This is a genomic window from Streptomyces sp. NPDC096339 (assembly GCF_044762985.1).
GTDB lineage: Bacteria > Actinomycetota > Actinomycetes > Streptomycetales > Streptomycetaceae > Streptomyces.
On the sequence record NZ_JBIWFI010000042.1, the window covers coordinates 1 to 56,392 of the forward strand.

Here is a 56,392-nt window from a genome sequence, read left to right on the forward strand (position 1 = left end):
CACGATGCGCAGGGCCCGGACACGGAGCGAAAGCGGGAGACCAGCGTGCCCAACACCGTCCGGGGCACACGGCTGAGCATGAGTTCTGGCAACAGGACCCACTCCCGCTCAGTCTTTGGGAAACGGTACTGGCGCCAGTGGAGCTGGTCCCCGTACAGCCCGCACCGGACGTCCTGACCGGGGTTCCGGCTCCGTACGACAGCACCTCGACCAGAAAGGGATCCGCCTACGTGCCCCAGCCGTTCAGCGTCCGCATCGGTGTCCGCGAGTACGAACTCGACACCCGCGGCCACCTCAACCAGGCCGTCTACCTGCAGTACTGCGAGCACGCCCTGTGGGAGGTTCTCCGAGCCGCGGGGGTGCCGGGGGACAAGCTCCTGGCGAGCGGGGTCGGGCCGGCCCAGCTCGAATGCACGCTGAAGTTCAAACGGGAGCTCCAGGGCGGGGAAGAGGTGGACGTCTCCTGCGTCTTCACCTGGGGAGAGGGCAAGACCTTCCGGCTCCGCCAGGACATCCGCAAGGCCGACGGAACCCTCGCGGCAGAAGTGACGGGGGTACTGGGCCTCCTCGACCTGTCCGGCCGCTCCCTGATCCCCGACCCCGGCGGCCACCTCCGCACCCTGGCCGAACACCCCGCCGTCCTCGGCCTCTGAGTCAGAAGCAGGGATCCCGCCCGGTCATCTTCCGACGACCGGACGGGATCTCGTGAATACGGCGACAACCCGACCGAGGAACAGCTCCGACAAGGAATCAACGACGCGATGGACCGGATCGAGCAAGCGCAACGCACTGGTGAGAACGACCCGCAGGTCGGGAACCGGAAGTGACGCGGGGACAGTGGGGCTGTGCGGTCGCTCCCGTGGCCGGTCTGGCTACCGGCGTTCTCGGGTCGTTGTTGCTGGCAGCCGCCTGGCGCGCGTGCGACGTGGGGGTGAACGCCGCTGCCAACGGGCTCGCGCTGATCTTCTACGGAGCCCTGCTCGCGAGCACGGCGGCGGTGTGGTGGGGGGTGCTCATCGGGTATGCGGGACATTGGAACCCCACGGTCGCCCTCCTGGGCGGCACGGCCGGCACAGCGGTCATCGTATGGATCTTCGTGGCTCTCCTCCGGGTCCCCAACGGCTACCACTGCTGACGAGGCCGCATCCGACGCGATGGCCGGCCGACGTGTGCCCGGCATTGGTCAAGTGGCCGTCGGCGCCCCCTGCCGGGGGCGAGCGCCAGGGCGCGCTTTTCGCGTCGTCATCGGTCGCGATGGGACACCGGCCCGAACATGCCGCAGAAACGCAGAGATCCCGCCCCGCCTTGCGGCGGAACGGGATCTCGTGACGATTCCTGAGAGCTACTCAAGAACTGTCGTTTGTGGACCTGTGGGGATTTGAACCCCAGACCCCCTCGATGCGAACGAGGTGCGCTACCAGACTGCGCCACAGGCCCTTGCGACGTGTGAAACATTAGCATCCCCGCGCCGGTGCTCCAAAACGCGTATCCCGGAGCGTCCGCGCAGGTCACCGATCACTCGTTCGCGGCACGCGGGCGGTCGTCGCTCTCGTACTGGTCGAACAGCGGTGTGCGGCCCCGGCCCTGGCCGCGCGGGCGCGGGGTGGACTGGGGCTTCGGCTCCGGCTTCGGGGCCGCGGGCTGCGGCTGCAGCTGGGCGCGCAGGCGGGGGTCCGTCGGTTCGGCCGTGCTGGAGCGGGTCGAGCTCCAGGCGTCCGGGGTCGCGGGGCCCGTCGCGCGCGGGGCCACCGGGGCCGTCACGTACGTCGGCAGCGGGACCGGGACCGGCTCCCAGCTGTCACCGCGCGCGGGGCCGCGGTCGCGTTCGCGCTGCTGGTCCACCCACTCGGCGTGGTCGGTCTGCTCGACCAGCGCGCGCCGCCCGGCCTCCTGCGGGGAGACCGGTGGCGCGGGGTCCGGTTCGGCGCCCGATGTCGCGGCCTCCTCGGTGTCCCGGCGGCGCGGGCGGTTCTCCCTCAGGTTGCGCGCGGCGGCCTCGGCGCGGCGCCGGTCCATCGTGAACTCGTAGCGGCGCCGCTCCTGGACCCGCAGGTGCACGATGTACGCGCTCAGGAGCAGGGCGGGCACGGCGGGGGCCCACAGGTAGCGCAGCCCGCCCACCGCGGCGACGACCGCGCCGAGGGTGAAGACGAGGAAGAGGAGCGCGGTGGTGCGCCGGCGGCGCGCGAGGACCTGGAGGCGCTGCTCGCGCCGCGCCCGCTCCGCGCGGTGCTCCCGTTCGACGGTGGCCGCTCTCGGCTCCGCCCTGGTTGGGGACACGCCAAGGGCCCGGGCGTCGGCGTCGACGGAATCAACCGTTTCCGTGACCGCGTCCGGGTCCGCGTGGGGCTGGGGCTCCGCCTCCTCGGCACCGCGCTCACGCAGCCCCTTGGCGTAACGGCGCTCCATTCCCGCCCGGCCGGAAAGCAGCCGAATGGCAGTGGAGAAGCGTTCCGTCGGACGGGCTTCGTTCAGCTCGTCCTGCCTCCGGAGCCACATGGGCACCAAGTAGGCGGCCCAGGCCCCGACAATGACTGCGTAGATGAGGCCGCTGCTGCTCACACCTCACACCGTAGAGGGACGCGGCCTACGGGATCGGCCAATTGGGCCGGTGTGTCGCGCGATCTCGCTGATATCACGGACTTTTTTTGTGATTCTTCGGATCAGGTTATGGGCAAATCGGTTGCCCGGGGCATACGAGGCCCGATAAATCGAACGGATAATCGATTATCTATTTCGGCGGGGCACCCGACTGCCGGGACCGCTGCCAGCGGCGCAGCAGCCCCTCCGGCACCTCTTCCGCCGTGACCGCGTAGACGAGGTGGTCGCGCCAGGCGCCGTCGATGTGCAGGTAGCGCGGACGCAGCCCCTCCTCGCGCAGGCCCAGCTTCTCCACGACCCGTCGGCTCGGCCCGTTCTCGGGGCGGATGCACACCTCGATCCGGTGCAGTCCGACCTTCGCGAAGCAGTGGTCCACGGCCAGCGCGACCGCCGTGGGCATGACCCCGCGGCCCGCCACGTCACGGTCCACCCAGTAGCCGACGTGCGCCGCGCACATCGATCCCCAGGTGATCCCGGCGACGGTGAGTTGGCCGACCAGCCGGCCCTGGTACTCGATGACGAAGGGCAGCATCCGGCCCGCGTTCGCCTCCGCCCGCAGATGGCGGACCATCTGGCGGTACGTCGGCCGCTGTATCACCGGCCCCCAGGGGGCGGGCGGCGGAATGGTGGCCTCCCACGGCCGGAGCCAGTCCCGGTTGCGGCGGTTGACCTCCCGCCAGGCCTTCTGGTCCCGCATCTTTATCGGCCGGAGGGTGACGTCGCCGTCGTTCAGGACCACCGGCCAGGTGGGGCCGTTCAGCTCGTGCTCCCGGAGGGTTCCGCCGGTCTGGGGTGGTCGCCGCCGCGGATCTGGTCCACGGCGTGCGGGATGAGGCGGGAGAGGACGGCGAGGCCGTCGCGGACGCCGCCCGTGGAGCCCGGGAGGTTCACGATCAGGGTGTGCCCGGCGACGCCCGCCAGTCCCCGGGACAGCGCCGCGGTCGGGACCTTCGCCAGGCCTTCCGCGCGGATGGCCTGCGGGATGCCCGGGATCTCGTAGTCCAGCACCCGGGCGGTGGCGTCGGGGGTGCGGTCGGTGGGCGAGATGCCGGTGCCGCCGGTGGTCAGGATGACGTCGTAGCCCGCGGCCACGCCCTCGCGCAGCGCCTGCTCGACGGGGTCGCCGTCCGGGACGACCTGCGGGCCGTCCACCGTGAAGCCGAGCTTCTCCAGCGCCTCGGCCAGCAGCGGGCCGCCCTTGTCGGCGTACACGCCCTGCGCGGCCCGGTTCGAGGCCGTGACGACGAGGGCCCGGCCCAGGGCGGCGGCCGCCCCCGCCCGCTCCTCCTCCGGCCGGGGGCCGTGGCTGTGGCTGTGGACCTCGCCGCCGCGCGGGGGGTTCACGAGCGCGCCCAGTCGCCGGACTTGCCGCCGGTCTTCTCCTCGACCCGGACGTCCGTGATGACGGCGCCCTTGTCCACCGCCTTGACCATGTCGATCACGGTGAGTCCGGCGACCGCGACGGCGGTCAGCGCCTCCATCTCGACGCCCGTGCGGTCGGTCGTCTTGACGGTGGCGAGGATCTCGACGGCGTCGTCGGCGACCTTCAGGTCAACCTTCACGCCCGAGACGGCCAGCGGGTGGCAGAGCGGGATCAGGTCGGGGGTCTTCTTGGCCCCCATGATCCCGGCGATCCGCGCCGTCGCGAGGGCGTCGCCCTTGGGCACGCCCTCGCCGCGCAGCAGCTCGATCACCCGGGGGGAGACGAGTACCCGTCCGCTGGCACGGGCCGTCCGGGTGGTGACGTCCTTCTCGGAGACGTCGACCATCCGGGCCGCACCGGCCTCGTCGATGTGGGTCAGCCTGCTCTGGGTACTCATTGCTGTGCCGCTCCGCTCTGGGCCCGCGCGGGGCCTGTGTGGTGCGACACACGCTACCCGCACCGGCCGCGGTTCAGCCGAGCAGGACCACTTCCAGCTCGGTGCCCGGCTCCACCGAAGTGACGTCCTCCGGTACGACCATCAGCGAGTCGGCGTGCGCCAGCGCGGCGATCAGGTGGGAGCCCGATCCGCCGACCGGGCTGACCGTGCCGCTCTCCGCGTCGTACTTGCCGCGCAGGAACTGGCGGCGGCCGGCCGGGGAGCCGAGTGCCTTGTCGGCGCTCAGCACCGCCCGCACGCTGGGGCGGCGCACCTCGGACTCCGGCAGGCCCATGAGCGTCCGGATGGCGGGGCGCACGAACAGCTCGAAGGAGACGTACGAGGACACCGGGTTGCCGGGCAGGGCCAGCAGCGGGGTGTGGTCCGGGCCGATGGTGCCGAAGCCCTGCGGCTTGCCGGGCTGCATGGCCAGCTTGCGGAAGTCCATCCGGCCGCCGTCGACGTCCCCGGCGTCCGTGCCGTCGCCGCCCGCGCCGGACTGGCCGACCGAGGACAGCGCCTCCTTGACCACGTCGTACGCGCCGACGCTGACCCCGCCCGTGGTGACGAGCAGGTCGGCCCGGATCAGCTGGTCCTCGATGGTGGAGCGCAGGGTGTCGGCGTCGTCCGCGACCGCCCCGACCCGGTAGGCGATGGCCCCGGCGTCCCGCGCGGCCGCGGCCAGCGCGAAGCTGTTGGAGTCGTAGATCGTCCCGGCGGCCAGCGCCTCACCCGGCTGGACCAGCTCGCTGCCGGTGGACAGCACGACCACGCGCGGCCGGGGCCGCACCCGTACGGTGCCGCGCCCGATGGCGGCCAGCAGGGCGATCTGCGGCGGTCCGAGCACGGTCCCCGCGGCCAGGGCCAGGTCGCCGGCCTGTACGTCGCTGCCGCGCGAGCGGACGTGCGCCCGCGCCTCGGCGGCCCGGTGCACCCGCACCTCGCCGGCTCCGCCCTCGGGGGCGGCGCTGGCCGGGGTCATCCCGGAGGCCGCGCCTCCGCCCGTGCCGCCGTCGGTCCACTCGACCGGTACGACGGCCTCCGCGCCGGGCGGCAGCGGTGCGCCGGTCATGATGCGGGCGGCCTCGCCGGGACCGACGGTGGGCAGCTCACCGCTGCCCGCCGCGACGTCCCCGACGACCGTCAGCACCGCGGGGAACTCCTCGCTCGCACCCTGGACATCGGCGACCCGGACGGCGTACCCGTCCATGGAGCTGTTGTCGAAGGGCGGGAGGGCGACGGGCACGGTGACGTCCTCGACCAGGACACAGCCCTGGGCGTCCAGCAGCTGGAGCTCGATGGGCTCCAGTGGGCGGACGGCGGCGAGGACGTCCGCGAGGTGCTCGTCCACGGACCACAGACGGTGGCCGGTCTCCTGCGGTGCGGAACTGCTCAAGGTGCTACATCTCCTCCGTGACGTAACGGTGAAGCCAGGTGCGGAACTCCGGACCCAGGTCCTCGCGCTCGCACGCGAGGCGGACGATGGCCCGCAGGTAGTCGCCGCGGTCCCCGGTGTCGTAACGACGACCCCGGAAGATCACGCCGTGCACCGGACCGCCGACGGTCTCGTCGGCGGCCAGCTTCTGCAGGGCGTCGGTGAGCTGGATCTCCCCACCGCGGCCCGGCTCGGTCTCCCGCAGTATGTCGAAGATCGCGGGGTTGAGGACGTAGCGTCCGATGACCGCGTAGTTGCTGGGGGCGTCCGCGGGGTCCGGCTTCTCGACGAGCCCGGTGATCCGGACCACGTCCTCCTCGTCCGTGGCCTCGACGGCGGCGCAGCCGTAGAGGTGCACGTTGGCCGGGTCCACCTCCATGAGGGCGATGACGGTGCCGCCGGTGCGGGAGTGGATGTCGGCCATCTGACGCAGCAGCGGGTCGCGCGGGTCGATGAGGTCGTCGCCGAGGAGGACGGCGAAGGGCTCCCGGCCGACGTGCGGTTCGGCGCACAGCACGGCGTGGCCGAGGCCGCGCGGGTCGCCCTGGCGGACGTAGTGCATGGTGGCCAGGTCGCTGGACTCCTGGACCTTCTTCAGCCGGTCGTCGTCACCCTTGGCGATGAGGGCCGATTCCAGCTCGTAGTTCCGGTCGAAGTGGTCTTCCAGGGCACGCTTGTTACGCCCAGTGATCATCAGGACGTCGTCGAGTCCGGCTCCCACGGCTTCCTCGACCACGTACTGGATGGCCGGCTTGTCCACGACCGGGAGCATTTCCTTCGGGGTCGCCTTGGTCGCCGGAAGAAAACGAGTGCCGAGGCCCGCAGCCGGAATAACAGCCTTCTTGATCACGGGGTGCAACATAGTCATGGCCAGAACGATAGTGGGTCTCGTCGGACGCTCAACGGGATCGCGGTAGGTAGATCCGCTTATGTCCATATTCCAAGGGAGATTTGATTCCGCTGTGAATGAGAACCCGCACACCGCCGCCTCCACCAAGGCCGAGCTGCGCCGGGAACTCCTCGCCGCCCGCCGAGCCTTGTCCCCCGACGCCTGCCGTGCGGCGGCCTCCGCGCTCGCCGCCAGGGCCCTGGAACTGCCCGAGCTCGCCGACGCGCGCACCGTGGCCGCGTACGTCTCCGTCGGCACGGAACCGGGCACCCGCGATCTGCTCGACGCCCTGCGCGCGGCCGGCAAGCGGGTGCTGCTGCCCCTGCTGCTGCCCGACAACGATCTCGACTGGGCCGCCTACGAGGGCCCGGCGAGCCTCGCCGAGGCCGCGCATCCCGGGAAGATGCGGCTGCTGGAGCCGTCCGGCCCGGCGCTCGGACCGGACGCGGTGACCGGCGCCGAGGCCGTGCTGCTGCCCGGGCTCGCGGTGGACGGGCGCGGGATGCGGCTGGGCCGCGGCGGGGGCTCGTACGACCGGGTGCTGGAGCGGCTGGAGCGCACGGGGGCACATCCCGCGCTGGTGGTGCTCCTCTACGACGACGAGGTGGTCGCGCGGGTCCCGGAGGAACCGCACGACCACCCCGTTCAGGCTGTGGCCACCCCTTCCGGGGTGCTCCGCTTCTAAGGCGTGTGGGCCGCTAGGGCTTGAGGGTCAGGGTGTCGACCGTCGCCTTGTCGACCGCCTCCTTGCCGAAGGGCCACTCCAGCAGATCGCCCTTGGCCCACATCGTCGTCTGGTCGGTGTAGTTCGAGTGGTACGTGTGCCCCGAGGCGCCCGTGAGGTTGATCCAGCGGGACTTGTCGAGGTCGTTGAGGTTCACGACCATCCGCATCGACGGCACCCAGGTCACCCCGTACCCGCTGGAGGCGTTCCAGCCGGTGGCGTTGACGGTGGCCTCGCCGCCGCCCAGGTTCCAGGGGCCGCGGTTGAGGAGCCACTGCAGGAAGCCGGGGCCCTCGGTGCCGATCGTCTGGTTCTTCAGGGTCAGCTGGTGCAGCCGGCCCCAGCTCCAGGTGGACTGGTCCTTGCCGAGCTTGGCGGTCAGCTCCCAGCGGGCGTCCTCCATGGCCCGCGCGAACAGCTCGTCGCGGGTGGTGGTCGCCGGCACCGTGAGGTTCTTCCTGGGCGCGGCCCACCAGGCCGACTTCTCGTCCTTGACCAGGCGGCGGACCACCTCGAACCAGCGGTCGCCGCCGTCCGGCTGCGCCGAGTCGCTGCCGCGCATGCCGCATTCGCGGACCACTTCGGCCAGGTCGTCGTTGGGGCCGCTGCTCTGGTCGTGGACGTTCATGCAGCTGCCCTCGATCCGCAGCTCCTTCGGCATCTTGTCGCCGAAGGCCAGCTTGAGGATGTTGCGCCAGACCGCGTTGAAGTAGGCGGCCGCCGCCGAGTCGGGCTCCTGGGTGTAGTTCCAGCCCTCCAGCAGCTTCTGCGCGGACCGCACGTCCGGGTCCTTGACCTCGATCTTGGCGAGCATCGGGGTGAGCAGCGCGGCGATCTCGCTGCTGTTGTCCATCTGCATGGCCCGCATGTCGTCGGTCGAGATCTTGCCGCTGTCCTTGATCTTCGCCTCGATGAGGTCGTTGATCCGCTGGCTGCGGGCGCCGTAGCCCCAGTCGGTGGTCAGCGTGTTCGGGTACTTGCCCGCGCCGGTGCCGCTCTCGACGACCGCCTGGTTGGCGGTGACGATGAAGCCGCGCGAGGGGTTGAGGTCCCAGGGCAGTTCGTTCTGCGGGACGTAGCCGGCGTTGCCGTCCCTGCCACCCTTCCAGGCGTACTTGGAGTCCCAGCCGGGGGCCGGCATCCGGCCGTCGCCGGTGCCCGCGCCGCGCACCGGGATCCGGCCGGGGGCCTGGTAGCCGATGTTGCCGTACTGGCCCTTGTTGTCGGCGTAGATCAGGTTCTGGGAGGGGACCTCGAAGTCGGCGGCCGCCTTGCGGAAGTCGTCGAAGTTCTTGGCCTTGTCGAGCTTGAAGACCGCGTCCATGGACTTGCCCGGGTCGAGGGCGGTCCAGCGCAGGGCCACGGCGTAGCCGGTGCCGCGGTCGGGGGCCGAGGAGGCGACGGGGGCGCGGGAGCCGACCGTGCCGAGCTCGTCGCTGCGGTCGGAGATCAGCGGGCCGTTGTTGGTGGTGCGGACGGTGATCTTCTTGCTCTTCTCGCCCGCGATCTTGATCTCTTCGACGCGGGTGGTGAAGGGGAGCACCTTGTTGTCGTAGGCGTAGCCCTCGGGCTTGACCTGCTCCAGGTAGAGGTCGGTGACGTCGGCGCCCAGGTTGGTCATGCCCCAGGCGATGTCGGTGTTGTGGCCGATGACCACGCCGGGCATGCCGGAGAAGGTGAAGCCGGCGACGTCGTACTGGCACTGGGCCGAGACGGCGCGGCAGTGCAGGCCCATCTGGTACCAGACCGAGGGCAGCTGCGGGGAGAGGTGCGGGTCGTTCGCGAGCAGCGGCTTGCCGGTGGTCGTGTACTTGCCGGAGACGACCCAGGAGTTCGAGCCGATGCCGCTGCCGTTGGGGCCGAGGATCGCGGGGATCTGGTCCAGGGTCTTGGCGAGGGAGGTCATCTGCGTGCGCAGGCCCACGGTCGCGCCCTGGGCGGTGGCGTTGTCGGCGAGGCCGGTGGGGCCGTTGGTGCCGCCGTTGGCGGTGCTCGCGTTCGAGCCGGTGGTGCTGCCGGTGGCGCCGGTGCCCGTGGCGTCCTTCGAGGCGGAGCCGGTGGCGGTCCCCTGCGGTGCGTACTTGCCGGCCTCGATCTTGCCGCCCTCGACGATCGGACGGTTCCGGTCGAAGGGGTACGGCGGGTAGAGCTCGTCGATCTGCGCCTGCGAGAGCGTGCTCGACATCAGCGCGCGGTCGATCTCGTCCTGCATGTTGCCGCGCAGGTCCCAGGCCATGGCCTTGAGCCAGGCCACCGAGTCCACCGGCGACCACTGCTCGGGCTGGTAGTCGGAGCTGAGCTTCAGGGCGGCGTGCTCGACGGAGAGGTCCTTGCCGGACTTCCCCTTCAGGTACGCGTTGACCCCGTCGGCGTAGGCCTGGAGGTACTTCTTGGTCTCGGGCGAGAGCTTCTTGTCGTACTCCTCCTGGGCGACCTGGCGCCAGCCCAGGGTCCGCAGGAAGGCGTCGGTCTCGACCTGGCCGGAGCCGAACATCTCCGAGAGCCGCCCGGAGGTCATGTGGCGGCGTACGTCCATCTCCCAGAAACGGTCCTGGGCGTGGACGAAGCCCTGCGCGCGGAAGAGGTCCTCGTCGTTGTCGGCGTAGAGCTGGGGAATCCCGTGCTCGTCGCGCTTGACGTCGACGGTCCCGGTCAGGCCGGGCACCTTGAGGGAGCCGGTCGTCTGGGGGAACGAGGCGCGCACGCCGTCCACGCCCCAGTACGCCCCGGTGCCGAGGCCCGCGAAGAGCGCCAGGACCAGCACGAGCACGATCAGACGGGCTCGTCGTCCCTTCTTCTTGACGGGAGGAGCGGTTTCGTTGGCGGGCATCGCTGTCCTTAGAGGGGCAGGGTGGTCCTGGGAGTGCTGGGAGCAACCATAGGCGCAGGACCGGCCCCGGTGATCCGCCAGGGGTCCCGGTGCTGAGGACAGGGGCAAACACACGTTTCACAATGTGGTTATCGCGTAAAGAGAGCGTCAAAGATTAGGTAAGGTAACGAACTACTTGCCGAACCTGTCGCGCGGAGGAGCGGTCCACCGGCTCCCCCGTGCGCTTTGAGGAAGGGTCGCCCACTGACTGTCCACACGCTCAATGAGCTCCTGCTGGTCTGCTCGCTCGTGCTGCTCGTCGCCGTCGCGGCGGTACGCATCTCTTCACGCAGCGGCCTCCCCAGCCTGCTCATCTACCTCGGCATAGGCATCGCGATAGGCCAGGACGGCATAGGCAACGTCGTATTCGACAACGCCGAACTGACCCAGGTCATCGGCTATGCCGCACTCGTCGTGATCCTCGCCGAGGGTGGTCTGGGCACCAAGTGGAAAGAGATCAAGCCGGCCCTGCCGGCCGCGATCGTGCTGTCGCTGGTGGGCGTCGCGGTCAGCGTGAGCGTCACGGCGGCCGGGGCGCACTACCTGGTCGGACTCGAATGGCGCCAGGCCCTCTTGATCGGCGCGGTCGTCTCCTCGACCGACGCCGCGGCCGTCTTCTCCGTACTGCGCAAGGTCCCGCTCCCCTCCCGGATCACGGGCGTCCTGGAGGCCGAGTCCGGCTTCAACGACGCACCCGTCGTGATCCTGGTCGTCGCCTTCGCGACCGTCGGCCCGGTGGGCCCGTGGTACGTCCTGGTCGGCAAGATCGCGCTGGAGCTGCTGCTCGGCGCCGCCATCGGCCTGGCCGTCGGCTTCCTGGGCGCCTACGCGCTGCGGCACGTGGCGCTGCCCGCCTCGGGCCTCTACCCGATCGCCGTGATGGCCATCGCCATGGTGGCGTACGCGGCGGGCGCGCTGGCGCACGGGTCGGGCTTCCTCGCCGTCTACCTGGCGGCCATGGTGCTCGGCAACGCGAAGCTGCCGCACTGGCCGGCGACGCGGGGGTTCGCGGACGGACTCGGCTGGATCGCCCAGATCGGCATGTTCGTGCTGCTGGGCCTGCTGGTCACCCCGCACGAGCTGGTGAACGACTTCTGGCCCGCGGTGATCATCGGGCTGGTGCTCACGATGGTGGCGCGGCCGCTGGAGGTGTTCGTCAGCCTGCTGCCCTTCCGGCTCCCGTGGCGGGAGCAGGCCCTGATGTCGTGGGCCGGCCTGCGCGGAGCGGTGCCCATCATCCTGGCGACCATTCCGATGGTGTCCGGGATCGAGGGCAGCGAGCGCGTCTTCAACATCGTCTTCGTGCTCGTCGTCGTCTACACCCTGGTGCAGGGGCCGACGCTGCCCTGGCTGGCGCGCAAGCTGCGACTCGGCGACACCGGCGAGGGCGCATCCGACCTCGGCATCGAGTCGGCCCCGCTGGAGAAGCTGCGCGGGCACCTGCTGTCCTTCGCGATCCCGCCGACCTCACGGATGCACGGTGTGGAGGTGAGCGAGCTGCGGCTGCCGGCCGGCGCCTCGGTGACCTTGGTGGTGCGGGACGCGAAGAGCTTCGTACCGGCTCCGTCGACCGTGCTGCGGCGCGGGGACGAGCTGCTGGTCGTGGCGACGGATCCGGTGCGCGACGCGGCGGAGGCGCGGCTGCGGGCGGTGGCCCGGGGCGGCAAGCTCGCCGGGTGGCTGGGCACGGGCGGCGCGAGGACGTGAGGCGTGAGGGCGTAAGGCGTGAGGGCGTAGGGCATGAGGGCGTAGGCGGCACAAGGGGCGTTACCCAGCGTTAGAGCGTCACTCTAATTCGATGTCTTAGGTGGATTCTGTCCGGATTCACCCGCGTTTCCATGGCTTCTGAATGCGAAGTTCCAGTTAATCGCAGGTGAAGACACTCCTTGTCGCCGTAATCACAGGGCTCATCACGGCCGCCCCCTGTATGATGAAGGCACAACACATCGAACCAACTCTGCCTGACGCAGAGCTGGCGCGACCGCAAAGCGGCCGTGGCTCCCTCCCGCAGTGGGCGCCCAGGTATCACTCGGTTCTGCGCAAGAGGACAGCTCTCGGGGCTCCCACATGTACGGGTGCGGTCGCTCACAAGGCGAAGCACCGTCCGCAGACGGGGACGCTCTACCAGGCAGCGGAAAGGCAAGGCCGTGACATCCGCGGTCACGACCGACAAGTCCGCCCGCCCCGGCTACGGGCAGCTCCTGCGCACGCCCGGCGCCCTCGGCTTCGTACTCCCCGGCTTCGCAGCCCGACTCCCCTTCGGCATGCTGACCATCGGCATCCTGCTCCTGGTCCAGCACACCACCGGCTCCTACGGCAGCGCCGGCATCGTCGCCGCCGTCACCGGCATCTCCATGGCGCTGTCCGCGCCGCTGATGGGCATCTTCACCGACCGCTTCGGTCAGAGCGCCGTCCTGATCCCCGTGGTCCTCACGCACACCGCCGCCGTCAGCGGCCTGGCGGTCCTCGCGCTGATGGACGCCCCCCTGCTGGTGCTGGCGCTGGCCGCCATCCCGACCGGTGCCTCGGTGCCGCAGGTCGGACCGATGGTCCGGGCCCGCTGGGCCGCCAAGCTGCAGGGGTCGCGGCTGATGCCGACGGCCGCCGCCTTCGAGTCCGTCACCGACGAGTTCACCTTCGTCGTCGGCCCGGTCCTGGCGACCGCCCTGTGCACCGGCGTCCACCCGGCTGCCGGCCTGTTCACCGAGGCCACGCTGACCCTGCTCGGCGGTCTGCTCTTCGCGGCCCAGCGGGCCACCCAGCCCAAGCCGCACGCCCCGTCGGCCTCCGGTGAGAAGCGCGCCTTCGCGCTCTCCTCGCCCGGCCTGCGCGTACTGATCTTCGCCTTCCTCGGGATCGGCGCCGTCTTCGGCGGCATGCAGGTCTCGCTCGCCGCCTTCGCCAACGAGATCGGCAACCCCGGGGCCAACGGCCTGCTCTACGGCATCTTCGCCGCCGGCAACATGATCGCCGGCATCGCCATGGGTGCCATTACCTGGAAGATCGGCCCGCGCCGCAGGCTGATCGTGGGCTACATCGGCCTCACCGCCGTCGCATCCGTCCTGTGGGCCGCGAACTCTGCGATCCTGCTCGGCGCGCTCGGCCTGGTCGTCGGCCTGTGCATCGCGCCGGCGCTGATCACCGGCTTCACGATGGTCGAGCAGCTGGTCCCCGCGAACGCCCGGACCGAGGCCTTCACCTGGCTGACCGGTTCGATCGCCTTCGGGCAGGCCATCGCCGTCACCCTGGCCGGCCGTCTGACGGACGCGCACGGGTCCTCGTACGGCTTCCTGGTGCCCGCGGCGGCCACCGTTCTCGCGCTGACCACCCTGCTGGTGCTGCGCGGGAAGCTGGCCCCGAAGGCCCCGAGCCGGATCGTGAAGTCGTCCGCCCCGATCGCCCCGAAGGTGATCCGGAACACGGTGAACGAGCGTGGGATGGGTCACCGCGTGCCGGTGACGGTGGACTGATCCGCCGGAATACGTCACCATGGAGCGTCGTTAGCACTCATCGAGTCAGAGTGCCAGGAGGAAATTCGTGCCGACCTACCAGTACCAGTGCACCGAGTGCGGTGAGGGCCTTGAGGCCGTGCAGAAGTTCACCGATGACGCACTGACCGTGTGCCCGAGCTGCGACGGACGCCTGAAGAAGGTGTTCTCCGCGGTCGGCATCGTCTTCAAGGGCTCCGGTTTCTACCGGAACGACAGCCGTGGCGCCTCTTCGAGCAGCACCCCTGCCTCGAAGTCCTCGTCGACGACGACGTCCACGACGTCCACCGCTGCCGCCGCCCCCGCCGCTTCGTCCTCCTCGACGTCGTCGAGCTCGGGCAGCAGCGCCGGCTCCACCTCGGCGGCCTGACCGTCCGATCGCCTTTCCTTCAGGCCCCGCCGCCCTTCCCGGGCAGCGGGGCCTCGGGCATGCCCCGGTGGACCCCGTTAGGGTGACGTACATGGCGAACGCAGAGATCGGTGTCATCGGCGGCTCGGGCTTCTACTCCTTCCTGGAGGACGTCTCCGAGATACAGGTGGACACCCCGTACGGGCCCCCGAGCGACTCCCTCTACCTCGGCGAGCTGGCGGGCCGCACGGTGGCCTTCCTGCCCCGGCACGGGCGCACCCACACCGTCCCGCCGCACAAGATCAACTACCGGGCCAACCTGTGGGCCCTGCGCTCGGTCGGCGTCCGCCAGGTGCTCGGCCCCTGCGCCGTGGGCGGTCTGCGGCCCGAGTACGGACCGGGCACGCTCCTCGTGCCGGACCAGCTGGTCGACCGTACGAAGTCCCGCGTGCAGACCTTCTTCGACGGGGAACCCCTGCCCGACGGCAGCGTCCCGAACGTCGTGCACACCACCTTCGCCGACCCGTACTGCCCGGTGGGCCGGTCCGTGGCCCTCGCGTCGGCCCGGGAGCAGGGCTGGGACGCGGTGGACGGCGGCACCATGGTCGTCATCGAGGGGCCCCGGTTCTCGACCCGCGCCGAATCGCAGTGGCACGCGGCGGCGGGCTGGTCGGTGGTCGGCATGACGGGCCACCCGGAGGCGATCCTCGCCCGCGAGCTTGGGCTCTGCTACACCTCGATGGCCCTGGTCACGGACCTGGACGCGGGCGCCGAGACGGGTGAGGGCGTCTCCCACACCGAGGTCCTGAAGGTGTTCGGCGAGAACGTTGGCCGGCTGCGCAAGGTCCTCTTCGACGCGGTCGCCGCCCTGCCGGAGACGGAGTCGCGCGACTGCCTGTGCACCCACGCCCACGACGGCTGGGACCTGGGCATCGAGCTCCCCTAGCGCTCTGGCCGGTGAACCTTTCCGGTCTCGGCACCGGTTGTCGGACGCGGGCCGTACCCTCCGGGCATGGGAGATTTCGGGGGAATGATCGTGGCCCGCTGCTCTGCCGAGGAGCTGTTGGGGATCGCCGGTGAGGCCGGGTTCGAGGGGGTCGACCCGGGTGTGCGACCGGCCGGCGAGTGGACGACGGTGACCTTCGCCGACCGGCCGGCCGGTGGCGGCACCGTGGTGGCGCGGCGGACGGGAGAGCCCGTCTTCACGGTGGCGTACCTCGACAGCGACGTCGGTTTCGTCGAGGCCGTCACCCCGGTCGGGAGCCGCTGGAAGGCCCTGCTGAACCGGGGGAAGGCCGTGGACTACGGGATACCGCTCGACCGCTACCCGGTCGAAGGGGCCGTGGCCGGGGCGCTCGCGTGGGCGGCCGCCGGCGGGCTGACCGCCGACGCGGCGGGCATCAGGTCTGCGCTCACCGGCGAGGAGATCTTCGCGGAGGACCTCGCCGACCGTCTCCTCGTCGCACTCGGGGTCTCGTAGAAACGATTTTCCGGAGGCTGTCACATTCCGGGGGGCTGTCCGGTCCTTGCTGTTGAAGGACCACAGAGACCGCTTCCCGGGAGACGACAGCCATGGCTCGCATCTCGCTCACCCCGCCCCGCACCCTCCTCATGCGCATCGGTGCCTGGTACTCGCGCCGCACCTACGGAAAGGTGCTCGACCCCGGCCAGGCGTACGGGCACAACTCGCGCGTGCTGTTCTCGTACGTCCGCCTCGAACAGCAGGCGGCGAAGTGGAACGCCCTCGACGCCGGGCTGAAGCACCTCGCGGTGATGGCCGCGGCGGCCCGCATCAACTGCTCGTGGTGCATGGACTTCGGCTACTGGGAAGGTCGTGAGAAGGGCCTGTCCGCGCGGAAGATCGAGCTGGTCCCTCAGTGGAGGGAGAACCGAGAGGCCTTCACCGCGCTGGAGGCGCTCGTCATGGAGTACGCCGAGGCCATGACCGAGACCGAGCCCGCGGTCACCGACGAGCTCGCCGCGGAGCTGATCGCGCGGCTCGGCGAGGCCGCGTTCGTCGAGCTCACCGCGATGGTCGCCCTGGAGAACTGGCGCTCGCGCGTCAACAGCGCCTTCGGCCTGACCAGCCAGGGATTCGCGGAGGAGTGTCGGATCAACCCCGTGTGAGTGACGGAAATATCCACAGGGCGGGGACCGTCCACAGGCCGGAGCGGGATCCGGCGGGAGACCGGATCGTGGGGTGTGTCCGGGCGCAGGGTCCGGGCACGGCACGCGACCGGCTTGGCGGTGTTCCTCATGTCCCTTACTGCTTCGACCAGTTCTTCCCCCTCGGCGCATTCCCCTTCGGCGCATTCCCCCTCTACGTGTCCCCCCGCGCGCACGGTCCCGCAGTTCCCCCCGCTTCGCGTGGGGCGGAGCGGGGAGCGGCTGCGCAGGGTCCTGCGGCGTCGGCGGCGCGCCGGCGCGGCCGGGCTCGCGGTCGCGGCGGCGGCCCTGGCGGTGGGCGGGACGGAGGCTCAGGCCTCGCGGGGCGCCGCACCGGCGGAGGTGAAGCCCCCGACGCCGGCGGCGGCCGTGCGGACGGTGTCCGCCCCGGTGCGCATCGCGGACGCGGCGACGGTTCGGCTGCTACGGCCCGGGGACCGGGTCGACGTGGTGGCGGCGGAGCGCGCCGGGCCGCCCAGGGTGGTGGCGGCGGGGGCTCGGGTTGCCGAAGTACCCGCTCCCGAGCAGGGTGTTGGGGACGGTGGGGCACTTGTGGTCCTGTCCGTGCCCCGGGACACCGCACGTGCTCTCGTGGGGACGGGCTCCGTGGCGCGGCTGGCGGTGACGTTGTGCTGATTCGCACGCACGCCCAGTCAAGTCACCTCCAAGTGGGCGTCGATTGGACACGCCGGGCCTGGACTGCCGTAGCTTTCGGAACCGTTGACTCCGTGTTCGGCAGATTCGAAGAAAGGCTCAGTGGTGGGCGAGAAGAAGAAGGAGAGCGTCCTGGCGGGCTTCAAGGCCTTCCTGATGCGCGGCAACGTGGTCGACCTGGCGGTCGCCGTGGTCATCGGCGCGGCGTTCACGAACATCGTGAACTCGATCGTCAAGGGAATCATCGGCCCGGTCGTGGGCGCGGTCGGCACGAAGAGCCTGGAGGGCTACAAGACCTGCATCAAGGAGCCCTGCCAACCCGGTCCGGACGGACAGCCCACGGGCATCGAGATCCTCTGGGGTTCGGTGCTGAACGCCACGCTGACCTTCGTGATCACCGCGGCGGTCGTGTACTTCCTGATGGTCCTGCCGATGGCGAAGTACCTCGCCAAGCAGGAGCAGCGCCGCAAGGCCCGGGAGGGTGTCCAGGAGACGATGGAGATCACCGAGCTGGAGGTCCTCAAGGAGATCCGGGACAACCTGGTCGCCCAGCGGAGCGGCAGTGCCAACGGCTCCACCGTTGCTCCGGGGTCGCGCGACGCGTTCTGACGGATCCGCCGGCTCAGATGTGGTGCGGGGGCTTCTCGTCGAGGAAGCGGGCCAGGTCGGCCGCGCTCCCGCCGGCGGGCGGCCGCTCGCCCCAGCCGCGGTCGGTGTCGTCCGAGGACTGCTGGTCCAGGGGATCGTCGAAGACCAGCCTGGGCTTGGGCTTGGGCTTGGGCTCGGTCTCCGGCTTCGCGGCGGGCTCGGGATGCGGGTCGGGGGCGGCGGAGGTGCTCATGCCTCCAGGGTACGGCCGCCCCCGGCGCCCGCTCCGCTCAGCTGGGGGCCTCGGCGCCCTTGCGGGCGTAGAACCACCAGCACACCGCCAGGCACGTGGCGTAGAAACCGATGAAGATCCACAACGCGTTGGTGACGGCCATCGCCGCGAACATCGCGGGGATGAAGAAGAAGCCGTAGGCGGCGATGGCGGAGGAGAAGCCGGTGACGGCGCCCGCCTCCATCTCGGACTGCTTCAGCGCTGCCGCCTGCGCCTCGGGGCCCTTGCCCTCGGCCTCGCGCATGTGCTGGTCCCGGAAGATCACCGGGATCTGCCGGAAGGTCGATCCGTTGCCGAGGCCGGAGAAGGCGAAGGCCACGAGGAAGCCGATGAAGAAGGCCCAGAAGCTGCCCTGGTCGCCGCCCGAGGGCAGCGCGAAGATCACCACGATCAGGGCGGCGGCCATCCCGAGGAACGACAGCATGGTGACCTTCGCGCCGCCGATCCTGTCGGCGAGCCGGCCTCCCGCCCAGCGCATGAGCGCGCCGATGAAGGGGCCGATCCAGGCGTAGGTGGTCGCCTGGTAGCCCTGCGACTCGAAGTTGTTCTTGATCAGGAGGGGCAGGCCGGCGGCGAAGCCGATGAAGGAGCCGAAGGTGCCGACGTAGAGCCAGGTCATCAGCCAGTTGTGCTTGCGCTTGAAGATGATCTTCTGCTGGCTGAAGGGCGCCGCGGCCACCTTGAGGTCGTTCATCAGGAACCAGGCGAGCACCGTCATGATCACCAACAGCGGCACCCACAGGAAGGCGCCGTTCTGCAGCCAGATGTCCGTGTCGTTCTTCGCGTCGTGCTGCGGGCCGCCCGCCGGGGCGCCCAGCACGGCCGCGGTGACCACCAGCGGAGCCACGAGCTGGACCACGCTCACACCGAGGTTGCCGAGCCCGCCGTTGAGGCCGTTGGCGCTGCCCTTCTCCCGCTTGGGGAAGAAGAAGCCGATGTTGGCCATGGAGGAGGCGAAGTTCGCGCCGCCGATGCCGCAGACGGCGGCGATCAGCGCCAGCTCCCAGTACGGGGTGCCGTTGTCCTGGAGCGCGAAGCCGAGCCACAGCATCGGCACGACCAGGATCAACGTGCTGAAGGCGGTGAACTTCCGCTCGCCGAAGATCGGCCCGATGAAGGTGTACAGGATCCGGAAGGTACCGCCGGTGATCCCGGGGATGGCGGTCAGCCAGAACAGCTGCGACTTGGAGAAGCCGAAGCCGACGTCGTTCAGCTTGACGACGGTCACCGACCAGACCTGCCAGACCACGAAGCCGAGCATCAGCGCGGGGATGGAGACCCAGAGGTTGCGCTGGGCGACCCTGTGCCCGGTGGACTGCCAGAAGGCGTCGTCCTCCGGCCGCCAGTCGCCGATGGTGGCGCCGGGCTTGTAGGTCTCGGCGCGGTGCGAGCGCACCGCGGGCGGGGTGGGCGTGGGCATGGACATGGTCATCGGTCCTTGGGGTCGAGGAGCCACAATCCGAGGACGACGAGGAAGGACAGGATCAGGAATCCCGCCCCCCACCAAGCCGTTCCGGTGTTTCCCTTCATCCACTCGTTGACGGTCACGGTCAGCGCCCAGAGCTGTCCGATGACCACGGTGAGGGCCAGGGCCAGACGGGCGTTGAGCTTCGAGGACCGCTCCGGCTCCTGCTCGGTGCCGGCTCCCGGGCCGGGGCCCGTGTGGCGGATCCGCGGGTCTCCGTAGCCGCTGGTGGAGCGGATCTGCGGATACCGCTCGTGGACCGGCCGGTTCAGCCGGGGCTGGGCGCTGCCCGGGTGGTACTCCGGGCGCGGGGGGATCTGCGGGGCGCTCATGTGCGTTTCCTCTCGGGCTCGGCGGCGTGGTCCGATCCCGGGCAGCGCAGTTGCTGCGAGAACTCGGGGTGGGAATCGCCGAACTGCCGGCAGAGGGCGTCCTTGGCCGGCTCTCCCGACCGGGCCGTGCCGATGGCCCAGACGCTGCCGTCCGCCTGCTCGGTCAGGAAGACCCTGGGGAGCGGGCGCGGCGGCGGGCCCGCGGTCACCTCGCCGGTGCGCGCGTCGAAGACGCCTTCGTGGCAGGGGCAGTACAGCTCCCCTTCGGGTCCGCGGTCCTCGCGCCAGAGCACGGCGCAGGCCAGGTGGGTGCAGACGGCGGAGTAGCCGACGAGGGTGCCGTCGGCGAGCCGCACGGCGACGGCCCGGTCCTCGTCGCCGGGGAAGCGGAAGGCCACGGACCGGCCGGGCGCCAGTACGTCGGTGACCTTCTTGGGCTCGGGCAGCTTCTCGCTGTCGCCGTGCCGGTGCAGGATGCCGGCGGCGACGCCGACACCGCCGACGGCCAGGCCGCCGGAGACGGTGGCGACGATCCGCAGGTAGTCGCGGCGGGTGGTGAGGGAGTCGGCGCTGATCCGGTCGCGCAGCTGCTCCGCGGCGGCGTCCCCGTCGGGGTCCGGTCCCGGGGTGGAGGCCGGAGGGGGCTGTTCGGTGAGACTCATCGGACGTCCACTCCCCCCACCCGTCGCCCGCCGCCACCCTCATTCGAATGCGCTTCGCGCATGTCCACTCCATTGATCTCCACGATGGGCAGACCCCCGGGGACGGGCCACTGCACCTTGTCGGCGGGTACGACCATCGCCACGCCGGTGGATACCACCACGTCTCCGAAGACGAAGGAGTCGGCGACCTGCACGCCGGGCCGCTCGGTCTGGAGCTCTTCGAGGGTTCCGTAGAAGAGGGCTCCGGTGGGGCAGACGGTGGCGCACATGGGGGCCAGGCCGTAGGCGGTGCGGTCGTAGCAGAGGTTGCACTTCATCTGCAGCTTCGCCTGGAGGTCGATCTTCGGGACGCCGAAGGGGCAGGCGTTGACGCAGTTGGCGCAGCCGATGCAGCGGGTGGTGTCGGCCTGCTGGACCACTCCGTCGGCGGTCACCAGGATCGCGTCGGCGGGGCAGACCTCGGCGCAGGGCGCGACCGGGTCTTCGCAGTGCATGCAGACGGTCGGGAGGGAGGCGACGGACATGCCGGGATCGGTGTAGTCCAGGTGGATCATCGACTTGCCGCGGTGGGAGTCGCATTCGCGGCAGGCGGAGACGCAGGCCTGGCAGCCGATGCAGCGACCCGGGTCGATGAAGATCGTGCGGCCCATCATGGCGGGTCAGCTCCTCTCCGCCGTGCCACGGCCCTGCGGGGACGTGGGCGGCAGGGGGTCGGTGCGGGAGACCTGGGTCTCCGGATAGGCCTCGCGGCCCGGGGCCGTGGGCGGCGCGGGCACTTCGTCGACCTTTTCGCCGGCCTCGACGCGGGCGGCGCAGACCTTGAACTCCGGGATCTTCGAGCGGGGGTCGAGGGCGTCGATGGTCAGGGCGTTCGCGGCCGTCGGCACGGGCCAGTGGTAGGGGATGAAGACGGTGTCCGGCCGGATGGCCTCGGTGACCAGGGCCGGGAAGACCTCGCTGCCGCGGCGGGTGACCACCCTGACCGGGTCGCCGTTCTTGAAGCCGTGCGAGGGGTGGACCTCCACCCAGGGGCGCGGGGTCTGCTCGACGAGGGCGCCCAGGCGTCGGGTCTGGTTGCCGGAGAGGAAGTGGGCGACGGTACGGCCGGTGGTGAGGGAGAGGGGGAACTCCTCGGTGTAGGGATCCATCGGCGCGTGCCACTCGACGACCTGCATGTGGACCTTCCCGTCGGGGTGGAAGGTCTTGCCGCCCTCGAACAGCCGGGGGGTGCCCGGGTGGTCGGTGGCGGGGCAGGGCCACATGATGCCGCCGGTCTCCTCCAGGCGTTCGTAGGTGATGCCGTAGTAGTCGTTGACCGTGCCGGCGGAGGCGATGCGCAGCTCCTCGAACACCTCGCGGGAGCCCGCGAAGTCGAACTTGTCGCCGGCGCCGAGGCGCCGTGCGAGTTCGCACATCACCCAGGTGTCGGTGCGCACCCCGGCGGGCGGTTCCTGTGCCTTGTTGTGCTTGACGACGCGGGCCTCGGTGTTGGCCATGACGCCCTCGTCCTCGGCCCACACGGTGACGGGGAAGACCACGTGTGCGTTGGCCGCGGTCTCGGAGAGGAAGAAGTCGAACTGGGCGTGGAATTCGAGGCGGTCGTAGCCCTCTTTGACCGCGCCGTAGTTGGGGAGGGAGACGAAGGGGTTGTTGCAGATGCCGATCAGGCCGCGGATCTCCTGCCGCTGCATCTGCCAGACCATCTCCATCATGGAGGTGCCGGCGGGCGGGAGTTCGGATTCCTCGATGCCCCAGATCCGGCAGATCTGCCGGCGGTGCTCCTCGTTCATGATGGAGCGGCCGCCGGGCAGCAGGTCCGCCTTCTGGCCGTGCTCGCGGCCGCCCTGGCCGTTGCCCTGGCCGGTGATGGTTCCGTAGCCGGCTCCGGGCTTGCCTAGGTTCCCGGTGGCCACGCACAGGTTGATGATCGACAGGCAGTTCTCGACGCCCTGCGAGTGGTGCTCGACCCCTCGCGCGTGGAAGGCCATGGCCTTCTCCGCGCCGCCGAACATGCGGGCCACCTGGAGGATCTGCTCCTCGGGGACCCCGCAGATCGCGGCGGAGCGGGCGGGCGGGTAGTCCTGGACGGTCTTCTTGACCTCGTCCCAGCCGGTGGTGTGGGCGGCGAGGTACGCCTCGTCGGTCAGTCCCTCGGCGACGACCACGTGCAGGACGGCGTTGAAGAACGCGGAGTCGGTGCCGGGCTTGAGGGCGACGTGGACGTCGGCGGTGCGGGCGATGGCCGTCTCGCGCGGATCGACCACGATCAGCGAGGCGCCTCGGTCCCGGGCGCCCCACAGGTACTGGGTCATCACGGGGAAGCACTCCCCCACGTTCGACCCCGCGATCAGCAGGCAGTCGGTGAGGAGGATGTCGGAGAAGGGGTTGGCGGCCCGGTCGATGCCGAAGGACAGCTTGTTGGCGCCGGCGGCACTGACCATGCACAGGCGGCCGTTGTAGTCGACGTGCCGGGTCTTGAGGGCGACCCGGGCGAACTTGCCGACCAGGTAGGTCTTCTCGGAGTAGAGGCTGGCGCCGCCGAGCAGGCCGAAGGCGTCGTTGCCGTGGGCGCCCTGGATGCGGCGGATCTCGGAGACGGTGAAGTCGAGTGCCTCGTCCCAGGAGACCTCCCTGAACTCCTCGTCCCGGGAGCGGCGCAGCAGCGGACTCGTCAGCCGGTCGGGGTGGTTGACCTGCTGGTAGGCGTTGATGCCCTTGGGGCACAGCCGCATCCGGTTGATGTCGTGGTTGCGGGGCTCGACGCCGAAGACCTTGCCGCCCCGGTCCACGCGCAGGTACATCCCGCACTGCACGCCGCAGAAGCAGCAGTGGGTGGGGACGAGGGTCTCGCCGTTCTGGTCGGCGTGCCACTGGTCGGCGGGGATGCCGCCCGCGTCGCGGAAGTTGCGGGTGCCGGGCGGGGCGATGGAGGGGTCGATGGGCAGCGGGGCGGTCCGGGCGGGGTCCGTCGCGGTCACTTGAAGCCTTTCTTGACGTCGTTCAGATAGGCGTTGCCGCGCAGGACCCGCTTGCAGCGCGGGCAGTATTCGGCCCAGGAGTCGAAGTCGAGCTTCAGGTCCCGCATCGTGCCGCGCAGGTTCTCCACGTACGGGGCGGTGTCGATGGGCTCCCCGCAACGCTTGCAGGCGAAGACCTGGTCGTCCTGGCGGGCCGTGTACTTGAACAGCTGCATGCCGACGGCGGCGGGGCGCTGGACGATGTGGAAGAACTTCCCGAACGGGATGTAGATGAGGGTGAACACCACCGACACCATGTGCAGGATGGCCAGGAACTCGTAGCCGCCGCCGTGCAGGAAGATCGACGAGAAGGTCAGCAGCAGCCCCGTCACGGAGATCACGATCAGGCAGATCAGCGGCAGCAGGTCGTAGGCGAACCGCTGTCCGGTGATGGCGCCCCGGTCCTTCATCCGTCGCCACAGGAAGTACGAGGCGCCCGGGATGACGAGGACCGCGGCGATGTCCAGGCCGTGGAACATCAGCCAGCCCAGGATGTTCAGCGAGTCGAAGCCGAGGACCTTGAACCCCCAGATCCGCATCTCGTAGCCCGGTCCGGAGCCGCTGTCCGAGGTGAAGGTGAACCAGCCCCAGGTGAGCGGGAAGGTGATGAGCGCCGCCAGGACGCAGCCCCAGAAGATGAGCTGGTGGGCGGCCCAGCGGGCGCGCGAGCGGGCGCCGAGGAACTTCTGGAAGCCCAGGTAGGTGGCGATCATCTTCGGCAGTGCGGTGGGAGCCTTGCGGAAGTTCTCCGCGGAGAAGAAGCTGCCGAACCCCTTCTTGAAGAGGCGGCGCGCGCCGGGTGCGGAGACCCACACGGTGTACCGGTAGGCCACGCCGAAGGCGAGGAACACGGTGGCGACGGCGTACGGCAGCAGCGCCGAGTCGAAGTCGCGCAGGAGGCGGCTGCCGAGCACGATCGCGGCGATGAGCAGCAGCGAGACGACGGTGCCGGCCACGGTGGCCCGTACGGCGACGGACTTGCCGGCCGGCTGTGGGCTCTGGGGCGGCTGGGCCGGCGGCTCCGGCGGCGGGGCCTGGTCAAGGACTTCAGTGGGCTCGGACACAGCACCACGCTAAGTGGTCTGTACCGTTTCAGCCCGCTATGGGGTATTTCTGATTGGGCTGAACGGGTTAGACGGCTGCCAGTCCGTGAGCGGTGAAGACGGCCTTGGCCGCGGCCACCTGGTCCGGCGTGGGCGAGGGGGTGTCGTGCAGGGTGAACTCCGCGCCCAGGGCTTCCCACTTGCTCTCCCCCAGCTTGTGGAAGGGCAGGACGTCGACCCGTGAGACGTTGCCGAGGGTGGCGGCGAAGGCGGCGACGCCCTCGACGTTCTCGCGGGCGTCGGTCAGCCCGGGCACCAGCACGAACCGCAGGTGCACCTCCTTGCCGAGGCCGGCGAGGCGGCGGGCGAAGTCCAGGGTGGGCTCCAGCGGGCGGCCGGTGACATGCCGGTAGGTCTCGCGGTCCCAGGACTTGATGTCGAGCAGGACCAGGTCCACGTCGCGCAGCAGCGCGTCGGTGGCGCGGGCCCCGAGGAAGCCCGAGGTGTCGAGGGCGGTGTGCAGGCCGAGGTCGTGCTTCATCCGGTGCAGCAGCTCGCCCGCGAAGACGGGCTGGAGCAGCGGCTCACCGCCGGAGATGGTGGCCCCGCCGCCCGCGGCGGCGATGAACCGGGTGTACTTGCGGGCCTCGGCGATGACGTCGTCGGCCGAGGTGCGCTTGCCGGCCCGCATCTTCATGGTGTCGGGGTTGTGGCAGTACAGGCAGGTCAGCGGGCACCCGGACAGGAAGGTGACGAACCGGGTCCCGGGGCCGTCCACCCCGGTGGAGAGGTCCCAGGAGTGCACGGAACCCTCGCTGGGCCGCTGCGTCGCGGCGGCGGCCGGGGTCTGCCCGGCGCTGACGGCGACGGCGGTCGCGGGGCCGACGGGGATGCTCGTACCGAAGAGGACGGTCATGGCAGGTGCTCCAGAGGTGGGTGCGCGGCCCCGGGGCCGGGGTGAGGGCCCGGCCCCGGGCCGCGCGGTCCGGGGAGGGGCTCCTTACAGCGAGCCGTGGAAGGTGCGGTTCAGCACGTCGAGCTGCTGGTCCCGCGTGAGGCGGACGAAGTTCACCGCGTAGCCGCTGACGCGGATGGTCAGCTGCGGGTAGTTCTCCGGGTGCTCCATGGCGTCCATGAGCGTGTCGCGGTTCAGCACGTTCACGTTCATGTGGAAGCCGTCGACCGCCATGTAGCCGTCGAGTACGCCCGCCAGGTTCTTGATCCGCTCCTCGGGGGTGCGGCCCAGGCCGTCGGGGGTGACGGTGTTGGTCAGCGAGATGCCGTCCTCGGCGTCCTCGTAGGGGAGCTTGGCGACCGACAGTGCCGAGGTGACGTAGCCGTGGGTGTCACGGCCGTTCATCGGGTTGGCGCCCGGGGAGAACGGCTCTCCGGCGCGGCGTCCGTCCGGGGTGTTGCCGGTCTTCTTGCCGTAGACCACGTTCGAGGTGATCGTCAGTACGGACTGGGTGTGCTCGGCGTCCCGGTAGGTCGAGTGCCCCCGCACCTTCTTCATGAACTCCTCGACCAGCCACACGGCGATGGAGTCGACGCGGTCGTCGTTGTTGCCGTACGCCGGGTAGTCGCCCTCGATCACGTAGTCGGTGGCGAGCCCCGTCTCGTCGCGCACGGCGGAGACCTTCGCGTACTTGATGGCGGACAGCGAGTCGGCCGCGACCGAGAGGCCGGCGATGCCGCAGGCCATGGTGCGCCGCACGTCGCGGTCGTGGAGGGCCATCTCGATGCGCTCGTAGGCGTACCTGTCGTGCATGTAGTGGATGACGTTCAGGGCGTGGACGTAGGTGGAGGCGAGCCATTCCATCTGCTCGTCGAACTTGGCCATGACCTCGTCGTAGTCCAGCACCTCGGCGGTGACGGCGCCGGTGGACGGGCCGACCTGGACGCCCGACTTCTCGTCGCGGCCGCCGTTGATCGCGTAGAGGAGGGTCTTGGCGAGGTTCACGCGGGCGCCGAAGAACTGCATCTGCTTGCCGACCGGCATCGCCGAGACGCAGCAGGCGATGGCGGTGTCGTCGCCGAAGCGCGGACGCATCAGCTCGTCGGACTCGTACTGCACCGAGGAGGTGTCGATCGAGACGCGGGCGCAGAACTCCTTGAAGCCCTGCGGGAGCTGCGGCGACCAGAAGACCGTCATGTTCGGCTCGGGGGCGGGTCCCAGGTTGTAGAGGGTCTGGAGGTAGCGGAAGGAGGACTTGGTGACCAGCGGGCGACCGTCCTCGCCCATGCCGGCGATCGACTCGGTGACCCAGGTCGGGTCGCCGGAGAACAGCTCGTCGTACTCCGGGGTGCGCAGGAAGCGGACGATGCGGAGCTTGATGATGAAGTCGTCGACGAGTTCCTGGGCCTGCTCCTCGGTGAGGCGGCCGGCGTCGAGGTCGCGCTGGAGGTAGACGTCGATGAAGGTGGAGGTGCGGCCGAGCGACATGGCCGCGCCGTTCTGCTCCTTCACGGCGGCCAGGTAGGCGAAGTACAGCCACTGGATGGCCTCGCGGCCGGTGGTGGCCGGGCCGGAGATGTCGTGGCCGTAGGAGGCGGCCATCGCCTTGAGTTCGGCGAGCGCGCGGATCTGCTCGGAGAGCTCCTCGCGCAGCCGGATCGTCTCCTCCAGGGAACGGCCGTCGGCCGTCAGGGAGTTCAGCTCCTCCTTCTCCTCCTTCTTGGAGGAGATCAGGCGGTCGACACCGTAGAGGGCCACGCGGCGGTAGTCGCCGATGATGCGGCCGCGGCCGTAGGCGTCCGGCAGGCCGGTCACGACGCCGGCCTTGCGGGCGGCGCGGATCTCGGGGGTGTAGGCGTCAAAGACGCCGGCGTTGTGGGTCTTGCGCCACTCCGTGAAGACCTTCTCCAGCTCCGGGGAGACCGGGTAGCCGTAGGTCTCCAGGGCGCCGGCGACCATGCGCCAGCCGCCGTAGGGCATGATCGCGCGCTTGAGCGGGGCGTCCGTCTGGAGGCCGACGATCAGGTCCTTGTCGCGGTCGATCCAACCGGGAGCGTGCGCGGTGATCGTCGACGGGATGTCGTGGGCGATGTCGTAGACGCCCTTCTCGCGCTCCTCCGGGAACTTGTCGGTGATCGACTTCCACACGGCGGTGGTCCGCTCGGTGGGACCGGCGAGGAAGGAGTCGTCACCCTCGTAGGGCGTGTAGTTCTGCTGGATGAAGTCGCGGACGTCGATGGCATCGCGCCACAGTCCGCCCTTGAAACCCTCCCAGGCCTCGCCGTTCCTCGTCATCTCCGCAGGGGTGGCAGTCATCGCCCGCTCCTTCCCGGTCGCCTCATTGCTTGTATCCATTGCACGCCTTTTGATCGATCATTTGCCTCCGCGTTGGTCCCGAGCTGGGGCCCGAAGGTCCCGCGCTCACCCGCTCCCCACCCTCCTCGGTAGGTCTGACCTGGCATTTCGAGTAGGTCGAAGGTCCGTCGTGCGCTTGTGAAAACTTTCACAAGAATTTCTTCGGAACAACGCAGTCGTCGCGGAAACGCCGAACGGGGCCGGAACGCGCCCGAAGGCGATTCCGACCCCGCCGGGGAAGGGGCCTGGCCGGGGAAGAGGCCTAGCTGGGGGCCTCCGCGCCCTTGCGGGCGTAGAACCACCAGGCCACGACCACGCAGGAGGCGTAGAAGGCCACGAAGCCCCACATCGCGCTCGTCACGGCGAAGTTGGCGAACATCGCCGGGATGAAGAAGAAGCCGTAGGCGGCGATGGCGGCGGTGAAGCCCGTCACCGCACCCGACTCGATCTCGGCCTGCTTCAGCGCGGCCGCGTACTGCGGGGTGCCCTCCGTCAGGCCCTTCAGGTGCTGCCCCCGGAAGATGACCGGGATCTGCCGGAAGGTCGAGCCGTTGCCGATGCCCGAGAAGAAGAACGCCGACAGGAAGCAGAAGAAGAAGCCGTAGAAGGAACCGGTGCCCGAGCCCGAGGGAAGGAAGGTGATCACGCCGATGATCGAGGCCGCCATGCCCACGAAGGACAGGATCGTCACCCGCGCGCCGCCCAGCTTGTCCGCGATCCAGCCGCCCGCCCAGCGGGCCAGCGCGCCCAGGGCCGGGCCCATCCAGGCGTAGGTGGCCACCGAGTACGCGGGGAAGGTGGTCTTGATGAGCAGCGGCAGCGCCGCCGCGAAGCCGATGAAGGAGCCGAACGTGCCGACGTAGAGCCAGGTCATCAGCCAGTTGTGCTTGCGCTTGAAGATGATCTTCTGCTGGCTGAAGGGGGTGGAGGCCACCTTCAGGTCGTTCTGCCCGAACCAGGCCAACGCGGCGAGCACGACCAGCACCGGGACCCATACGAAGGCCGCGTTCTGGAGGTAGATCTCGGAGCCGTTCGCCTTCTTCTGGCCCGCGCCGATCGCGAGGACCGAGGAGGTGATCAGGATGGGGGTGAGGAGCTGGACGACGGAGACGCCCAGGTTGCCCAGGCCGCCGTTGATCCCGGTCGCGTTGCCCTTCTCCTGCTTCGGGTAGAAGAAGCCGATGTTGGCGAGCGAGGAGGAGAAGTTCGCGCCGCCGATGCCGCACAGCGCGGCGATCGCGACCATCGTCGTGTACGAGGTCGACGGGTCCTGCACCGCGAAGCCCAGCCACAGCAGCGGCACGATCAGCACGACGGTCGAGAGCGCGGTGAAGCGGCGCTGGCCGATCATCGGGCCCAGGAAGGTGTAGAGGATCCGGGCCGTTCCGCCGGTGATGCCGGGGACGGCGGTGAGCCAGAACAGCTGGGACTGGCTGAAGCCGAAGCCGACGTCCTTCAGGTTCGTCGCCGTGATGCTCCAGACCTGCCAGACCACGAAGGCCACCAGCAGGGCCGGTACGGCGATCCACAGGTTGCGCGTGGCGACCTTCTTCCCGGTGGTCCGCCAGAAGGACGGGTCCTCCGGCGTCCAGTCGGTGATCGTGCGGCCGGGACGGTACTGCGCCGGATCGGCGAGCCGCGGCCGTACCGCTTCCTGCGTGGCGGAACTCATGGCTTCGTCCTCAGGTGTCGAGGGTTGTCCTTGCCTATCCAGGTTCCGTTTCCGCGGGCGCCTCGCGGCAGAGGAGAACGCACTGTGGGCGACAGGACAAGGTCCCGCCGCCCACAGTGCGTTGGTCGGTCAGTCCAGTGCGTGGACCGGGAGGGAGACCTCCGGATCGTCCAGGCAGACGCCCGTCCGCAGGTCGAAGACCTGCTTGTGCATCGGGGACGCCACGACGGGGACCCCGCCCAGCGAGCCCATGATCCCGTTCGCGATCACGTCCGCGCCCGAGAAGGGATCCCGGTTGCCGACCGCGTACACCTCGCCCGCGCGGTCCTTGAAGACCGCTGCCTCGGTGCCGTCCGCCAGGACGGCGGTGCGTCCGCGCCCCGGCTCGAGACTCTGCGCGGCCGTGCCGAAGTCCACCGTGCCGAAGCGCTCCAGCGCCGCCGGGTCCTCCAGGACCGCCTGCCACTCGTCCTGGTATCCGGCGACGTGCCGCTCCATCTGCGCCTCCAGCTCCGCGCAGATGCCCAGCGAGTCCTCGACGAGGACGGCCTTCAGGTGCTCCAGGCCGCCGTCCAGCCGCTCGATCCAGGCCGCCGTACGCTCCAGCCGCTCCCCGGTGCGGATGTAGTACATGAGGAACCGGTCCACCAGGGCGAGGAGTTCGCCCGAGGTCAGGTCGGAGGCGAGCAGGTCCGCGTGGCGCGGCACGGCACCGCCGTTGCCGGCGACGTACAGGTTCCAGCCGTTGGCCGTGGCGATGACGCCGACGTCCTTGCCCCGCGCCTCCGCGCACTCGCGCAGGCACCCCGAGACCCCGCCCTTGAACTTGTGCGGGGTGCGCAGCCCCCGGTAGCGCAGCTCCAGGTCGATGGCGAGCCGGATCGAGTCACCCTGCCCGAACCGGCAGAAGCGGGCGCCGACGCACGACTTCACCGCGCGCAGGGACTTCCCGTACGCCTGCCCGGACTCGAAGCCGGCGCCGCCCAGCCGCCGCCAGATGTCCGGAAGTTGCTCCTTGCGGACGCCGTACAGCCCGATCCGCTGAGCCCCGGTGATCTTCGTGTAGAGGCCGTAGTCGCGGGCCACCTCGCCCAGTTCGATGATCTGCTCGGGGGTGATCTCGCCGCCCACCACCCTCGGGACGACCGAATAGGTGCCGTCCTTCTGCAGGTTGGCGAGGAAGAGGTCGTTGGAGTCCTGCAGCGCCGCCTGCTCGCCCTCCAGGATGTGGCCGAGGCCCAGGTCGGGGGCGAGGCTGCCCAGTACGTTGGCCACGACCGGCTTGCAGACGGCGCAGCCCTCACCGCCCTCCCCGTAGGCCTCCATGAGCTCGCCGAAACCGCGGATGCGCTCGGTGCGGATCTTCTCGTACACCTCGGCGCGGGTCAGCGTGAAGTGCTCGCACAACCCGCGCGGTTTCTCGATGCCGGCCGCCGCCAGTTCCGCGTCCAGGACGGACTGCAGGGTGCCGAGGCAGCCGCCGCAGCCGGTGCCCGCCTTGGTGCACTTCTTGATGCCGCCGATGTCGGTGAGCGACTCGGCGACGACGGCCTCGCGGACCCGCGCCTTGGTGACGTTGTGGCAGGAGCACACCACCGCGTCGTCGGGCAGGGCGTCCGCGCCCGGTAGGGCCGCGCCCTCGGACGGGGGCAGGATGAAGGCCTCCGGCGGGGCGGGCAGCACCCGACCCGCGTGCGGCTTCAGCGACCCGTACGCCTGGGCGTCCCCGACCAGGATCCCGCCGAGGAGTGCCCCGTCGGGGCCGAGCAGCAGCTTCTTGTACACGCCCTCGCGCGCGTCGGAGAAGACCACCGAGACGGCTCCGCCCCGGCCCTCCGGCACGAAGGGGTCGCCGAAGGAGGCCACGTCGGCGCCCATCAGCTTGAGCTTGGTGGAGGTGTCCGCGCCGGTGAAGGTCGACTCGCCCGCGCCCGCCAGGGCCTCGGCGACCGTCTCCGCCATCTGGTAGCCCGGCGCGACCAGGCCGTACACCCGGCCGTCCACGGCTTGCGCGCACTCGCCGACCGCGTAGACGTACGGGTCGCTCGTACGGCAGTGCGCGTCGACGACCACTCCGCCCCGGTCGCCGACCGCGAGCCCGCACTCGCGGGCCAGGCGGTCGCGCGGGCGCACACCGGCCGAGAAGACCACGACGTCGGCGCTGATCCGGCTGCCGTCGGTCAGCCGCAGGTCGACCGCGCGGCCGTCCGCGTCCGTCCCGACGCCGGCGGCGCCCACGCCCGTGTGCACGGCGACGCCGATGGATTCGATGGTGGCCCGCAGCGCCGCCGCGCCGCCGTCGTCCACCTGGAGCGGCATCAGCCGGGGCGCGAACTCCACGACGTGCGTGGTCAGTCCGAGGGTGCGCAGCGCGCCCGCCGCCTCCAGTCCGAGCAGCCCGCCGCCGATCACCACACCGGTGCGGGAGCGAGCGGCGTACGAGGTCAGCGCCTCCACGTCGGCGAGCGTCCGGTACGTGAAGCAGCCGGTGGCGTCCGCTCCCTCGACCGGCGGCACGAACGGGTAGGAGCCGGTCGCCAGCACCAGGGCGTCGTAGCCGATGACCGCCCCCGACCGGCTGGTGACCGTACGGGCGTCGGTGTCGATCCGCTCGGCCGGGTCGCCGAGGCGCAGGTCGACGCCGTACCGCTCCAGGAAGCCGGGCTCGACCAGCGAGAGGTCCTCGCCCGTGGAACCGGTGAACGCGGCGGAGAGGTGCACGCGGTCGTAGGCGGGCCGTTCCTCCTCGGCGAGCACGGTCACGCCCCAGCCGGAATCCCCCGGCCGGGTGGGGTCGGCGAGGGCGTCCCGCTCGGCGAGCGCCTCCAGCAGGCGGTGCCCCACCATGCCGTGGCCGATGACAACGAGCGTCTGCGCCATGGTTCTCACTCCGTGTGCGTGCGATGCGTGCGGTTCCGTACCGGCGTTCCACCTTCGACGGTAGGTCCGCTCCACGGCGCCGAGCTGCGGAGAAAGGCCTCGGAGCGGGGGGCCGGCGCCCCGTTCCGGAGGGGACGTGCGGCCCGCGGGACGGGGACCTTCGCCACCCCGCCACCGGCCGTGGCCGCGACTAGCGTGGAAGGCGTCCCGCCGGGAGGGCGTCCCGGCGGGACCCCCACCGTCCGCCACGCGAAGCGAAGGGGCACGCCCATGCTCGTACTCGCCGTGCACGGCAGCGCCGTCCCGGCCGCCGCCGCGACCATCGGGCGCCTCGTTTCCGCCGTCGAGGCGCTGAGCGGGATCCGCCCGGTCGTCGGCCACCTGGACGTGCAGTCCCCGTCCCTCGCCGACGTCGTACGGGCGCACCCGCGCGCCGTGGTCGTCCCGCTGCTGCTCGGCGACGGCTACCACCGCCGCGTCGACCTCCCCGCGGTCCTCGAAGGCACCGGCTGCGTCCTCACCGAGGGCTTCGGCGGCGAGCCCGGCGTCGCCCTGGCCCTGCTGAGCCGGCTGCGCGACGCGGAGCGCCGCCGGGGCCCCTACACGCGGGCCGACGCCGTGGTCGTGGCGGGCGCGGGATCCTCCCGGCCCGGCGGGAACGCCGGTACGAAGGACTGCGCGGCCCGGCTCGCCGCCCTGCTCGCGTCCGATCCCGACGCGGGCCCCGACCCCGTCCCGGTGGTCCCCGCGTACCTGACCTCGGCCGGGCCCTCGGTGCCTCGGGCGCTGGCCGCCCTGGAGGCCGCCGGGCACCGCCGCATCGCCGTCGCGGCGCACCTGCTGGCCCCGGGCCGCTTCACGCACACGCTCGCGGGCCAGGGTGCGTGGACGGTGTCGGAGCCGCTGGCCGACCACCCGCGCCTGGCCCGGCTGGTGTTGGAGCGGTACCGGTCCGCCCGGGGCACACGGGCGGTGCGGGCTGCGCGTCTGGCCTGCTGAACGGGCTCGCGTCTGCTCTTCTGGCCGGTATGGCCTACGTAGCGATGACCGCCCGCCGCCGCGACGAGCTCCACCGCGCGGCCACCCCGCTGGAGCTGTTCTTCGACCTCTGCTTCGTCGTCGCGGTCGCGCAGGCCGGCGCCCGGCTGGTGCACGCGCTGGCGGAGGGCCACCCGGTGGCGGGGGTGACCGGCTACTTCTTCGTCTTCTTCGGCGTGTGGTGGGCATGGATGAACTTCACGTGGTTCGCCTCCGCCTACGACGTCGACGACGTCCCGTACCGGATCGCGACCCTCGTGCAGATCGTCGGCGTGCTGGTCTACGCGGCGGGGGTGAGCCGGGCCTTCGACGAGAACGACTGGACGGTCCCGGTCATCGGCTACATCATCATGCGCGTCGCGCTGACCGCGCAGTGGCTGCGGGCGGCGGCCGGGGAAGAGGGCGCGGCGAGGACGTCCGCGCTGTCGTACGCGGCCGGGCTGGTGATCTGCCAGGCGGGCTGGGTGGCGCTGCTGTTCACCCCGGAGGGTGCCAAGCGGTGGCTGTTCCTGGTCCTGGTCGTCGCCGAGCTGATGGTCCCGCCGATCGCGGAGCGCAGTCACCAGACCTCCTGGCACGCGCACCACATCGTGGAACGGTACGGCCTGTTCACGATCATCGTGCTGGGCGAGACGATCGCGGCGGCGACGGTGGCGGTCAAGTCGGCGCTGGACGAGCACGACGCGCTGGACCTGCTGCTGCCGATCGCCGGCGGCGGGCTGCTGATCGTCTTCGCGGCGTGGTGGATCTACTTCGCGGTGCCGATGCACGAACGGCTGAACACCAACCGGGAGGCGATCCCGTGGGGGTACGGCCACCTGCTGATCTTCGCCTCGGGCGCGGCGATCGGGGCGGGCATCGAGGTGGCGGTCGAGCACGCGGTGGGTGCGGCGCACATCTCGCAGGTGGCCGCGAATGCCGCCGTGACGGTGCCGAGCGCGGGGTTCCTCCTGATGGTCTGGCTCCTGCACTCCCGCCACTTCAAGCGGGGCGTGGCGCAGCAGCTGACCCTCCCGGTGTCGGCGGTCGTCGTCCTGGTGTGCACGTGGGCGGGCGCGTACGCGGTGCTGTACGCGGGGCTGGCCTGTGCGGCCACGGTCGCGGTCGGCCTGACCCTGGCCGCCAGGTCCGGCCCGGAAGCCACCCCCCACTGACCTTCCCGGTACTCCGCCCCGTACCCCGCGCCTCAATCGCCGACGGGGCTGGATCTGCCTCCGGCGGCGCCTCAAACGCCGGCGGGGCTGGTTTTCGCTCCTGCGGTCCGCCAGGCGCGACTGGATTGCCCGCAGGGCAATTTCAGCCCCTCCGGCGTTTGAGGAGCGGGGTCTGGGGCGGAGCCCCAGCGGCGGCGCCGCACCCGACCGCCCGCTCCCGCTGCGCGGCGCCCCGGGAGTGGTGCGGCGGCCGGACCGTCACCCCCGCACCCCCCGCGGCGTTGGCAGGCCATGACACTCCCCCCGCAGCGATCCGGCGGAGCCCCCGGCAGGGAACTGGCCGAGCCAGGGTTCTGGCAACTACCCCCGGCGCGGCGCCTCGCCGCGTTCGCCCGGCTCAGAGAAGCCGGCGGCCCCGTGTTCGTCCCCGAAGGGGCCGGGCACTGGGCCCTCGTCCGCCACGCCCACGTGCAAGAGGCCAGCCGCCTCCCGAAGGTGTTCGCCAGTGCCCCCGGCGTGACCACCCCCGAGCCCGCCCGCTGGGTCCGCGCCCTGTTCGGGGACTCGATGGTCAACCTGGACGGCCCCGACCACGCCCAGCTCCGCAAGATCGTGCAGCGGGCCTTCACGCCCCGCCTGCTGGCGGCCGCGGAGGCGGACATCCACGCCGTGGCGACCCGCATCGTGGACGACGTACTGGACGGACGGCCGGACGAGTTCGTCTCGGCGGTGGCCTCCCGGCTGCCCCTGGAAGTCATCTGCAACATGATGGGCATCCCGGATCGCTACCGCCCCGAGATCGCCGACCGCGTCAACCACGCCTCCGAGAACATCGGCGTGGAGCGGGGCCTGGCCTCCCGGCTGCGGATGCCCGGCCGGGGCCTGCGCGCCCTCGCCCGCATGCAGCGGATGGTGGCGGGCATCGGGCGCGAGCGCCGCAGGAATCCCACCGACGACCTGATCTCGGCGCTGGTCTGCGCGAACGTGGACGGCCAGGCCCTCGGGGCCCGGCAACTCGGCGCGTTCTTCTCCCTCTTGATGGTCGCCGGGGTGGAGACCACCCGCAACGCGATCACCCACGGGCTGACGCTGCTCACCGACCACCCGGACCAACGCGACCTGCTGCTCTCGGACTTCGAGAAGCACGCGGACGGCGCGGTCGAGGAGATGATCCGCCACTCGACGCCGATCATCCAGTTCCGCCGGACAGTGGTGGCCGAACACACCGTGGAGGGGCACCTGTTCCGCCCCGGCGACAAGGTGGTGCTGTACTACGCCTCCGCCAACCGGGACGAGGCCGTATTCCCCGACCCGAACGCCTTCGACATCACCCGCTCGCCCAATCCGCACCTCGGCTTCGGTGGCGGCGGCCCGCACTTCTGCCTGGGCGCGCACCTGGCCCGGGTGGAGATGAGGGCCCTCTTCCACGAGTTGCTGACCCGGCCGGTCGGGTTGCGCGCGGTGGGCCTGCCCGATCTGGCGGGGTCGAACTTCGACAACCGGGTCCGTTCGCTCAAGTTCGCCTTCGAGCGGCCCTGAGCGGCCCCGGAAGGGCCGGCCACCGGGCAGGCTGGGAGCCCGGCGGCCGGAGCGCGGTGCCGTGCGGCTGCGGCGCGGTTACTTCTGCAGGCGGCGCACCGAGAGGACGCAGTGGGCGCTGCCCGTGAGCACCGCCTCGTCGCCCGCGAACGCCTGGAGGGTCTCCGGGGTGACCGGCTGACCGGGGACGGCCTCGGGCCAGGCCCGCGTGGCGAAGAGGAAGTACGCCTGTCCGCTCTCGTCCGCCGCGGCGACCCACTCGTCGGGGGCGGTGCAGCGCGCGTTCATCCCGGGCAGGGTGAGCGCGATCTGGTTGCCCTCCAGCAGGATCTGCACCGGGAAGCCGGCCGGGTTGCGGGTGCCGTCCATGACGACGTCGCCGATGGGCAGGCCGATCTCCTCCAGCAGCCCGCGGGCCGCCGTCTCCCCGGCTTCCCGGCCGCCCGGGCCGTCACCGAGGGTGTAGGCGAGGAGGTACGGGATGTCGTGCGCCTCGGAGGGGTCGCCGATCCAGGCGAGCACGGAAAGGGTGCCGAGCTGGGTCCGGTCGATTTCGGCTTGAGTAGAAGTCATGCGCCGCACCCTAGTGGTCCGGCCGCCGAGCATTTCACGGCCTTTCACCCGGGCGGGCTAGACCGCCCAGAATCCCTCTCCGGAATTCGGTCGGATGTTCGCGTCCTGGTACTGGAGGCGGTCGATGCGCGCGTTTTCCGGGACTTCGAACACCACCCATCCCTCGGCCCGTTCACCGACCGCGAGAGAATCGAAGACGAGCGTTTTGCCCGTCGTCAGTTCACCGGCGGGCACCACCGGATGGCGCTGCCCCGCGCTGTCGTGCGCCCACATGCGTCCGAGCGCCCCGTACGAGTCCCCTCCCACGTTGACGAACGACATCGAGGCGGCCACCCACCGCTTCCCGGGAGCCGGGGCGAAGCCCTTCTGCACACTGACCGCCGGGTCCACGTACGCGGCCAGTACGACGTCCAGGTGGCGGCCGAGACGCTGCCCGCGCACCCGTAGGGCGTCACCCACATGGGCGCGCTTCACCCCGGCCGCCGCGGATGTCCCCGCGCCGCCCGGAACCCCGTCGTCCACCGGGACCGCGGGCGCGGCGGCCGGGGCGAGCGCCCCCTCGGGAGCGCTGTCGCAGGCCGTGGCGCCGAGCAGGAGCAGCGGCAGGAGGGCGGTGGCGGCGAGCACGGGGAGGGGGCGGGCAAAGGGGCGGGGGGACGGGCGCATTCGGAATCCCTTCGGGACGTATTCCGGTCAGTCTCACGCGCCCCGAAGGGGAATTGCACACACCGACACGAGTGCGCGGAGCGAGTGAGCACACCCGGCTGCCAGCACAATGCGTTCCGGCGGATTCCCGCCGCCCCCATCCCCCTGGAGGAAGAATGCGCATGTCCTGCCGCCGAATGGCACTGGCAGCCCTCTCCGCACTGGCCGCCGGCACCGTATTCGCGGCCCCGGCCGAAGCCACCGTATTCGGTCAGGGTATTTCCGTACATCATGACGCTCATATCGCCGGGGACGGCGCCATCACCCTTTCCGGCACCTACCGCTGTGAGCAGGTGTCACCCATGGGGGCGATGCAGATCAACGCGACCGTCGTGCAGGAGCAAGGGCGCCAACTGACCATCGGCGGCGAGCAGGCCGTGTGCGACGGCACGGAACGCCGCTGGGTGGCTCACGCGCCGGGCCGCTTCGCGGGCGTGCGCCCGGGCCACGCGACGGTCACCGCGACGCTGCGGGAAGTCCACTTCCAGGGCCTGATGCCGCGCTCGCTCATCACGGTCGCCCAGGACACCCAGGACGTCGAGTTCCACGAGGAGCGCTGAGCGGTACCCGCCCGTGGCACGCGCCCGCCCGTCGCGGTGGCCGCCGCCACCGCGACCCGGGCGCCCCGGCCCTTCCCGGCCCGCCGCTCACCCGTGCTCGCCGGCGGCGCCGTCACCGGCACTTCGGCGCGACGTCCGTCATGGACATGAACGCCACCGACTGGCACCCGGGGTCCGCGTGCGGCCGTCCCGTCGTCCAGTCCACGACCGTCGGCACCCCGGCGGCGAGGAGGATCAGGGCCAGGATGCCCGTCACCGCTCCCTTGCTCAGCCCGCGCACGGCGTGGTCCCGCGGAGCCGGTCGCACACAAAAGCTGTCATGGTCCGCATCATCACCCCGGCCCCGACGCCCCACAACTCGGCGTGACCGCCCGGTCACCCCACGCTCCGGGGGCTGCCGTTCGCGTCGAACTCGCACCACACGGCCTTGCCCTCGCCCCGGGACTCCACGCCCCAGTGCGTGGCCAGCGCGTCCACCAGCAGCAGCCCGCGTCCCGTGGTGGCCGCCTCGCCCGGGGAGCGCCGGCGCGGCCACACGCTGGAGCGGTCCTTGACCCACAGCCGGATCCGGCGCACCGGCTCGGGCAGCACCTCCATGGTCAGCACCGCCCCGCCGTCGGTGTGCAGCAGGGCGTTGACCAGCAGCTCCCCGGCCGCGAGCTCCACGTCGTCGGCGAGCTCCGGCATGCCCCAGTCGCGCAGGGCCTGCCGCAGCGCGTAGCGGGCCTCCGACAGGCCCTCGGGGTCGGCCTGGTGCACGTACTGGTGGATGCGCGGGGCCCGGTGGGTGCCCGGGTCCGGGGCCCTGCGCAGCACCAGCAGGGCCACGTCGTCCCCGGAGCCCCAGCGCTCCCAGAGCCGGTCGGAGAGGTGGTCCGCGAGCGCCCCGGCGTCCTGCGGGCCGCTGCGCACGGCGTGCGCGAGGGCCTCCATGCCCTGGGTGATGGCGGTGCCGGGCTCCTCCACGAGCCCGTCGGTGCACAGCACGAGGGTCTCGCCGGGGACCAGGTCGAGCCGGGTCTCGGGGAACTCCTCCTGTTCGAAGACGGAGGCCAGCCCCAGCGGCAGGCCGCCGCGCACGTTGGGCCAGCCGGTACGGCCGTCCGTGTGACGGATCAGCGGGCCCAGGTGGCCCGCGCGGACCGCCCGTACGCCTCCGGTCTCCAGGTCCACCTGCGCGTACATGCAGGTCGCGAAGCGTTCGGTGTCCAGTTCGGCGAGGAAGCGCGAGGCCCGCGCCAGCACCGTGGACGGCGGGTGCCCCTCCCCCGCGTACGCCCGCAGGGCGATGCGCAGCTGGCCCATGATGGCCGCTGCGTGCGTGTCGTGGCCCTGTACGTCGCCCACGACGAGGCCGACGCGGTCGCGGGGCAGCGCGATCACGTCGTACCAGTCCCCGCCGACCTCCCGCCCGCTCCAGGCGGAGTGGTAGCGGACCGCGATCTCCCCGCCCGTGATCTCGGGGATCCGGCGCGGCAGCATGGCGGCCTGCAGGCCGGTGGCGAACTCCCGCTCCTGGTCGAAGAGGAGCGCCCGCTGGAGCGACTGCGCCACGATGCCCGCGAGGCCCAGGCACAGGTTGCGTTCCTCGGGGCTGAACTCGCTGCGCCGCCGGTAGAACAGGACCAGCCCGCCGATGGCCTTGGCCTGCGCGATGAGCGGCAGGTAGGCGGCCGCGTCGTAGTGGATCCGGTTCAGGTACTCCGAGAGCAGCGGGAACTCGCCGCCGAGCTCGGTGAGCGAGGTGACGAAACGTGCCTTCCGGGAGAGCACCGCCTGCGACAGCGGGAGGGAACCGTCCAGCCGGGTGAACTGGCGCTCGCTGAGGATCTCCAGCGTCTCCCCGCTGAGCGCGATGATCTTGATGGAGGCGCCCTCGACCAGCCCCAGCGCCAGCCCGTCCGCGCCCAGCCGTTCCAGGGCGCCGGCCCCGGTCAGCGCGGCCGTCACGTCGTCGACCGTCACCGCCCGCGACAGGGCCTCGGTGGTCCGCTGCACGATCGTGGTCTGCTGGGCGCGCGCCGACTCCAGCTTGCGCAGCAGGGTGGCGTGGGCCAGCTCCGGCGTGGCGTCCCGGACGATCCCCACGATCCGGTGCGCCCGCCCGTCGGCGTCGCGCAGCACCCGGCCCTGGGTGTGGGTCCACTGGTCGGCGCCGTCGCGCCGGTGCACCGTGAAGTACGCGCCGTACGTGTCCCCGCCGGCGTCGAGGACGGAGGCCACGCTCTCGTTCAGCCGGGCGGCGTCCTCGGACGGGATCCGCAGTCCGAGCGCCTCCGGCGTCCCGTCGAACTCCTCCGGCGCCACGTCGAAGACGGCCATGCCCGCCTCGTCGAGCACCATCGTCCCCGCGTCCAGGTCCCACTCGAAGCTGCCCATGCCGTTCAGCGCGAGCCGCTCCCCCGGCCCGGTCGCCGGGGAGCCCCCGCCGGGCCGCCGGTCCCGCGCGGATCCGTCCTGCTCCGCCGCTGCCACGCTTCACACCACCTAACGGACGGGCCAGCACGGCTGGGAGATGAGCCGCTCCCACTCCTCGTCAGGATGCCCCGGAAGAGTGCGCCCGGCCTCCCGCCAGCGCTTGACGAGGGTGAGGTAGATCGTGGCGTGGTCGGGTGCCTGCCCCGCCTGGTGACCGGACCCGGCCCCGTACGCCGACCCGTACCCGGACGCGTACCCGGACCCGTACCCGGATCCGTACGGCCCCCGGTGCGAGGGCGGCGCCGGGGGTCCGGCCGGCCCGCGGGCAGGGTCGTACCCGGCGGCCCTGGCCGCCGCGGGCTGTTCCCCGCGGCTGGCGGGGATCCGCACCCAGCCACGGCCCTGTGCTCGCTCCGCGCTCATCGCAGACCTCTCTCACCCGCAGTTCCGTCACTCACCGCAGATACGTCCTCGGCAGCCCGGCGGCGGCCCGGCGGGGCGCGATCGTCCGCACGCCCGACAACGGGCCTCCGGCGCCGAGGCGCTTTCGGACTCCTCTCACCAGTCTCCCCGCCGTGAAGCCCGCACCGTGCACGAATCGCATGGAAGGGCCGAATGAGGGAGCGGTCAGCAGCCCCGCGAAGAACAGCCCGGGCCACGAGGACTCGAAACCGGGGCCGAGCTCCGGCGTCCCGGTCCTCCCCACGGTGACCAGCGCGGCCCGCAGCCCCGCGTCGAGCAGCTCCAGCCGGGCCAGGTCCGGGGTGAAACCGGTGGCCGCGATGACGTGCGCGGTGTCCAGGACCACCGGTTCACCGGACCGGGCGGTCAGGCCCAGCCTGGTCCGCCCGCCCTCGGCCACCGCCCGCCGCAGTTCGTGCCCGAGCAGCACGGGCACCCGCCGCTCGAAGCGCTCGCGCAGCCACCAGGCACCGGCCGGCCCCAGCGCGGTCGCCGCGATCCGCTCCCGGCTCCGCGCGGGGAGCCTGCGCACCGCCCAGGGCAGCTCCGACCACGCCCAGCTGCGCCAGCCCGTGCCCAGGCCGCTGTGCGGATCGCGCAGGGCACGCAGCGCGGGCCGGCTCAGGGGCTGCGGCACGGTGTTCCAGTTCAGCCGGGAGCGCCGGGCGATCAGGCACGGCCTGGCGCCCTGCTCGGCCAGCAGCGCGGCGGTCTCCAGCGCCGCCTGCCCCGCCCCGAGCACGGCGACCTCCTGCCCGGCGAACCGGGCCAGGTCCCGGTGGCCGCTGCTGTGCGAGCAGTGGCCGGGCGGAAGCCCCCGCAGGGCCTCGGGGAGGTGCACGAACGGCATGACCCCGACCGCGAGGGCCACCGTACGGGCGAGCAGCGGCGGCCCCTCGGCGGTGCGCACGCGAAAGCCGTCGCCCTGGGGGGTCACCTCCGTGACGGTCACCTCCTCCACCTCGGGCGCCGCGTGCCGGGCGAACCACATCCCGTACGAGCTGAACGTGCCGATCGGCAGCGGAGTGCCGTGTTCCGCGCGCAGTCCGCGGGTGGCGCAGTAGTCGGCCAGGGTGTGCCCGCCGTCGGGCGCGGAGAGGTTCGAGGACCAGGGCTCCGACTTCAGGTACATCCCCTCGGGCATGTGGTCGCGCCAGGAGGCCATGGGCCGCCCGAGCAGCCGTACGCCGAGCCCCGCACCGGCCGCGTGGGCGGCGATCGACAGCCCGTACGGGCCCGCGCCGACCACCACGAGATCGTCGATCCTCGTCACGGGCGCTCCTCCCCTTCGGCCCGACGGACGGGCCCGTTCACCTGGTCACCAACTCGTCCGGCTCCGCCGAAGCCCCCGGCGGGGCGGGGTGGGGGAGCTCGGCGGCGCCGGACCCGGGTGCCGGGGGCCGCGCCCCCGGCACCCGGCGCCTCGAACGTCCGCGAGGCGCGGGGATCTGCTCCCGCCCCCATCGGCGGGGCGCCCGGACGGCCGCGAGGACGCTGCGCCGGCCCTGCCCCGGCACGCTCCGCAGGGAGCCCACCCCCTTGGCCAGCCCGCGCCCGAAGAAGGCGCCGATCATCGCCAGGAACGGCAGCAGGTCGTCCGCGGCGAACCAGGCCGCCTCCACCCGCCCCCACGGCACCGCCCGAACGGGACCGGCGCCGCCCGCGGGCGGCGCGGACCCCGTGCCGGCCGCGGCCGGGCTCCCCCGCTCGTCACCCGGGGAGTCCCCGACGGCACGGCCCGCGGGGCACCGGCCGCCCCGGAGCACGGCCAGCAAGGCGTAGTTCTCCGCGAGGAACACCCGGCCCGGTCCGCCCGAGGGCTCCGGTACCGGCCGGCCCGTCAGATCCAGGTACATCGCCTGTACGACGTCCAGCCCGGCCGGGTCGGTGAACAGCCTGAACTGCGCGCCCGGGCGGGGGTTGAAGTCCACGAGCCGGAAGGCCCCCGACTCGTCCCTGCGGAAGTCCAGGTCCAGGATCCCCTGGTAGCCGAGCCGTTCGGCGAGGCGCAGCCCCGCCTCCTCCACCGCGGGATCCGGCAGCCAGCGGCCGACCGCCGTCAGCCCCGTCCGCAGCGGCCAGGACAGCTCCTTGCGGCCCGAGCCGGCGAGCAGCGGACGCCCGCCCCGGCCGAAGGCCCCGTGGAAGAACCAGTCGGTGTCCGGCCCGGCCGGCAGGAACCGCTGGAGCAGCAGCGGGCTCCCCGCCTCCGCGGACCGCTCGTACAGCCGGACGGCCTCGGCGGCGCTCCGCACGAGCACCGTGCTCCGCAGCTCCCCGCCCCCGGCGGGCAGCAGCCACGGCCGGCTCCACTTGGCCACCAGCGGCAGCCCCAGCCGCCGCGCGGCCCGCGACGCCTCGGCCGTGCTCCGCGGGAGCACCGTCTCCGGGTGCGGGATGTCCCACCGGGCGCAGAGCCTCGCCAGCTCGGCCTTGTCCGCGACGCGGGCGGGCAGGTCGTCGGGCTGACGGGGGATCCGGAACCGGTCCTCCAACACCGGCGCGAGCCGCGCCACGGCGATCGCGCTCAGATCGTCCATGGCGATGAGCACCGCCGGCCGCCCGATCCGTTCCGACACCCCGGTCAGACACTCCAGCAACGGCTCGGGCGCCTCGGGGTCCAGCCCGCCGGGCGGCCCCGGGTGCACGGCGCGCAGGTACCGCGAACGCCCCATGGGACCTCCCCCGGCCTCGACGACGGCATGGACCTCCACGCCCTTGCGGCCAAGGGATCTGACGGCGCCGAGGGTTCCGTGGTGGAACGGATTGCGGTCGAGTCTGAGCACAACGGCGGGCACGTGGACGGGATAGGCGTGCATGGCAACGGCGTCTTTCACCTAGTCGGACCAAGCGGAGGATGCTACGCAGATGCGAATGGCCTAGGGGGCTGTCACCGGGCAGGCCGTTCGTCGGATCTGATGCCTAACGTCTTTGACAAGCACACCGATTCGGGAAAGCCCGGGAGACGCCATGCGCAGACCACGCCGCCGACTGGCGAGCACCTGTATCGGTACGGTCGCGGCCGGACTGCTCGCCACCGGCGCCGCACTCTCGGCGGCGCCCTCGAAGGGCTGGTCCGGACACGACGACATCGCCATGGGCGCCTATCTCGACTATGGACCGACGGGCGTCGCCCGGATCCCGCTCCTGTCGAACTGGCTGGGCGGCAAGGAGATCCGGGTGGGCCACACCTACCTGCCCGGCGACCAGTGGGCCGGCATCGAGGGACGCGTCTCGTTCCTGGCCGACTGGGCGGCGTGGCGGCTGTCCCGCGGCGACCGGATGTTCGTCCTCAACGTGCCCATGCAGGAGCGCAACGAGGACCACCTCTCCGACGCCCGGGTCGCCCGGCTGATCAGGGCGGGCGCGGAGGGCGAGTACGACGTCCACTTCCGCAGGCTCGCCGAGCGGCTGGTGACGCTGGGCGTCCCGGACACGGTGATCGTGCTCGGCTGGGAGATGAACGGCACCACCTACTCGCACCGCTGCGGACCGGACCCGGAGAACTGGAAGGCGTACTGGAAGCGCATCGTCAACGAGATGCGTTCCGTGCCCGGTCAGAGGTTCAAGTTCGATTTCGCCCCCAACCGGGGCACGGACGCGATCGGCTGGACCCGCTGCTACCCGGGCGACGACGTGGTCGACATCATCGGAATGGATTCGTACGACCAGGCTCCCGGCGAGACCTTCGACGAGCAGATCTCGCAGCCGTACGGGCTCCAGCAGCACGTCGACTTCGCAGAAGCACACGGCAAGGAGATCTCGTACCCGGAGTGGGGGCTGTTCCGGCACGGGGACAACGCGGAGTACGTGCGGCGCATGCTGCAGTGGATCGAGCAGCACAAGCCGCTCTACCACACCATCACCGACTACTGCCCGCACGGCGTGTGGCAGTGCAAGCAGAACCCCGAGTCGTCGAAGGCCTTCCGGGAGGCCCTGACCCCGGAGAAGGCCGGCCCGGTGATCCCGACGCCCGTCGTCCCGACGCCGGTGGTGCCCACCCCGGTCGTACCCACGCCCGTCGTCCCGACGCCTCAGCTCCCCACACCCCAGATCCCGACGCCTTCTATCCCGACGCCGGAGATCCCGACGCCTTCGGTCCCGGCACCCGAGATCCCGACGCCTTCGATCCCGGCACCCGAGATCTCCCCGATCCCGACGCCCCAAGTACCGACACCCACACCCGACGTCCCCAAGCCCTTGCCGGTGTCCCCGACTCCGGCCGCCCCCCAGGTCAGCCCGAGCCCGCTCGCACCGAAGCCCGAGCCCGCCCCGGCCGTGACGCCGAAGCCCAAGCCCACCCCCAAGCCCCAGCCCCAGCCCCAGCCGGAGACCCCGCCGAAGAACAGCAAGCAGTGGTGCGTGCCGCTGAGCTTCGGCGAGTGGCTGTCCAGGCTCGTCGGCAAGCAGTCGGTCTGCGTGAAGGTCGACTGGGGCAGGGAATCCGGCTACTGGCCCTTCTAGACGGCTCATCGCACGCGCAGTTCCCCCAGCCGCGCCCGCCAGTCCCGGGCGGCCGGCAGGGCCTCCCGCAGCGCGTCCACCGCCCGCTCGCGCCCCGCCACCTGCGACTCGTGCAGCCGCAGCAGGGGCGCGAGCGCGTGCGTCGCCAGCAGGAACCGCTGGTTGACGACCGTCTCGGGCCTCCAGTGGTTCTTGTACGGCTCGTTGCCGCGCAGGAAGCTCACCACCGGGCGGCCGTCGGCCAGCGCCCGCCCCGCCTCGTGGCGCAGCAGCAGCGTCGCCACGTCCACCTTCCGGGCGCGCAGTTCCGGGTCGGCCCCGTACAGGTAGCCGCCGCTCAGCCCGGCCGACAGCAGCGTGACGTTGGCCGCCACCACCTTCCCGTCCAGTCGGAACTCCGTCAGCCGGCCCTCCCCCGCCCGCACCATCCGCCGGGTGGCCCGGGTCAGGTGCTCGGCGAAGCGCGGCCTCAGGTGCTCGGGGGTCACCCCACGGCCCCGCCACTGCTTCTCGTGCAGCCGCAGCAGGTTCCGTACGGCACGCGGCACTTCCTGCTCGGTGACCTCGTGCTCCTCGATCCCGACGGCGTCGGTCTTGCGCAGCTTGGCCCGGACCCGCTGGGCTCCGGAGGCCGGCATCCGCTTGACGAGCTCGTCGAAGGGCAGCGCGGGCAGCTCCATGCAGGTGGAGTCGGTGAGCCGGGCGCTCGTCCCCGGCCAGTGCTTGTACAGCTGCTCGACCAAGGCCCCCGGGCGGACCTCGCGCAGGTCGACGACCGCGCCCCGGGCGGCCCGGTGCAGCCCGCGGGCCAGCGCCGGGACGACCTGGTCGGCGTACTCGGCGGCGACGAGCACGTCGAACCAGTCGGTGATGGCGCCGCCGAGCGGCACGAGCAGCGGCATCGGCCGGTGTACGAGCATCAGCGCGGCCGCGCCGACCAACTCCTCGCCGCGCCGCACGAGGACGAGCCGCAGCCGGCCGTCCTTGCCGTACGACAGCCACCAGGAGTGCAGCCAGGCGTGGCTCTGGAAGGGGGTGGCGGTGGGACAGGCGCGGACGAGCCGGTTCCACGGCCCTTCCAGGGCGGCGAACTGCCGGGGGTCGCGGCAGAGGGTCACCGTCAAGGACCGCCCGGCGCAGACCCGGGTCATCGGACGGACTCCTTCTCCTTGGCGTCGGCGTGCTCACCCTGGGCCGGGAGGGAGGCGTACCCCTCCACGACCGGCTGTGCCTCCGGCTCTTCGGGACGCCTGGTCCGGCCGCCGGGGCGGGCGAGCAGCCACAGCCCGCCGAGCAGGCCGCCGGCGCACAGCCCGACCGCCCCGCTGATGGCGGCGGAGGGGGAGGCCGGTTCGGTCGGCGCGACGGCCTGGTTGAACAGCAGCAGCTGAACCCCGGTGTTCTTGGCGGCCTGGTTGCTGCTCAGCGAGAGCGCGTCGGCGACGGCGTTCGCGATGTCGGCGGCGCCGGAGGGGCTCTTCGAGGTACCGGTGATGGCGATCATCGGGGACTCGGGGGAGGTCTCGGCCCGCACCTGGGTCCGCAGCTTCCGGGCGCTGACGCCCGCGCGGGGCTGGGCGTAGGCGAGGGTGGAACTGCTGGTGGCGATACGGGCGTACGCCTGGGCGAAGCCGAGGGCGGTGGCGGGTTCGGTGGTGTCGTCCGGGACGGCGACGACGAAGCTGGTGGCGGCGTACTCGGGGGCCTTGAGCACCCCGTACGCCCCGCCGGCGGCCAGCCCCACCAGCGCGCACGCGGGCAGCGTCCACCAGACCGGCAGCCGGCGGCGGCTCGGCCGGCGCCGGCCTGAACGGTGTTCGGATTCCTTCGGATCAACGGCGTCGGCCATGTGCGTGCGCTCGCTTCCTGTGTCTGGGGGAGTCATGTCGGTCCTGCGGGGTCGTGGGGTCCTGCCGGGTCCTGGCGGGGCCTGCCGGGGCCTGCGGGGGCCTGCGGGGTGTGATCAGCCGGTGTCGGCCCCGCCCTGCCGCCCGGCCGCGGGGGTGCCGGCCTGCCGGGCGCCGCCGGACGGGCCGGTGCCGGGGTCGGCGCCGCCGGACGGGCCGGTGCCGGTGCTGGTGCCGGTGGCGGGGTGCGGGAGGGCCGCTGCGCGGAGCTGGTCCCCGCCCCGCCCTTTCTCCGTTTCCCGGGGCCCCGCCCCGGACCCCGTCCCTTCGGCCTCCGGCCGGGACCGGCTCCCGCCCTCCGGCGTACACCGGGGCACCCTCCCCCGCCCGGGCACACCCAGCCCCGCCGGCGCTTGAGGCGCGGGGTCCGGGGCGGAGCCCCGGGAGCCCCCGGCGCCCAGCCGCTCAGCCGCCCCCGGCACATCCACCCCCGCAAGGGGCACACCCAGCCCCGCCGGCGCTTGAGGCGCGGGGTCGGGGGCGGAGCCCCGGGGGGCCACGGCGCCGAGCCGCTCCGGCCCCGCCCCACCGGGGTCCTGGGCGGCGTCCCCGGGGGTGTTCAGGGCCAGCGCGTACACGTCCAGCAGGAGGGCCGCGCTGCGCGCGATGTCGTAGTGGCGGGCCACCGGCGGCACCGGCAGCCGCTTGGCGCCCGCCTCCATGTGCCCGCGCAGTGCCGCGACGAGTTCCTCCGTACCGGTACCGATGCGGCGGGCCCCCGGCGCCTGCGCGGCCGGCAGGTCGTCGATGGCGGGGCAGGTCACGTGCAGCACGGGCAGTCCCGCCGCCAGCGCTTCGACCACCGCCAGCCCGAACGCCTCCTCCCGCGACGGGGAGACGAAGACGTCCATCGCCGCCAGCAGCGCCGGGATCCCCGGCGTGCGCCCGTCCGCGCTGTCGCCCAGCGGGTCCCGCTCCCCCAGCAGGTGGATCCGGCTCTGCGCGCCCAGCTCCGCCGCCAGCCGCCGCAACGCGGCCCGCTCCGGCCCGTCGCCCGCCAGCAGCAGGTGCGCCCCCGGCAGCGCCGCGACGGCACGTACCAGTACGTCGAACCGCTTGCCCGGCACCAGCCGCCCGACCCCGCCGACGACGAACGCCCGTTCCGGCAGCCCGGTCCTGGCCCGCGTCCCGCGCCGTACGCCCTCGTCGAAGCGGAAGCGGACGGCCTCGATCCCGTTCGGGACGACGTGTACCCGCTCGGCCGGCACCCCCCACGCCTCCAGCCGGGCGGCGACCGTGTCGGACACCGCGACCGTCGCCGCGCCGAGCCGTTCACCGGCCAGGTACAGCGCCCGCACACCGCGCGTCAGTGGCCGGCCCTCGATCTCGCCGTCCCCGAGGGAGTGTTCGGTGGCCACGATCGCCCCGACGCCCGCGAGCCGCGCCGCGAGGCGCCCGTACACGCAGGCCCGGTACAGGTGCGCGTGCACGAGGTCGTACCGGCCGCGCCGGATGAACCGCACCAGCTTCGGCAGCGCCCCCAGGTCCCGGTTGCCGGTCATGCCCAGGTGCACGACCCGGACCCCGTCGGCGCGCAGCCCCTCGGCCACCGGCCCGGGGTTGGTCAGCGTCAGGACGTCGCACCGCATCGGCATGTGCCGCAGCAGCAGCCGCAGTTGCTGCTCGGCGCCACCGACGCCGAGTCCCGTGATGATGTGCAGGGCCTTCACGGCAGCACCACCCGCCGCAGCTCCCGCACCTGGTGCCGCAGCTGCTTCACGCGCAGCCGCGCGCCGCCGTCGGCCTGGCTGACGTGGGTGCGCGGCAGGGCGTACCGCCCGGCCAGCCGCCCGGGGTCGATGGCGCAGGCGTACCCGTACCCGGCGGCCCGGGTCGCCTCGACGACCCGGGTGTCGAGGTGCCCGTACGGGTAGCAGAACCCTTCGGGCAGCACCCCGGTGAGCTCGCGCAGCAGGTCGCGGCTGCCCCGCAGCTCCTGCTGGAGCACGTCGTCGGCGGCCGCGGTGAGGTCTTGGTGGAGCAGCCCGTGCGAGCCGATCTCCTGTCCGGAGTCGGCGATCTCCCGTACGCCCTCCGCGGTGAGCAGCGCCTTGCGCGGCCCCAGCGGGTCCCACACGTTGTCCACTCCGAGCCTGCCGGGCAGGACGAAGAGGGTGGCGGTGCAGCCGTGGCGGCGCAGCAGCGGCAGCGCCCGGGTCAGGAAGTCGCCGTAGCCGTCGTCGAAGGTCAGCCCGACCAGCCCGGCGGCTCGCCCGGCCGCGCGGGCCCTCAGCAGTTCGCCGACGGACACCCCGCGCAGGCCGCGCGAGCGCAGCCACAGCAGCTGGGTCTCCAGCGCGACGGGGGTGACGGTGATGCCGTACGGGTCCTCGGCGGGGTCCGTGAACTCGGCGACCGAGTGGTACATCAGGACCCACGGCAAGGCGGTCCGGCGGGGTGGGTCCACCAGGGCGGCGGGGGCCGTGTCGGTGTCAGCGGACATTGCGGAACCTCTGCGTGAGCTGGGAGATCTGAGCGGGCAGGGCGGTGACTTCGAGGGCGCGTATGGCCGTTCCGGTGGCCCCGAACATGGCCGGGACCAGCAGGCAGCCCAGTGCGGCGCTGAGCAGCGGGTCGGGGATCATGGGCCCGGCGATCCAGCCGGTGGCGCCGGCCGCGACGGCCGCGACGCCGAGCCGCCCGATGCTGACGGCGACCCGGCGGACCTGGATGGCGACGATCCGGGAGCCGAGGCCGGTGAGCAGGAGGGCGGCGGTGGTGGAGATGCCGGCCGCGTTGGCGGCGGCGATGCCGTAGGTGCCCCACCAGCGGACGGCGAAGGCTCCGGCGACAACGTTGACGAGGAGTCCGGCGGCCATCGCGCACGCCGGGAACCAGGTGGGCCGGGCGGTCGAGAAGAACGGCCGGGACAGCGCCCCCACGAGGCAGTGGCCGAGCAGGCCGAGCCCGTACACCCGCATCACGGAGGCCGTGGCGAGGGTGTCCCGGTGCGTGAAGGCCCCGCGCTCGAACAGGACCTGGATGATCTGGGGCGCGTAGCCGATGACCAGCGCGGTGCCCATGAGCACGGCGAGCGAGGCCAGCGCCAGGTCCCGCTCGACACGGCGCCGGGCCTTCTCCCGCTCCCCGCCGGCCATGGCCTGGGCGACGACGGGGAAGGTGACGGTGCAGATCATCAGCGACAGCACCATCGGCATCTGCGCGACCTTCTGCGCGTAGTTCAGGTGCGAGATCGCCCCGGGCGGCAGGGAGGCGGCGAGGAAACGCTCGACGAGTACCTGCGACTGCCGGGACACCGCGAAGAAGATCACCGGCGCGATGACCCCGAAGGCGATGAGGGTCGGCCGGTCGCGGTCGCGCTGGCTGCGGGCGGCGCCGCGGCCGCGGGGCGTGCCGAAGCCGACGTTCCTGATGAAGGAGGGCAGTTGGACGAGGACCATCAGCAGCCCGCCGACGGCGACACCGGCCGCGGCGGCCCGCACCCCCCACAGGGCGTGGAGGGCGACCATCGTGCCGATGATGCCGACGTTGTACGAGACGTAGATCGCGGCGGGCGGCACGAAGGAGCGGTGCGCGCGCAGCGCCGCGCTGAAGTACCCGGCGACGCCGAAGGAGAGCACGGTCAGGGCGGTCAACCGGGTGCACTGGACGGCGAGTGCGGGGTCGGGCAGACCGGGGGCGAGTACGGAGACGACGGCGGGCGCGGCGAAGACGAGCAGGGCGGCGACCACGGCGAGGAACAGCACGAGCCGTGGCAGGGTCGCCCCCACGAGCAGCCGTACGGGATCCTGCGCGCGGGCCTCCTTGCGGCTGAGCCCGCTCCGGGCGGCGGCCCGCCGGGCGAGGGCATGGCTGAAGGCGGGCACCATGAGCAGGGCCATGGCGTCCTCGATGAGCAGCGTCGAGGCCATCTCCGGCACGGTCCAGGCGATCAGGAAGGCGTCGCTGTCGTGACCGGCCCCGAAGAGGTGTGCGATGGTCTGGTCCCGCACCAGCCCGAACACCGCCCCGGCGGCGGTCAGTCCGGCGGTGACGGCCGCGGCCTTCGCCAGGAACCGCCCGAGCGGCTGGCTCCCACCGGGGGCGGCCGGATCGGAGGGTCCTCCCGCACGGCGGGCGTACCCGGGCCGGCTCCCGCCGGGGGTGCCGCCGTCACGCCCGTCGCCCGGCCCGGGCGCCGCCCCGGGCCGCGCGCCGCCGGCTCCCATGGGCCCGCCCGTCCAGGCGGCGATCCGGACGCTCCGCGGCCCGGGATCGCCGCCCGCGTAACCGGCCGTGCCGTACCCCGGCGCACCGGCGACGGGGGCCGCCCCGGCTGCGGACCGCCCTCGGAGCTCGCCCGCGTACCCGGCGGATCCGAACTCCCCCGGGGCCGGGCCCCCCGGCTTCCCCGGGACGGGTACCGGCCCGGCCCCGGGGGCCGGTGCCCCCGGGCCGGCCGGCAGGCCGCGCGGCCCTGACCCGAAGTCCGCCGGAGGCGGGCCCCCCGGTTCCGCCGGGCCGTCGGTGGAACGGGGCGACACCCCGCCCGCCACGCCGGGTTCCGCCGCGCCCGGGCCGTCGGCGGCTCGCGGCAGCCCGCCGGTCACGAACCCCGGGTCCGAAACCGCGGGGACCCGGCCCGCATCCGGCAGGCCGGAGCCCGGACCCGCCGGGCCGTCGGCGGCGCGCGGCAGCCCGCCCGTCACGAAGCCCGGATCCGACACGGTCGGCACGGCCGGGTCCGGAGTGCCCGGGACATGGGTGGGGCCCGCCCCGGCCGGGGGGCCGGAGGCGGGCCGCCAAGGCGTGGTGTCCGTCACGGGCCGTCCGCACCCGGAACGGCGCGCATGCCGGTGCGCCCGCCCGCGGCAGCAACCGCACCGCCGCGCGAGCGGCCACCCGAACCGGCGCCCCCGCGCACCCCGCCCTCCGGCCCCCCGCCGGAGGCGGACGGCCTCGCCGGGGAACCCAGGGCGCCCACAGTGGCAGAGCCGGAGCCGTCGGCCGTCGCGGCCTCGCCCAGCGGACCACTGGCCCCCCGGGAGGGAAGGGCCCACCAGGCCGCCAGGCCGACGATCACACCGGTCAGGACCGTCGACGGCCCGCCGATGTCCGCGTACAGGAAGTCGATGAGCTGCCACACGAACAGGCCGACCGCGATCAGCCCGCAGTCCCGCGCGGGCTCCTCACCCCGCGCAACCCCGCCGGAGGCGATCGGCCCGCAGTCCCGCACGCCCGCCTCACCCCGCGGACCCGGACCCCGCACGCCCCCGCCCCTGGCGAGCCGGCTGAGGCCCGCCACCAGGAGCACCGCCCAGCCGCCCGCGAGCGCGGTCAGCCCCGTCAGCCCCTGCTCGCTCAGGACCAGGAGGTACATGTTGTGCGGCGAGAGCAGCGGCTGCCGCACGAACCCCTGGCCCGCGCCCGCCGTGTCGCTGCCGGAGGACAGGCTCAGTGAGGAGTGCCCGTCCCGGTTGGCCGGGAAGCCCTTCAGCCCGACCCCCACCGCAGGCCGCTCGCGCCACATCGACTCGGCCGCGGCCCACATCGTGTAGCGGTCGGTCACCGACTGGTCGGGCGCGTCCGAGACCTGGGTGATCGAGGCCAGCCGCTCGCCGACCATCTCCGAGCCGACCCCGAGCCCGCCCACCAGCACCACGCCGACGGCGCACAGCGCGACCAGCACCTTCAGCGCCCGCCGGATCCCCGCCAGGAAGATCACCAGCAGGGCCGCCCCCGAGGTCGCGATCCACGCGCCCCGGCTGAACGACAGCACCAGCGGCACCACCAGCAGCAGCGCGACGCCCCCGGCGGTCCGACGGACCCGCGGCGCGAGCCCCGGCGCCAGGGCCAGCGCGGTCGCCGTGATCAGTCCGTACGCCACCACCGTGGCCATGCCCATGACGTCACCGGGGCCGAAGGTGCCCACGGCGCGGATGTCCTCGCCCTGGTAGGAAGCCCCGGTGTGGGTCGCGTACTGCACGACCCCCACCGCGCCCTGCACCAGCGCCAGCACCACGAAGCACCCGGCGGCCAGCCGGAACTCCCCCGCGTCACGCACCAGCAGCACCACCGCCGCCGGCACCAGGACGAAGACCTGCAAGTAGCGGACGAACCCCGGCAGGGCCGCGTACGGGTCCCCGGCGGTCATCGTCGCCACCGCGAGCCCCACCCCCGGCGCCCCGAGCACGAGCACGGCCGTCGGGCTCAGCGCCCGCACCCGGCCGCGCACCGCCTGCACGGCGCACACCAGCGCCAGCACCAGCGAGGCCGCGTCGGCCGGGCCGACCTTCCCGGAGGCGGTCGCGTCCCCCGCCGGGAGCGGGGCCAGGAGGAACAGCACGGTCGCGGCGAGCGGCAGCAGCGGCCAGTGCCGCCGCAGCAGCACCGGCACACCGGGCCGTCCACCCCGCATGGATACCGCAAGGCTCATCAGCTGCCCCCCAGCCGGAAGCGGAAGAAGGAGGCCGCGGTGCGGGCGAGGATCCACAGGTCCTGCCACAGCGACCAGGTGTCGATGTAGTGGTTGTCGAACCGGGCCCGGTCCTCGATGGAGGTGTCCCCGCGCAGGCCGTTGATCTGGGCCAGCCCGGTGATGCCGACGGGCATCCGGTGCCGGGCCTCGTAGCCGGGGTGGACGGTGGAGAACTTGGCGACGAAGAAGGGCCGTTCGGGCCGGGGACCGACCAGGCTCATGTCACCCCGTACGACGTTCCACAGCTGCGGCAGCTCGTCCAGCGAGGACTTGCGCAGGAAGGAGCCGACCGCGCTCATCCGGCGGTCCCCCGCGACCGTCCACCGGGTGGCGGCCTCGTGCGCGTCGGCGCGCAGGGTACGGAACTTCAGCAGGGTGAAGGGCCGCCCGTACAGGCCGACCCGCTCCTGCCGGAAGATCACCCCCGGCCCGTCCCCGATCCGTACGGCGAGCGCGCAGGCGGCCATCACGGGCCCCGCCACGACCAGCGCGAGCAGCGCGAGCACGGCGTCGATGCCGCGCTTCGCCCAGCGCTCCACCGGGCGCCCGGGGCGCGGCAGCAGCGGCTGCACGGCGTACCCCCACAGCTGGTCGGCGGGGCACGCCACCCGCATGCCGGTGACCTTGGCGGTGCCGGCCGGGTCGGCGAGCCAGAGCCGGCAGCCGTGGTCGTGGAAGAGCCGGACCAGGGAGGCGGTGCGCTCGTCGGCCTCGGGCGGGCGCGTGAACACCGCGTGCCGGACGGAGTTCTGGATCACCGCGCGCCGGATGTCCTCGTGGGTGGCGAGCAGGGGCATCGCGCCGCGCTCCCCTTCGGCGGCGGCCTCGGTGTCGGCGATCCCGACCGGGCGCAGGCCGAATTCGGGGCGGCCGTGCAGGGCGGCGGCCACCGCGCCCGCCCCGGCGCCGGGTCCGACGACGAGGGCGGAGGCGGGCCTGCGCACGGCCGAGCGGCGCCGGCACTGGTTGACGAACCCCCGTCCCGCACAGGTCAGTACGGCCTGGAGGCAGACGGCGGCCAGCAGGACGCCCCATCCCAGGGCCCGGCCGGGGTCGACGGCGGCCCAGATCGCCGCGGCCGCGCACCACAGCACGGCGGACCGCCCGGCCAGCACGGGCAGTTCGAGCAGCGCGGAGGGCGCGAGCCGCGGCCGGTACAGCCCGGCCTGCGCGTGCAGGCCGGCGAGGAGCAGGGCCATCGGCACGGCCGCCCCGGCCGGCGGCGCCGGTGCGGGCAGCGCGGCCACGGTCAGTACGGCGGCCAGCGCGTCGGCGGTGAGCAGCGGGAGCACCCGCCCGCGGCGGCGGATCCGCTGCGGGCGCACGACGGGGCGGGCCCGGTCGGCCTCGGGTCCGCGCGGGGGGTGGATGGCGGCCTGGGCACGGCGTGCTGCTGGGTCCGGCGCAGGCGCCAAGCCGGGCCCCGGTCCGCCCTGCCCGGTGTGCCGCCTGGCGGGTGCGCTGTCCATCGTCATCGGGTGTTGCGCTCCTGGTTCAAGGGCCGGGGCCTGCCCAGCAGTTCGTGGTACAGACCGGTGACCGCGTCCGTGGTCCGCCGCACGTCGAAGTCGGTCCGGGCGTGCTGCCGTGCCTGCTCCCCGAGTTCGGCGAGCAACCGCGGCTCGGCGAGCAGCCCTCCCAGGGCCTTGGCCAGGGCCGTCGGGTCCTCCGGCGGTACCAGGCACAGGCGTCCCTGGCCGGGTGGCAGGCTTTCCCGGGCCCCGCTGACGTCGGAGACCAGGACCGGGCGGCCGCAGGCCATGGCTTCGAGCGGGGCGAGCGCCATGCCTTCCCACCGTGACGGCAGTACAACGAGATCGGCGGCCCGAAGCCACGGTCGGATGTCCCGGGCGGCTCCCGCGAAGAGCACTCGCGTGCCGGACGGGGCTGCCGTGCGGCGCAGCCGTTCGGCGTCGGGGCCGTCGCCGACGAGGGCGAGGCGGGCTCCGGGGACGGCGGCGAGCAGCTCCGGCCAGGCGCGGAGCAGGACGTCCTGCCCCTTCTGCTGGCAGAGCCGGCCCACGCAGACGGCGAGGGGGCCGTCGCCCCGGAAGGCGGCGGGCAGCGGCAGCGCCGCGCGGGCCAGGGCCTTGTCGTGGTCGGGATCGGGGGCGCCGGGGCGGAAGTGGTCGAGGTCGACGCCGTTGCGGATCACCTCCCAGCGGGCGGTGATGCCCTCGGCCTCGCCGGCGCGGCGTTCGGCCTCGCTGACGCAGAGCACCCGGTCGGCCCATCGGGCCCCGTACCTCTCCCAGCGCAGGGCGAGGGCGGCGGTGGCCCCGCCGACGGCGTCGAAGGACCAGGCGTGGGGTTGGAAGACGGTGGTCAGGGCGCCGCGCGCGGCGAGCCGCCCGGCGAGGCCCGCCTTGGCGCTGTGGGCGTGCAGCACGTCGGGCCGTACGCGGCTCAGCAGCCGCCGGGCGCCGAGGACTTCGGCGGGCAGGGCGGGGCCGGGGGCCCGCCCGGCGCGCCAGGTGAGCACCTCGGCCCCGGCGGCCCGGGCGGCGTCGGCGAGGACGCCGCCGCGCGGGCAGCCGACGACGGTGCGCAGGCCCGCGGCGCTCTGGGCGCGGACGAGGTCGGTGACGACCCTGGCCACGCCGCCGTCGACGGGCTGGACGAGATGGAGGACGGTCGTGGGCCGTGCGGCCCGTGGCTGTGTGGGCACGTGGAGTGCTCCTACGTTCAGCGGCGCGCGTCTGTCTGAACGAAGAGCACACCGAGGAAATGACCCTGACTTTCGCCCTTGAACCTGAAGTCCAGGCTGTGGGCGCCACCGGACAGGGCGGGACTCAGGTCGAACACGTCCGCGTCATATCCGAGATTGTTGATGTGTTCGGGCTGTCGCTTGAACGGGTG

General features: G+C 72.4%; 49 protein-coding genes, 1 tRNA gene and 1 pseudogene (1 of these 51 cut by a window edge). 16 read left to right on the top strand and 35 right to left on the bottom strand.

Translation table 11 applies throughout. The annotated features are described in order from the left end of the window. Positions 1 to 230: 230 nt before the first annotated feature. Together ACIQ5Y_RS34510 and ACIQ5Y_RS34515 are read left to right on the top strand one after the other, a co-directional pair. On the top strand, positions 231 to 653 hold the full coding sequence (locus ACIQ5Y_RS34510; protein ID WP_403889840.1) for an acyl-CoA thioesterase: 423 nt from the start codon (positions 231 to 233) through the stop codon (positions 651 to 653). Between the two features lie 206 nt (positions 654 to 859). After that, positions 860 to 1,135, top strand: coding sequence for a hypothetical protein (locus ACIQ5Y_RS34515; protein ID WP_403889667.1), 276 nt, complete (start codon positions 860 to 862; stop codon positions 1,133 to 1,135). Between the two features lie 228 nt (positions 1,136 to 1,363). Here the strand turns inward: ACIQ5Y_RS34515 and ACIQ5Y_RS34520 are convergent. From ACIQ5Y_RS34520 to galU, 7 genes are all read right to left on the bottom strand, one after another. Further along, positions 1,364 to 1,437: transfer RNA gene (locus ACIQ5Y_RS34520), tRNA-Ala, on the bottom strand. Between the two features lie 78 nt (positions 1,438 to 1,515). Then, positions 1,516 to 2,562: a hypothetical protein gene (locus ACIQ5Y_RS34525; RefSeq protein WP_403889669.1), complete on the bottom strand. Its 1,047-nt coding sequence runs from the start codon at positions 2,560 to 2,562 to the stop codon at positions 1,516 to 1,518. Between the two features lie 169 nt (positions 2,563 to 2,731). Beyond that, positions 2,732 to 3,340 carry a GNAT family N-acetyltransferase gene (locus tag ACIQ5Y_RS34530; RefSeq protein WP_403889672.1) on the bottom strand — a complete coding sequence of 203 codons (609 nt, stop codon included), beginning with the start codon at positions 3,338 to 3,340 and terminating at the stop codon, positions 2,732 to 2,734. A gap of 17 nt (positions 3,341 to 3,357) precedes the next feature. Beyond that, complete coding sequence (locus ACIQ5Y_RS34535) at positions 3,358 to 3,861, bottom strand: molybdenum cofactor biosynthesis protein B (RefSeq protein ID WP_403889843.1); 504 nt, start codon at positions 3,859 to 3,861, stop codon at positions 3,358 to 3,360. An 80-nt stretch (positions 3,862 to 3,941) separates the two neighbouring features. Further along, positions 3,942 to 4,421 carry a cyclic pyranopterin monophosphate synthase MoaC gene (gene moaC, locus ACIQ5Y_RS34540; protein ID WP_030706954.1) on the bottom strand — a complete coding sequence of 160 codons (480 nt, stop codon included), beginning with the start codon at positions 4,419 to 4,421 and terminating at the stop codon, positions 3,942 to 3,944. 73 nt (positions 4,422 to 4,494) lie between these two features. Next, positions 4,495 to 5,856, bottom strand: a complete 1,362-nt coding sequence (gene glp, locus ACIQ5Y_RS34545) for a gephyrin-like molybdotransferase Glp (RefSeq protein ID WP_403889675.1) — start codon at positions 5,854 to 5,856, stop codon at positions 4,495 to 4,497. A 4-nt stretch (positions 5,857 to 5,860) separates the two neighbouring features. Then, positions 5,861 to 6,763 carry a UTP--glucose-1-phosphate uridylyltransferase GalU gene (gene galU, locus ACIQ5Y_RS34550; protein WP_384590054.1) on the bottom strand — a complete coding sequence of 301 codons (903 nt, stop codon included), beginning with the start codon at positions 6,761 to 6,763 and terminating at the stop codon, positions 5,861 to 5,863. A 94-nt stretch (positions 6,764 to 6,857) separates the two neighbouring features. Between galU and ACIQ5Y_RS34555 the strand changes: the two genes are divergently transcribed. Continuing rightward, the gene (locus ACIQ5Y_RS34555) at positions 6,858 to 7,469 is read left to right on the top strand and encodes a 5-formyltetrahydrofolate cyclo-ligase (protein ID WP_403889679.1); all 612 of its coding nucleotides are present in this window, start codon (positions 6,858 to 6,860) and stop codon (positions 7,467 to 7,469) included. Between the two features lie 13 nt (positions 7,470 to 7,482). Here the strand turns inward: ACIQ5Y_RS34555 and ACIQ5Y_RS34560 are convergent, their stop codons facing one another. Then, complete coding sequence (locus tag ACIQ5Y_RS34560; RefSeq protein ID WP_403889682.1) at positions 7,483 to 10,338, bottom strand: penicillin acylase family protein; 2,856 nt, start codon at positions 10,336 to 10,338, stop codon at positions 7,483 to 7,485. A gap of 225 nt (positions 10,339 to 10,563) precedes the next feature. Between ACIQ5Y_RS34560 and ACIQ5Y_RS34565 the strand changes: the two genes are divergently transcribed. The 8 genes from ACIQ5Y_RS34565 (at position 10,564) to mscL (ending at position 17,643) form a co-directional block, all read left to right on the top strand. Continuing rightward, positions 10,564 to 12,084 carry a potassium/proton antiporter gene (locus ACIQ5Y_RS34565; protein WP_403889685.1) on the top strand — a complete coding sequence of 507 codons (1,521 nt, stop codon included), beginning with the start codon at positions 10,564 to 10,566 and terminating at the stop codon, positions 12,082 to 12,084. 440 nt (positions 12,085 to 12,524) lie between these two features. Further along, a complete protein-coding gene (locus tag ACIQ5Y_RS34570; RefSeq protein WP_403889688.1) occupies positions 12,525 to 13,847 on the top strand; it encodes an MFS transporter in 1,323 nt (440 codons plus the stop codon). A 67-nt stretch (positions 13,848 to 13,914) separates the two neighbouring features. Continuing rightward, positions 13,915 to 14,235, top strand: coding sequence for an FmdB family zinc ribbon protein (locus ACIQ5Y_RS34575; RefSeq protein WP_403889691.1), 321 nt, complete (start codon positions 13,915 to 13,917; stop codon positions 14,233 to 14,235). Positions 14,236 to 14,326: 91 nt separating this feature from the next. Beyond that, entirely contained in the window at positions 14,327 to 15,160 is an 834-nt protein-coding gene (locus ACIQ5Y_RS34580; RefSeq protein WP_403889694.1) for an S-methyl-5'-thioadenosine phosphorylase, read from the top strand. Between the two features lie 66 nt (positions 15,161 to 15,226). Then, positions 15,227 to 15,694 carry a hypothetical protein gene (locus tag ACIQ5Y_RS34585; RefSeq protein WP_403889697.1) on the top strand — a complete coding sequence of 156 codons (468 nt, stop codon included), beginning with the start codon at positions 15,227 to 15,229 and terminating at the stop codon, positions 15,692 to 15,694. A 92-nt stretch (positions 15,695 to 15,786) separates the two neighbouring features. After that, entirely contained in the window at positions 15,787 to 16,341 is a 555-nt protein-coding gene (locus ACIQ5Y_RS34590) for a carboxymuconolactone decarboxylase family protein (protein WP_403889700.1), read from the top strand. A 129-nt stretch (positions 16,342 to 16,470) separates the two neighbouring features. Beyond that, positions 16,471 to 17,016, top strand: coding sequence for a hypothetical protein (locus ACIQ5Y_RS34595; protein WP_403889703.1), 546 nt, complete (start codon positions 16,471 to 16,473; stop codon positions 17,014 to 17,016). 123 nt (positions 17,017 to 17,139) lie between these two features. Then, a complete protein-coding gene (mscL, locus tag ACIQ5Y_RS34600) occupies positions 17,140 to 17,643 on the top strand; it encodes a large conductance mechanosensitive channel protein MscL (RefSeq protein WP_403889705.1) in 504 nt (167 codons plus the stop codon). Between the two features lie 13 nt (positions 17,644 to 17,656). On the opposite strand, the gene ACIQ5Y_RS34605 is transcribed toward mscL, so the two are convergent. From ACIQ5Y_RS34605 to nirB, 11 genes are all read right to left on the bottom strand, one after another. Beyond that, entirely contained in the window at positions 17,657 to 17,875 is a 219-nt protein-coding gene (locus ACIQ5Y_RS34605; protein WP_403889708.1) for a hypothetical protein, read from the bottom strand. A gap of 37 nt (positions 17,876 to 17,912) precedes the next feature. Beyond that, positions 17,913 to 19,340 (bottom strand): NarK family nitrate/nitrite MFS transporter, encoded by a 1,428-nt coding sequence (locus tag ACIQ5Y_RS34610; RefSeq protein WP_403889711.1) that lies wholly within the window; start codon positions 19,338 to 19,340, stop codon positions 17,913 to 17,915. Positions 19,341 to 19,342: 2 nt separating this feature from the next. Then, a complete protein-coding gene (locus ACIQ5Y_RS34615) occupies positions 19,343 to 19,711 on the bottom strand; it encodes a hypothetical protein (protein WP_403889714.1) in 369 nt (122 codons plus the stop codon). Continuing rightward, on the bottom strand, positions 19,708 to 20,373 hold the full coding sequence (locus ACIQ5Y_RS34620; protein WP_403889717.1) for a Rieske (2Fe-2S) protein: 666 nt from the start codon (positions 20,371 to 20,373) through the stop codon (positions 19,708 to 19,710). Before ACIQ5Y_RS34620 ends, ACIQ5Y_RS34615 begins: the two co-directional genes overlap by 4 nt. Further along, on the bottom strand, positions 20,370 to 21,026 hold the full coding sequence (locus ACIQ5Y_RS34625; RefSeq protein ID WP_403889720.1) for a 4Fe-4S dicluster domain-containing protein: 657 nt from the start codon (positions 21,024 to 21,026) through the stop codon (positions 20,370 to 20,372). The genes ACIQ5Y_RS34620 and ACIQ5Y_RS34625 overlap by 4 nt, the downstream gene beginning before the upstream one ends. A gap of 6 nt (positions 21,027 to 21,032) precedes the next feature. Further along, positions 21,033 to 23,351 carry a molybdopterin oxidoreductase family protein gene (locus ACIQ5Y_RS34630; protein WP_403889723.1) on the bottom strand — a complete coding sequence of 773 codons (2,319 nt, stop codon included), beginning with the start codon at positions 23,349 to 23,351 and terminating at the stop codon, positions 21,033 to 21,035. Then, positions 23,348 to 24,454 carry an MFS transporter gene (locus tag ACIQ5Y_RS34635; RefSeq protein WP_403889726.1) on the bottom strand — a complete coding sequence of 369 codons (1,107 nt, stop codon included), beginning with the start codon at positions 24,452 to 24,454 and terminating at the stop codon, positions 23,348 to 23,350. The genes ACIQ5Y_RS34630 and ACIQ5Y_RS34635 overlap by 4 nt, the downstream gene beginning before the upstream one ends. Positions 24,455 to 24,521: 67 nt before the next feature. Then, positions 24,522 to 25,349, bottom strand: a complete 828-nt coding sequence (gene pflA, locus ACIQ5Y_RS34640) for a pyruvate formate-lyase-activating protein (protein WP_403889729.1) — start codon at positions 25,347 to 25,349, stop codon at positions 24,522 to 24,524. A gap of 84 nt (positions 25,350 to 25,433) precedes the next feature. Beyond that, positions 25,434 to 27,704, bottom strand: a complete 2,271-nt coding sequence (gene pflB, locus ACIQ5Y_RS34645; RefSeq protein WP_403889732.1) for a formate C-acetyltransferase — start codon at positions 27,702 to 27,704, stop codon at positions 25,434 to 25,436. 301 nt (positions 27,705 to 28,005) lie between these two features. Next, positions 28,006 to 29,415, bottom strand: coding sequence for a NarK family nitrate/nitrite MFS transporter (locus ACIQ5Y_RS34650; RefSeq protein WP_403889735.1), 1,410 nt, complete (start codon positions 29,413 to 29,415; stop codon positions 28,006 to 28,008). Between the two features lie 129 nt (positions 29,416 to 29,544). Continuing rightward, positions 29,545 to 32,295, bottom strand: a complete 2,751-nt coding sequence (nirB, locus tag ACIQ5Y_RS34655; RefSeq protein ID WP_403889738.1) for a nitrite reductase large subunit NirB — start codon at positions 32,293 to 32,295, stop codon at positions 29,545 to 29,547. A 270-nt stretch (positions 32,296 to 32,565) separates the two neighbouring features. Here nirB and ACIQ5Y_RS34660 point away from each other — a divergent pair, with 270 nt between their 5' ends. The 3 genes from ACIQ5Y_RS34660 to ACIQ5Y_RS34670 all read left to right on the top strand — a co-directional run bounded on the left by ACIQ5Y_RS34660 (position 32,566) and on the right by ACIQ5Y_RS34670 (position 36,026). Continuing rightward, entirely contained in the window at positions 32,566 to 33,294 is a 729-nt protein-coding gene (locus tag ACIQ5Y_RS34660; RefSeq protein ID WP_403889741.1) for a sirohydrochlorin chelatase, read from the top strand. A 29-nt stretch (positions 33,295 to 33,323) separates the two neighbouring features. Next, positions 33,324 to 34,487 (top strand): low temperature requirement protein A, encoded by a 1,164-nt coding sequence (locus ACIQ5Y_RS34665; protein ID WP_403889744.1) that lies wholly within the window; start codon positions 33,324 to 33,326, stop codon positions 34,485 to 34,487. Between the two features lie 291 nt (positions 34,488 to 34,778). After that, positions 34,779 to 36,026, top strand: coding sequence for a cytochrome P450 (locus ACIQ5Y_RS34670; RefSeq protein ID WP_403889747.1), 1,248 nt, complete (start codon positions 34,779 to 34,781; stop codon positions 36,024 to 36,026). Between the two features lie 78 nt (positions 36,027 to 36,104). Here ACIQ5Y_RS34670 and ACIQ5Y_RS34675 read toward each other — a convergent pair whose 3' ends face one another. Both ACIQ5Y_RS34675 and ACIQ5Y_RS34680 read right to left on the bottom strand, forming a co-directional pair. Next, complete coding sequence (locus ACIQ5Y_RS34675; protein WP_403889750.1) at positions 36,105 to 36,599, bottom strand: DUF5949 family protein; 495 nt, start codon at positions 36,597 to 36,599, stop codon at positions 36,105 to 36,107. Positions 36,600 to 36,656: 57 nt separating this feature from the next. Then, positions 36,657 to 37,265, bottom strand: a complete 609-nt coding sequence (locus ACIQ5Y_RS34680) for a hypothetical protein (protein WP_403889753.1) — start codon at positions 37,263 to 37,265, stop codon at positions 36,657 to 36,659. A 176-nt stretch (positions 37,266 to 37,441) separates the two neighbouring features. Between ACIQ5Y_RS34680 and ACIQ5Y_RS34685 the strand changes: the two genes are divergently transcribed. Beyond that, positions 37,442 to 37,864, top strand: coding sequence for a DUF6299 family protein (locus ACIQ5Y_RS34685; RefSeq protein WP_403889756.1), 423 nt, complete (start codon positions 37,442 to 37,444; stop codon positions 37,862 to 37,864). 112 nt (positions 37,865 to 37,976) lie between these two features. On the opposite strand, the gene ACIQ5Y_RS34690 is transcribed toward ACIQ5Y_RS34685, so the two are convergent. From ACIQ5Y_RS34690 to ACIQ5Y_RS34710, 5 genes are all read right to left on the bottom strand, one after another. Continuing rightward, a complete protein-coding gene (locus ACIQ5Y_RS34690; RefSeq protein WP_403889759.1) occupies positions 37,977 to 38,171 on the bottom strand; it encodes a hypothetical protein in 195 nt (64 codons plus the stop codon). A 68-nt stretch (positions 38,172 to 38,239) separates the two neighbouring features. Further along, a complete protein-coding gene (locus tag ACIQ5Y_RS34695; protein WP_403889762.1) occupies positions 38,240 to 40,339 on the bottom strand; it encodes a SpoIIE family protein phosphatase in 2,100 nt (699 codons plus the stop codon). A 12-nt stretch (positions 40,340 to 40,351) separates the two neighbouring features. Next, positions 40,352 to 40,705, bottom strand: a complete 354-nt coding sequence (locus tag ACIQ5Y_RS34700; RefSeq protein ID WP_403889765.1) for a hypothetical protein — start codon at positions 40,703 to 40,705, stop codon at positions 40,352 to 40,354. 31 nt (positions 40,706 to 40,736) lie between these two features. Continuing rightward, on the bottom strand, positions 40,737 to 42,008 hold the full coding sequence (locus ACIQ5Y_RS34705; protein WP_403889846.1) for an NAD(P)-binding domain-containing protein: 1,272 nt from the start codon (positions 42,006 to 42,008) through the stop codon (positions 40,737 to 40,739). Positions 42,009 to 42,054: 46 nt separating this feature from the next. Next, positions 42,055 to 43,542 (bottom strand): ATP-grasp domain-containing protein, encoded by a 1,488-nt coding sequence (locus ACIQ5Y_RS34710; RefSeq protein ID WP_403889768.1) that lies wholly within the window; start codon positions 43,540 to 43,542, stop codon positions 42,055 to 42,057. 172 nt (positions 43,543 to 43,714) lie between these two features. Here ACIQ5Y_RS34710 and ACIQ5Y_RS34715 point away from each other — a divergent pair, with 172 nt between their 5' ends. Then, complete coding sequence (locus tag ACIQ5Y_RS34715; RefSeq protein ID WP_403889770.1) at positions 43,715 to 45,208, top strand: glycosyl hydrolase; 1,494 nt, start codon at positions 43,715 to 43,717, stop codon at positions 45,206 to 45,208. Between the two features lie 5 nt (positions 45,209 to 45,213). On the opposite strand, the gene ACIQ5Y_RS34720 is transcribed toward ACIQ5Y_RS34715, so the two are convergent. The 9 genes and pseudogenes from ACIQ5Y_RS34720 to ACIQ5Y_RS34760 all read right to left on the bottom strand — a co-directional run. Continuing rightward, positions 45,214 to 46,359, bottom strand: coding sequence for a GNAT family N-acetyltransferase (locus ACIQ5Y_RS34720; RefSeq protein ID WP_403889772.1), 1,146 nt, complete (start codon positions 46,357 to 46,359; stop codon positions 45,214 to 45,216). Continuing rightward, on the bottom strand, positions 46,356 to 47,057 hold the full coding sequence (locus ACIQ5Y_RS34725) for a lipopolysaccharide biosynthesis protein (protein WP_403889774.1): 702 nt from the start codon (positions 47,055 to 47,057) through the stop codon (positions 46,356 to 46,358). The genes ACIQ5Y_RS34720 and ACIQ5Y_RS34725 overlap by 4 nt, the downstream gene beginning before the upstream one ends. 612 nt (positions 47,058 to 47,669) lie before the next feature. Then, positions 47,670 to 48,785 (bottom strand): annotated as a pseudogene (locus ACIQ5Y_RS34730) (glycosyltransferase); the annotation flags it as partial. Continuing rightward, positions 48,782 to 49,558 (bottom strand): polysaccharide deacetylase family protein, encoded by a 777-nt coding sequence (locus ACIQ5Y_RS34735; RefSeq protein WP_403889777.1) that lies wholly within the window; start codon positions 49,556 to 49,558, stop codon positions 48,782 to 48,784. The gene ACIQ5Y_RS34735 and the pseudogene ACIQ5Y_RS34730, both read right to left, overlap by 4 nt. Beyond that, positions 49,548 to 51,284: a murein biosynthesis integral membrane protein MurJ gene (gene murJ / locus ACIQ5Y_RS34740; protein WP_403889849.1), complete on the bottom strand. Its 1,737-nt coding sequence runs from the start codon at positions 51,282 to 51,284 to the stop codon at positions 49,548 to 49,550. The genes ACIQ5Y_RS34735 and murJ overlap by 11 nt, the downstream gene beginning before the upstream one ends. A gap of 590 nt (positions 51,285 to 51,874) precedes the next feature. Next, complete coding sequence (locus ACIQ5Y_RS34745) at positions 51,875 to 53,491, bottom strand: O-antigen ligase family protein (RefSeq protein WP_403889780.1); 1,617 nt, start codon at positions 53,489 to 53,491, stop codon at positions 51,875 to 51,877. Further along, entirely contained in the window at positions 53,491 to 55,008 is a 1,518-nt protein-coding gene (locus tag ACIQ5Y_RS34750; RefSeq protein WP_403889783.1) for an exopolysaccharide biosynthesis polyprenyl glycosylphosphotransferase, read from the bottom strand. Before ACIQ5Y_RS34750 ends, ACIQ5Y_RS34745 begins: the two co-directional genes overlap by 1 nt. Continuing rightward, complete coding sequence (locus tag ACIQ5Y_RS34755) at positions 55,005 to 56,201, bottom strand: glycosyltransferase (protein ID WP_403889786.1); 1,197 nt, start codon at positions 56,199 to 56,201, stop codon at positions 55,005 to 55,007. The genes ACIQ5Y_RS34750 and ACIQ5Y_RS34755 overlap by 4 nt, the downstream gene beginning before the upstream one ends. Before the next feature lie 17 nt (positions 56,202 to 56,218). Further along, positions 56,219 to 56,392 carry the 3' portion of a DUF3344 domain-containing protein gene (locus ACIQ5Y_RS34760; protein ID WP_403889789.1) on the bottom strand. The gene runs 909 nt beyond the window's last position, so only the last 174 of its 1,083 coding nucleotides appear in the window; its start codon lies off the right edge, out of view; the stop codon is at positions 56,219 to 56,221.

What these genes read in the sequence shown, in the direction of transcription:
- ACIQ5Y_RS34680 (WP_403889753.1), bottom strand. Translation starts at nt 37,265, where the DNA reads ATGCGCCCGTCCCCCCGCCCCTTTGCCCGCCCCCTCCCCGTGCTCGCC.
- ACIQ5Y_RS34585 (WP_403889697.1), top strand. Translation starts at nt 15,227, where the DNA reads ATGGGAGATTTCGGGGGAATGATCGTGGCCCGCTGCTCTGCCGAGGAG.
- ACIQ5Y_RS34665 (WP_403889744.1), top strand. Translation starts at nt 33,324, where the DNA reads ATGGCCTACGTAGCGATGACCGCCCGCCGCCGCGACGAGCTCCACCGC.
- nirB (WP_403889738.1), bottom strand. Translation starts at nt 32,295, where the DNA reads ATGGCGCAGACGCTCGTTGTCATCGGCCACGGCATGGTGGGGCACCGC.
- ACIQ5Y_RS34560 (WP_403889682.1), bottom strand. Translation starts at nt 10,338, where the DNA reads ATGCCCGCCAACGAAACCGCTCCTCCCGTCAAGAAGAAGGGACGACGA.
- ACIQ5Y_RS34620 (WP_403889717.1), bottom strand. Translation starts at nt 20,373, where the DNA reads ATGAGTCTCACCGAACAGCCCCCTCCGGCCTCCACCCCGGGACCGGAC.
- ACIQ5Y_RS34605 (WP_403889708.1), bottom strand. Translation starts at nt 17,875, where the DNA reads ATGAGCACCTCCGCCGCCCCCGACCCGCATCCCGAGCCCGCCGCGAAG.
- ACIQ5Y_RS34670 (WP_403889747.1), top strand. Translation starts at nt 34,779, where the DNA reads ATGACACTCCCCCCGCAGCGATCCGGCGGAGCCCCCGGCAGGGAACTG.
- ACIQ5Y_RS34590 (WP_403889700.1), top strand. Translation starts at nt 15,787, where the DNA reads ATGGCTCGCATCTCGCTCACCCCGCCCCGCACCCTCCTCATGCGCATC.
- ACIQ5Y_RS34675 (WP_403889750.1), bottom strand. Translation starts at nt 36,599, where the DNA reads ATGACTTCTACTCAAGCCGAAATCGACCGGACCCAGCTCGGCACCCTT.
- pflA (WP_403889729.1), bottom strand. Translation starts at nt 25,349, where the DNA reads ATGACCGTCCTCTTCGGTACGAGCATCCCCGTCGGCCCCGCGACCGCC.
- ACIQ5Y_RS34715 (WP_403889770.1), top strand. Translation starts at nt 43,715, where the DNA reads ATGCGCAGACCACGCCGCCGACTGGCGAGCACCTGTATCGGTACGGTC.
- ACIQ5Y_RS34750 (WP_403889783.1), bottom strand. Translation starts at nt 55,008, where the DNA reads ATGACGATGGACAGCGCACCCGCCAGGCGGCACACCGGGCAGGGCGGA.
- pflB (WP_403889732.1), bottom strand. Translation starts at nt 27,704, where the DNA reads ATGACTGCCACCCCTGCGGAGATGACGAGGAACGGCGAGGCCTGGGAG.
- murJ (WP_403889849.1), bottom strand. Translation starts at nt 51,284, where the DNA reads ATGGGAGCCGGCGGCGCGCGGCCCGGGGCGGCGCCCGGGCCGGGCGAC.
- ACIQ5Y_RS34735 (WP_403889777.1), bottom strand. Translation starts at nt 49,558, where the DNA reads ATGTCCGCTGACACCGACACGGCCCCCGCCGCCCTGGTGGACCCACCC.
- ACIQ5Y_RS34725 (WP_403889774.1), bottom strand. Translation starts at nt 47,057, where the DNA reads ATGGCCGACGCCGTTGATCCGAAGGAATCCGAACACCGTTCAGGCCGG.
- ACIQ5Y_RS34700 (WP_403889765.1), bottom strand. Translation starts at nt 40,705, where the DNA reads ATGAGCGCGGAGCGAGCACAGGGCCGTGGCTGGGTGCGGATCCCCGCC.
- moaC (WP_030706954.1), bottom strand. Translation starts at nt 4,421, where the DNA reads ATGAGTACCCAGAGCAGGCTGACCCACATCGACGAGGCCGGTGCGGCC.
- ACIQ5Y_RS34720 (WP_403889772.1), bottom strand. Translation starts at nt 46,359, where the DNA reads ATGACCCGGGTCTGCGCCGGGCGGTCCTTGACGGTGACCCTCTGCCGC.
- ACIQ5Y_RS34610 (WP_403889711.1), bottom strand. Translation starts at nt 19,340, where the DNA reads ATGTCCATGCCCACGCCCACCCCGCCCGCGGTGCGCTCGCACCGCGCC.
- ACIQ5Y_RS34625 (WP_403889720.1), bottom strand. Translation starts at nt 21,026, where the DNA reads ATGATGGGCCGCACGATCTTCATCGACCCGGGTCGCTGCATCGGCTGC.
- ACIQ5Y_RS34685 (WP_403889756.1), top strand. Translation starts at nt 37,442, where the DNA reads ATGGCACTGGCAGCCCTCTCCGCACTGGCCGCCGGCACCGTATTCGCG.
- galU (WP_384590054.1), bottom strand. Translation starts at nt 6,763, where the DNA reads ATGACTATGTTGCACCCCGTGATCAAGAAGGCTGTTATTCCGGCTGCG.
- ACIQ5Y_RS34650 (WP_403889735.1), bottom strand. Translation starts at nt 29,415, where the DNA reads ATGAGTTCCGCCACGCAGGAAGCGGTACGGCCGCGGCTCGCCGATCCG.
- ACIQ5Y_RS34745 (WP_403889780.1), bottom strand. Translation starts at nt 53,491, where the DNA reads ATGAGCCTTGCGGTATCCATGCGGGGTGGACGGCCCGGTGTGCCGGTG.
- ACIQ5Y_RS34615 (WP_403889714.1), bottom strand. Translation starts at nt 19,711, where the DNA reads ATGAGCGCCCCGCAGATCCCCCCGCGCCCGGAGTACCACCCGGGCAGC.
- ACIQ5Y_RS34595 (WP_403889703.1), top strand. Translation starts at nt 16,471, where the DNA reads ATGTCCCTTACTGCTTCGACCAGTTCTTCCCCCTCGGCGCATTCCCCT.
- ACIQ5Y_RS34660 (WP_403889741.1), top strand. Translation starts at nt 32,566, where the DNA reads ATGCTCGTACTCGCCGTGCACGGCAGCGCCGTCCCGGCCGCCGCCGCG.
- ACIQ5Y_RS34580 (WP_403889694.1), top strand. Translation starts at nt 14,327, where the DNA reads ATGGCGAACGCAGAGATCGGTGTCATCGGCGGCTCGGGCTTCTACTCC.